Annotated in this window: 56 protein-coding genes and 1 pseudogene (2 of these 57 running past the window's edge); 17 read left to right on the top strand and 40 right to left on the bottom strand. The window is 53.8% G+C overall.

The window, feature by feature from the left end; all coding sequences use genetic code 11:
• The 3 genes from F4555_RS03680 to ahpC all read right to left on the bottom strand — a co-directional run.
• On the bottom strand, positions 1 to 246 hold the 5' portion of the coding sequence (locus F4555_RS03680; RefSeq protein WP_004016904.1) for a hydrogen peroxide-inducible genes activator. 699 nt of this gene lie to the left of the window's left edge; the window shows 246 of its 945 coding nt (coding positions 1–246); its start codon is at positions 244 to 246; its stop codon lies beyond the left edge, outside the window.
• 27 nt (positions 247 to 273) lie between these two features.
• Positions 274 to 1,947 (bottom strand): alkyl hydroperoxide reductase subunit F, encoded by a 1,674-nt coding sequence (gene ahpF / locus F4555_RS03675; protein ID WP_004016905.1) that lies wholly within the window; start codon positions 1,945 to 1,947, stop codon positions 274 to 276.
• A 111-nt stretch (positions 1,948 to 2,058) separates the two neighbouring features.
• Positions 2,059 to 2,622 carry an alkyl hydroperoxide reductase subunit C gene (ahpC, locus tag F4555_RS03670; protein ID WP_004014892.1) on the bottom strand — a complete coding sequence of 188 codons (564 nt, stop codon included), beginning with the start codon at positions 2,620 to 2,622 and terminating at the stop codon, positions 2,059 to 2,061.
• A gap of 265 nt (positions 2,623 to 2,887) precedes the next feature.
• Here ahpC and msrB point away from each other — a divergent pair, with 265 nt between their 5' ends.
• The 6 genes from msrB (at position 2,888) to F4555_RS03640 (ending at position 6,831) form a co-directional block, all read left to right on the top strand.
• Positions 2,888 to 3,289 (top strand): peptide-methionine (R)-S-oxide reductase MsrB, encoded by a 402-nt coding sequence (gene msrB, locus F4555_RS03665; protein WP_004012543.1) that lies wholly within the window; start codon positions 2,888 to 2,890, stop codon positions 3,287 to 3,289.
• 17 nt (positions 3,290 to 3,306) lie between these two features.
• Positions 3,307 to 3,849: an AAA family ATPase gene (locus F4555_RS03660; RefSeq protein WP_103759011.1), complete on the top strand. Its 543-nt coding sequence runs from the start codon at positions 3,307 to 3,309 to the stop codon at positions 3,847 to 3,849.
• Positions 3,801 to 4,220 (top strand): DUF234 domain-containing protein, encoded by a 420-nt coding sequence (locus F4555_RS03655; RefSeq protein WP_103759010.1) that lies wholly within the window; start codon positions 3,801 to 3,803, stop codon positions 4,218 to 4,220. Before F4555_RS03660 ends, F4555_RS03655 begins: the two co-directional genes overlap by 49 nt.
• 154 nt (positions 4,221 to 4,374) lie before the next feature.
• Positions 4,375 to 5,304 carry a virulence RhuM family protein gene (locus tag F4555_RS03650; RefSeq protein ID WP_004016908.1) on the top strand — a complete coding sequence of 310 codons (930 nt, stop codon included), beginning with the start codon at positions 4,375 to 4,377 and terminating at the stop codon, positions 5,302 to 5,304.
• A gap of 225 nt (positions 5,305 to 5,529) precedes the next feature.
• Positions 5,530 to 5,880, top strand: coding sequence for an ATP-binding protein (locus F4555_RS03645; RefSeq protein ID WP_004016909.1), 351 nt, complete (start codon positions 5,530 to 5,532; stop codon positions 5,878 to 5,880).
• Positions 5,881 to 5,955: 75 nt separating this feature from the next.
• Entirely contained in the window at positions 5,956 to 6,831 is an 876-nt protein-coding gene (locus F4555_RS03640; protein ID WP_036369573.1) for an SDR family oxidoreductase, read from the top strand.
• A 316-nt stretch (positions 6,832 to 7,147) separates the two neighbouring features.
• Here the strand turns inward: F4555_RS03640 and F4555_RS11105 are convergent, their stop codons facing one another.
• Positions 7,148 to 7,456: a hypothetical protein gene (locus F4555_RS11105; RefSeq protein ID WP_231282784.1), complete on the bottom strand. Its 309-nt coding sequence runs from the start codon at positions 7,454 to 7,456 to the stop codon at positions 7,148 to 7,150.
• Between the two features lie 214 nt (positions 7,457 to 7,670).
• A complete protein-coding gene (locus F4555_RS03630; protein ID WP_249281284.1) occupies positions 7,671 to 8,843 on the bottom strand; it encodes a S1 family peptidase in 1,173 nt (390 codons plus the stop codon).
• 488 nt (positions 8,844 to 9,331) lie between these two features.
• Between F4555_RS03630 and F4555_RS03625 the strand changes: the two genes are divergently transcribed.
• A complete protein-coding gene (locus tag F4555_RS03625) occupies positions 9,332 to 9,649 on the top strand; it encodes a DMT family transporter (RefSeq protein WP_004012551.1) in 318 nt (105 codons plus the stop codon).
• Positions 9,650 to 9,670: 21 nt separating this feature from the next.
• On the opposite strand, the gene F4555_RS11415 is transcribed toward F4555_RS03625, so the two are convergent.
• From F4555_RS11415 to F4555_RS03590, 7 genes are all read right to left on the bottom strand, one after another.
• Positions 9,671 to 9,904 carry an excalibur calcium-binding domain-containing protein gene (locus F4555_RS11415; protein ID WP_004012552.1) on the bottom strand — a complete coding sequence of 78 codons (234 nt, stop codon included), beginning with the start codon at positions 9,902 to 9,904 and terminating at the stop codon, positions 9,671 to 9,673.
• 25 nt (positions 9,905 to 9,929) lie between these two features.
• Positions 9,930 to 10,841, bottom strand: coding sequence for an HNH endonuclease family protein (locus F4555_RS03615; protein ID WP_004012553.1), 912 nt, complete (start codon positions 10,839 to 10,841; stop codon positions 9,930 to 9,932).
• Positions 10,842 to 12,393: 1,552 nt separating this feature from the next.
• Positions 12,394 to 12,687 (bottom strand): type II toxin-antitoxin system VapC family toxin, encoded by a 294-nt coding sequence (locus F4555_RS03610; RefSeq protein ID WP_004012557.1) that lies wholly within the window; start codon positions 12,685 to 12,687, stop codon positions 12,394 to 12,396.
• Between the two features lie 139 nt (positions 12,688 to 12,826).
• Positions 12,827 to 14,782: a prolyl oligopeptidase family serine peptidase gene (locus tag F4555_RS03605; RefSeq protein ID WP_004012558.1), complete on the bottom strand. Its 1,956-nt coding sequence runs from the start codon at positions 14,780 to 14,782 to the stop codon at positions 12,827 to 12,829.
• Between the two features lie 21 nt (positions 14,783 to 14,803).
• Complete coding sequence (locus F4555_RS03600) at positions 14,804 to 16,552, bottom strand: ABC transporter ATP-binding protein (RefSeq protein ID WP_103759006.1); 1,749 nt, start codon at positions 16,550 to 16,552, stop codon at positions 14,804 to 14,806.
• Positions 16,545 to 18,425, bottom strand: coding sequence for an FtsX-like permease family protein (locus F4555_RS03595; protein ID WP_004012562.1), 1,881 nt, complete (start codon positions 18,423 to 18,425; stop codon positions 16,545 to 16,547). Before F4555_RS03595 ends, F4555_RS03600 begins: the two co-directional genes overlap by 8 nt.
• Positions 18,418 to 19,140 (bottom strand): ABC transporter ATP-binding protein, encoded by a 723-nt coding sequence (locus tag F4555_RS03590; protein WP_004012563.1) that lies wholly within the window; start codon positions 19,138 to 19,140, stop codon positions 18,418 to 18,420. Before F4555_RS03590 ends, F4555_RS03595 begins: the two co-directional genes overlap by 8 nt.
• A gap of 269 nt (positions 19,141 to 19,409) precedes the next feature.
• Here F4555_RS03590 and F4555_RS03585 point away from each other — a divergent pair, with 269 nt between their 5' ends.
• Positions 19,410 to 20,582 carry a sensor histidine kinase gene (locus tag F4555_RS03585; RefSeq protein ID WP_004012564.1) on the top strand — a complete coding sequence of 391 codons (1,173 nt, stop codon included), beginning with the start codon at positions 19,410 to 19,412 and terminating at the stop codon, positions 20,580 to 20,582.
• Positions 20,583 to 20,584: 2 nt separating this feature from the next.
• Positions 20,585 to 21,127, top strand: coding sequence for a response regulator (locus F4555_RS03580; RefSeq protein WP_252865125.1), 543 nt, complete (start codon positions 20,585 to 20,587; stop codon positions 21,125 to 21,127).
• Here the strand turns inward: F4555_RS03580 and F4555_RS03575 are convergent.
• Positions 21,124 to 22,692: pseudogene (locus tag F4555_RS03575) on the bottom strand (IS1634 family transposase). The gene F4555_RS03580 and the pseudogene F4555_RS03575 overlap by 4 nt on opposite strands.
• A gap of 35 nt (positions 22,693 to 22,727) precedes the next feature.
• On the opposite strand from F4555_RS03575, the gene F4555_RS03570 reads away from it, so the two are divergent.
• Positions 22,728 to 22,994 carry a response regulator transcription factor gene (locus tag F4555_RS03570; RefSeq protein ID WP_311768808.1) on the top strand — a complete coding sequence of 89 codons (267 nt, stop codon included), beginning with the start codon at positions 22,728 to 22,730 and terminating at the stop codon, positions 22,992 to 22,994.
• Between the two features lie 97 nt (positions 22,995 to 23,091).
• Here the strand turns inward: F4555_RS03570 and F4555_RS03565 are convergent, their stop codons facing one another.
• The 6 genes from F4555_RS03565 to F4555_RS03540 form a co-directional block, all read right to left on the bottom strand.
• Positions 23,092 to 23,373, bottom strand: coding sequence for a ribbon-helix-helix domain-containing protein (locus tag F4555_RS03565; protein ID WP_004014873.1), 282 nt, complete (start codon positions 23,371 to 23,373; stop codon positions 23,092 to 23,094).
• 2 nt (positions 23,374 to 23,375) lie between these two features.
• Entirely contained in the window at positions 23,376 to 23,639 is a 264-nt protein-coding gene (locus F4555_RS03560; protein ID WP_036342313.1) for a hypothetical protein, read from the bottom strand.
• Positions 23,640 to 23,750: 111 nt separating this feature from the next.
• Complete coding sequence (locus tag F4555_RS03555) at positions 23,751 to 24,548, bottom strand: hypothetical protein (RefSeq protein ID WP_004012568.1); 798 nt, start codon at positions 24,546 to 24,548, stop codon at positions 23,751 to 23,753.
• A 354-nt stretch (positions 24,549 to 24,902) separates the two neighbouring features.
• Entirely contained in the window at positions 24,903 to 25,220 is a 318-nt protein-coding gene (locus F4555_RS03550; protein ID WP_004012570.1) for a hypothetical protein, read from the bottom strand.
• Positions 25,217 to 26,854, bottom strand: coding sequence for a Y-family DNA polymerase (locus tag F4555_RS03545; RefSeq protein WP_115326073.1), 1,638 nt, complete (start codon positions 26,852 to 26,854; stop codon positions 25,217 to 25,219). The genes F4555_RS03550 and F4555_RS03545 overlap by 4 nt, the downstream gene beginning before the upstream one ends.
• A 119-nt stretch (positions 26,855 to 26,973) precedes the next feature.
• A complete protein-coding gene (locus F4555_RS03540) occupies positions 26,974 to 27,474 on the bottom strand; it encodes a SixA phosphatase family protein (protein ID WP_004017921.1) in 501 nt (166 codons plus the stop codon).
• Between the two features lie 142 nt (positions 27,475 to 27,616).
• Here F4555_RS03540 and F4555_RS03535 point away from each other — a divergent pair, with 142 nt between their 5' ends.
• Entirely contained in the window at positions 27,617 to 28,204 is a 588-nt protein-coding gene (locus F4555_RS03535; protein ID WP_004017839.1) for a 5-bromo-4-chloroindolyl phosphate hydrolysis family protein, read from the top strand.
• Positions 28,205 to 28,289: 85 nt separating this feature from the next.
• On the top strand, positions 28,290 to 29,474 hold the full coding sequence (locus F4555_RS03530; RefSeq protein ID WP_004014867.1) for a toxic anion resistance protein: 1,185 nt from the start codon (positions 28,290 to 28,292) through the stop codon (positions 29,472 to 29,474).
• A 38-nt stretch (positions 29,475 to 29,512) separates the two neighbouring features.
• Here the strand turns inward: F4555_RS03530 and F4555_RS03525 are convergent, their stop codons facing one another.
• From F4555_RS03525 to F4555_RS03425, 21 genes are all read right to left on the bottom strand, one after another.
• On the bottom strand, positions 29,513 to 30,019 hold the full coding sequence (locus tag F4555_RS03525; RefSeq protein ID WP_004012575.1) for a metal-sulfur cluster assembly factor: 507 nt from the start codon (positions 30,017 to 30,019) through the stop codon (positions 29,513 to 29,515).
• Between the two features lie 49 nt (positions 30,020 to 30,068).
• Complete coding sequence (gene sufU / locus F4555_RS03520) at positions 30,069 to 30,563, bottom strand: Fe-S cluster assembly sulfur transfer protein SufU (protein ID WP_004012576.1); 495 nt, start codon at positions 30,561 to 30,563, stop codon at positions 30,069 to 30,071.
• Positions 30,564 to 30,666: 103 nt separating this feature from the next.
• Positions 30,667 to 31,941 (bottom strand): SufS family cysteine desulfurase, encoded by a 1,275-nt coding sequence (locus tag F4555_RS03515; protein ID WP_004016926.1) that lies wholly within the window; start codon positions 31,939 to 31,941, stop codon positions 30,667 to 30,669.
• Positions 31,942 to 32,088: 147 nt separating this feature from the next.
• Complete coding sequence (gene sufC, locus F4555_RS03510; protein ID WP_103759001.1) at positions 32,089 to 32,835, bottom strand: Fe-S cluster assembly ATPase SufC; 747 nt, start codon at positions 32,833 to 32,835, stop codon at positions 32,089 to 32,091.
• A gap of 69 nt (positions 32,836 to 32,904) precedes the next feature.
• Positions 32,905 to 34,074: a SufB/SufD family protein gene (locus F4555_RS03505; protein ID WP_004012579.1), complete on the bottom strand. Its 1,170-nt coding sequence runs from the start codon at positions 34,072 to 34,074 to the stop codon at positions 32,905 to 32,907.
• The gene (gene sufB, locus F4555_RS03500) at positions 34,074 to 35,519 is read right to left on the bottom strand and encodes a Fe-S cluster assembly protein SufB (protein WP_004012580.1); all 1,446 of its coding nucleotides are present in this window, start codon (positions 35,517 to 35,519) and stop codon (positions 34,074 to 34,076) included. The genes F4555_RS03505 and sufB overlap by 1 nt, the downstream gene beginning before the upstream one ends.
• Complete coding sequence (locus F4555_RS03495; RefSeq protein ID WP_004017868.1) at positions 35,512 to 36,240, bottom strand: helix-turn-helix transcriptional regulator; 729 nt, start codon at positions 36,238 to 36,240, stop codon at positions 35,512 to 35,514. The genes sufB and F4555_RS03495 overlap by 8 nt, the downstream gene beginning before the upstream one ends.
• Before the next feature lie 215 nt (positions 36,241 to 36,455).
• Complete coding sequence (locus tag F4555_RS03490) at positions 36,456 to 37,109, bottom strand: NUDIX domain-containing protein (RefSeq protein ID WP_004016927.1); 654 nt, start codon at positions 37,107 to 37,109, stop codon at positions 36,456 to 36,458.
• A gap of 84 nt (positions 37,110 to 37,193) precedes the next feature.
• A complete protein-coding gene (locus F4555_RS03485; RefSeq protein WP_103759000.1) occupies positions 37,194 to 38,318 on the bottom strand; it encodes a glycosyltransferase family 4 protein in 1,125 nt (374 codons plus the stop codon).
• Positions 38,318 to 39,580, bottom strand: coding sequence for a glycosyltransferase family 4 protein (locus F4555_RS03480; protein WP_103758999.1), 1,263 nt, complete (start codon positions 39,578 to 39,580; stop codon positions 38,318 to 38,320). The genes F4555_RS03485 and F4555_RS03480 overlap by 1 nt, the downstream gene beginning before the upstream one ends.
• Positions 39,577 to 41,274, bottom strand: a complete 1,698-nt coding sequence (gene murJ / locus F4555_RS03475) for a murein biosynthesis integral membrane protein MurJ (RefSeq protein ID WP_103758998.1) — start codon at positions 41,272 to 41,274, stop codon at positions 39,577 to 39,579. The genes F4555_RS03480 and murJ overlap by 4 nt, the downstream gene beginning before the upstream one ends.
• 16 nt (positions 41,275 to 41,290) lie before the next feature.
• Complete coding sequence (locus F4555_RS03470) at positions 41,291 to 42,169, bottom strand: beta-carotene 15,15'-monooxygenase (protein ID WP_103758997.1); 879 nt, start codon at positions 42,167 to 42,169, stop codon at positions 41,291 to 41,293.
• 137 nt (positions 42,170 to 42,306) lie between these two features.
• Positions 42,307 to 43,311, bottom strand: coding sequence for a copper transporter (locus F4555_RS03465; RefSeq protein ID WP_004014859.1), 1,005 nt, complete (start codon positions 43,309 to 43,311; stop codon positions 42,307 to 42,309).
• Positions 43,312 to 43,331: 20 nt separating this feature from the next.
• Positions 43,332 to 44,504, bottom strand: coding sequence for a putative cytokinetic ring protein SteA (steA, locus tag F4555_RS03460; protein WP_004012588.1), 1,173 nt, complete (start codon positions 44,502 to 44,504; stop codon positions 43,332 to 43,334).
• Positions 44,501 to 46,222, bottom strand: a complete 1,722-nt coding sequence (gene recN, locus F4555_RS03455; RefSeq protein ID WP_004014857.1) for a DNA repair protein RecN — start codon at positions 46,220 to 46,222, stop codon at positions 44,501 to 44,503. The genes steA and recN overlap by 4 nt, the downstream gene beginning before the upstream one ends.
• The gene (locus F4555_RS03450) at positions 46,219 to 47,052 is read right to left on the bottom strand and encodes an NAD kinase (protein WP_004012590.1); all 834 of its coding nucleotides are present in this window, start codon (positions 47,050 to 47,052) and stop codon (positions 46,219 to 46,221) included. Before F4555_RS03450 ends, recN begins: the two co-directional genes overlap by 4 nt.
• On the bottom strand, positions 47,049 to 47,285 hold the full coding sequence (locus F4555_RS03445) for a hypothetical protein (protein ID WP_115326075.1): 237 nt from the start codon (positions 47,283 to 47,285) through the stop codon (positions 47,049 to 47,051). The genes F4555_RS03450 and F4555_RS03445 overlap by 4 nt, the downstream gene beginning before the upstream one ends.
• 108 nt (positions 47,286 to 47,393) lie before the next feature.
• Positions 47,394 to 48,227 (bottom strand): TlyA family RNA methyltransferase, encoded by an 834-nt coding sequence (locus tag F4555_RS03440; protein WP_103758996.1) that lies wholly within the window; start codon positions 48,225 to 48,227, stop codon positions 47,394 to 47,396.
• A gap of 42 nt (positions 48,228 to 48,269) precedes the next feature.
• Positions 48,270 to 48,425 carry a hypothetical protein gene (locus tag F4555_RS03435; protein ID WP_004014855.1) on the bottom strand — a complete coding sequence of 52 codons (156 nt, stop codon included), beginning with the start codon at positions 48,423 to 48,425 and terminating at the stop codon, positions 48,270 to 48,272.
• Complete coding sequence (locus F4555_RS03430; RefSeq protein WP_114990361.1) at positions 48,422 to 50,497, bottom strand: HAD-IIA family hydrolase; 2,076 nt, start codon at positions 50,495 to 50,497, stop codon at positions 48,422 to 48,424. Before F4555_RS03430 ends, F4555_RS03435 begins: the two co-directional genes overlap by 4 nt.
• Positions 50,498 to 50,529: 32 nt before the next feature.
• Positions 50,530 to 50,910 (bottom strand): hypothetical protein, encoded by a 381-nt coding sequence (locus F4555_RS03425; protein ID WP_248613694.1) that lies wholly within the window; start codon positions 50,908 to 50,910, stop codon positions 50,530 to 50,532.
• Between the two features lie 316 nt (positions 50,911 to 51,226).
• Here F4555_RS03425 and F4555_RS03420 point away from each other — a divergent pair, with 316 nt between their 5' ends.
• The 5 genes from F4555_RS03420 to F4555_RS03400 form a co-directional block, all read left to right on the top strand.
• On the top strand, positions 51,227 to 51,793 hold the full coding sequence (locus F4555_RS03420; protein ID WP_036369588.1) for a ribonuclease H family protein: 567 nt from the start codon (positions 51,227 to 51,229) through the stop codon (positions 51,791 to 51,793).
• Positions 51,794 to 52,027: 234 nt separating this feature from the next.
• Positions 52,028 to 52,264, top strand: coding sequence for an AbrB/MazE/SpoVT family DNA-binding domain-containing protein (locus F4555_RS03415; protein ID WP_004012600.1), 237 nt, complete (start codon positions 52,028 to 52,030; stop codon positions 52,262 to 52,264).
• Positions 52,261 to 52,680, top strand: coding sequence for a type II toxin-antitoxin system VapC family toxin (locus F4555_RS03410; RefSeq protein ID WP_004014849.1), 420 nt, complete (start codon positions 52,261 to 52,263; stop codon positions 52,678 to 52,680). The genes F4555_RS03415 and F4555_RS03410 overlap by 4 nt, the downstream gene beginning before the upstream one ends.
• Before the next feature lie 144 nt (positions 52,681 to 52,824).
• Entirely contained in the window at positions 52,825 to 53,091 is a 267-nt protein-coding gene (locus tag F4555_RS03405) for a FitA-like ribbon-helix-helix domain-containing protein (protein WP_004017876.1), read from the top strand.
• Positions 53,092 to 53,286: 195 nt separating this feature from the next.
• Positions 53,287 to 57,671, top strand: the 5' portion of a protein-coding gene (locus tag F4555_RS03400; protein WP_115326076.1) for a DEAD/DEAH box helicase. 733 nt of this gene lie beyond the right edge of the window; only the first 4,385 of its 5,118 coding nucleotides appear in the window; the start codon lies at positions 53,287 to 53,289; its stop codon lies beyond the right edge, outside the window.

Here is a 57,671-nt window from a genome sequence, read left to right as displayed (position 1 = left end):
AGCGGCATGTTCCAAGTCAGAAGCCGCTAACACAATGTCCTCGGCTCGTTTCGCCACTTCTTTACCCACCGGGGTGAGAATCAACTTCTGGGTGGAGCGTTCCACTAAACTGGCACCCAAGTCTTGCTCCAAGCGTTTAACCTGGGTCGAGAGCGTGGGTTGACTCACCCCCATCCGGGCGGCAGCTTTCGTGAAGCTTCCTTCCTCAACTAGCGCTACGAAATACGCTAAATCCTTCAGATTCATGCTTTGCCTCAGTCAATATTCCCGCGCCTAGGATGCTTTCTGGAGCGCACCGCTACGAATCAGGTATTCAAACGCTCCCAGAGCCGCCCCCACCCCGGAACCCTGGGCGATCAGAATCTGTTTATAGGGCTGATTGGTGCAATCCCCCGCCGCATAAACCCTGGGAACACTGGTGGCTCCCCGATTGTCGGTCACGATTTGTCCCCATTGGTTTAACTCCACCACGCCTTCCAGCCACTGCGTATTAGGACGCATCCCAATTTGGATAAACACCCCGTCCAGTTCCAAGGTTTTCATCGTTTCCGAGTGGTGATCCCGATAGTTCAGCCCGGTCACCCGCTTGCCATCACCAAAAATCTCGGTGATTTGTGCCCCGGTGATTACATCGATATTGTCCCGGCGGCGCAGTTCGTCGACCAGCACTTGATCGGCCTTGAGCTCATCACGGAACTCCACCACGGTGACGTGCGCCGCAATTGGGGTCAGGTCAATCGCAGCTTCCACTCCGGAATTACCGCCCCCAACCACCGCTAGTTTCTTACCTTTGAACAGCGGACCGTCACAGTGCGGGCAAAACGACACCCCTCGGTTGCGGTATTCCTCTTCGCCTGGCACACCCAGGGTTCTCCACCCGGAACCGGTGGCGATAATCAGCGTTTTTGTTTCCAAGTTCGCGCCTCGGTTTGTCACGATTTTCAGCAAGCCCCTCATGAACCCGGAGCCACCCGAGCTATCCCCCTTACCAGCCACCAGCTGCACAGCCAGTTGCGGAATAAACAAATCCACCGGGTAGCTGCCCAGATGTTGATAAAAATCTCGCGCCAAATCCTTGCCGGTGGTTTGTACCCGCGACACGTAGTTTTCAATCACGTCAGTGTCCAGAATTTGGCCACCACGCCGATCCGTGACCAGCCCAGTGCGAATCCCTTTGCATGCCGTGTAAATCGCGGCGGTAACCGCTGCCGGGTCACCCCCAACCACCAGCACCTCGTAGGGTTCAACCGCCGATGGATTCTCGACGGCGTTTGATGTTGCAGGGAGGGCAGGCTGACCCGGTTCGTCTGAGATTCCGGCGGGTTTCGACACGCCGGCCGGCAATTTTTTTTCTGCCCCACCCAAAAGACCGATGAAGTCGTCCAGTTCCCCCAATCCCGACCAGATAATTTCCTCGCCTTCCACCACGGCCGGCACACTCATAATCCCCAGTTCTTCGACTTCATCTTGGAACGCCGCGCCGTCCACAACCAGGTGTTCCACCTTGGGGTTGATAATCGAGATGGTATTTAGGGATTGCACCACATCCGGGCATTTTGCGCATCCTAGCGACATATAGGTGCGCAGTTGGTGAGCCGGCAACGCTTCGATGGCTTCGCGTTGCGTGTCGCTAATCTTGGCGGGATGTCCCCCGACCTGCAGCAAGGCCAGCACCAGCGAAGAGAATTCGTGTCCCAATGGCACTCCGGCGAAACGCACTTTGACGGTGGGGTCTCCCGCACGGCGAATCGCGAAGGACGGGCGCAGTTCATAGTCTGCCTCGTCTACAGTGACCTGCCCATTTAGCTCTGCGATTTCGTGCAGCAAAGCCAGCATCTTGGTCGAGGTTTCGCTGTCGTTCCGGGCAGCGACCAGCTCGATGGGTTCACGCACTTTCGTCAATAACTCGCGCAACTGGGCGGTAAGCTTGTCATCTAGGATTGTCATCGGATTATTCACTCGCTTCGTTTTGGTTGGGGACGGTTAGCTTCATTGTTTCGGCGGGGTTTGGGTTTGGGGCGGATTCATGAGGTGCCAGCCCTATTGTCAACCTAAAGCCTAAATTTTGCCAACCAAATCCAAGAACGGAGCCAAGGTGTCTGCGCCTTCTTCCCACTTGGCGGGACAGACTTCACCGGGATGGGCGGCAATGTACTGGGCGGCTTTAACCTTTCGCACCAATTCTTCGGCGTTGCGTCCCACTCCTTCCGAAGTGCATTCGAAGAACTGAATGATACCTTGGGGGTCTAACAGGAAAGTAGCGCGGTCGGCCAGACCTTGCCCGCTGCGCAGGCACTGGAAGTTTGTGGATATCTGCCCGGAAGGGTCGGCCAGCATGTAGTACTGGATTTTTCCGATGGCCTCGGAGGTATCGTGCCAAGCCTTGTGCACGAAGTGGGTGTCGGTGGAAACGGAGAAGACTTCCACGCCGAGCTTTTGCAGTTCCCCGTAGTGCTCGGCCAGGTCACTGAGCTCCGTGGGGCAAACGAACGAGAAATCCGCCGAATAAAAGAAGAATATTGCCCACTTTCCCAGCACGTCTTCGTGGCTGACTTCTAGGAATTTACCGTCTTTGTAGGCTTGGGTTTTGAATTCTTGGAGTTGGGTGTTCATCAGGTTCATTGGTACTTTACCTCCTTGTAGTACGAAGTGCCGCTGGATACACACGGCCAACACGAACTATTATAGTCAGTACCTATGAATTTTTTCAACATTTATATCTTATATTTATCACTTCGGCACCCCCAACTTCCTGGCTGGTATCGAAATTCCTGTTATATTCCAACACAGTGCGAGTTTTCCTGATAGTGAAGCTCCGCAACGTAAAAGCTGACAAGCGCCTCAAACTGTTGCAGAATTACCTTAACACCTAACGAAAGGAAACTATATGACTCAGTTTCAACTCAGCGAGTCCGAATGGAAAAAACGTCTTTCGCCAGCGGCTTTTCACGTTTTACGTGAGGCTGGAACGGAAGCACCGGGCAGTGGGGAGCTGCTCTACGAAACTAACACTGGAATTTACAAATGCGGCGCCTGTGGGCAAGATTTGTTTGATTCCAACACCAAATTCGACTCTGGTTGTGGCTGGCCGAGTTTCTTTGAGGCTAAAGCCGGAGCCACGGAAACCCGCACCGACACCACGCACGGCATGATTCGCACCGAAGTACGCTGCTCCAACTGTGGTTCCCACCTGGGACATGTTTTCCCCGACGCACCCCAGACCCCCACTGGGAACCGATATTGCATGAATTCGGTGGCTCTAAGTTTCCAACAAGATAAAGCTTCCTGAGACGCTTCCACCGCTTCATGCCACGGGAATCCGAGGACGCTGCGCTGCTCTACGCGGCTACTGGCGGGGTCGCGGAATACTTGGATTTCGTGGACACTTCCGCCTCCGCTGAGGAAAATCTGATACGTCTGTTCTTCGAGCCCAATGGCCGGCTGGTAGAGGAACCCGATAACCTGCTGAAACAGAAGTTGCGCGAGCCAAAACGCTACAGCACTATCCTCGCTGCCATCACCTCGGGAGCCTCGAAAAACAATCAAATTGCCACGAAAACCGGGATTTCTAGCGGCGCGTTAACCAACTATCTGGAGGCGCTGATTGACTTGGGTATTGTCTCGCGCGAGTCTCCGTGGGTGGCTCCGGGTGGGCGTGGTGCGATGGGTGCTGGAGTTCGGTTTCACGAGGTGCCAGTCCGGGTGGCGGACGCGGCGGACGAAACACGATTTACCGAATTCAAGATGGCTGTTTCTGGTTCTGGTACCGCTTCGTGTGGCCGAGCCTCTCCCCTATTGAGATGTATACCGGACGTGCCGCCTTCCAGGCAACAGTGGCCCCGGAACTGAACAGTTTTATGGGCTTGGGTTTTGAGCAAATCGTGGCCGACCTGTTCGACCGTGCCAATACTGCGGGCGAGCTCGCAGAGTCCTATCCCACCCGAGGCCGCTGGTGGGGCACTGACCCCGACACTCGCCAAGCCGAAGAAATCGACCTGGTAGCCGGGTCGAAAACCACCACCCTGTTCATGGAAGCCAAGTGGGTCAACCGCCCCATCGGCCTGGATGTCCTGGAAACACTGGAGCGCCGCAGCACCCTCGTGCCCACGCCTAGAAAGCGCCAGAAACATTACGCCATCTACGCCAAACAAGGCTTCACCCCCGAGCTTGTTGCCCTTGCCGAAAAACGCCCCGACCTCGCGCTCTACAGTTTCCTCTAACAGCACTAACAAACCTTAGATTCAAGTTCGGGTTGCGATGGTTGGTGGTTGGCTTCATTTTCCCATGCCTGATGGCGGTCGTAATCGTGCTTCTTGGAACAGGCGTTTGAAACGCGGGCTAGACTGTAGCCTAGTGGATAGAGGAGGTGTACCGATGGAGAATACCGGAAATGGGGTCGAGCCAGGGGGCCAGGGTGAACTGGTCATTTACCAGACGGACGACGGTACGACTCGGATTAATGTGCGTTTCGTGGACGAGACCGTCTGGCTGACCCAACAGCAAATGGCAGATCTGTTCCAGACCTCCCGCACCAATGTTATAGAGCACATACGACACATTTACGAAGAAGGAGAATTGGAAGAAACCTCAACCTGTCGGAATTTCCGACAGGTTCGCACCGAGGGCAAACGACTAGTGAACAGGGAACTTCCCTACTACAACCTCGACATGATTATTTCGGTGGGATACCGGGTAAAATCCAAGATTGCTACCCACTTTCGACGTTGGGCAACCCAACGGTTGAAAGAGTACCTGGTCAAGGGATTCACCATGGACGACGCACGCCTCAAACAGCTCGGCGGTGGAGACTATTGGAAAGAACTGCTCGACCGAATCCGCGATATCCGCTCCTCTGAAAAAGTCATGTACCGCCAAGTCCTGGATCTCTACGCCACCAGTGTGGACTACAACCCAAAAAGCGCCGAATCCGTAACCTTTTTCAAAATGGTACAAAACAAACTCCACTACGCCGTCCACGGTCACACCGCTGCGGAAGTAATCTATGAACGTGCTGACGCAACCAAACCATTTATGGGACTAACCGTCTTTCAAGGCGACTTCCCCACCGCCAAAGACATCAGTGTAGCTAAAAACTATCTAAACGGTGAAGAACTGAAAGCACTGAACAACCTGGTTTCGGGGTACTTCGACTTCGCGGAACTACAGGCCACGCGCCATCGACCCATGTACATGAGCGACTATGTAGAGCACCTAGACCGCATCCTAGCAGCGAACGGGAACCAAGTACTGGAAGGAGGCGGCACAGTCAGCCACAAGCAGGCAATGGATAAAGCCCGACAGTAATACCAAAAATTCCGCAACGACAACCTCTCCCCAGTAGAACAAGAATATTTACAAACCATCAAATCCATCGCCGCAAAAACTGGCAAAAAATCAAGGACGACAAGCTAACACAACCAGGACTTGCCCGGCTTGATTCTGCCACTTCACTAGAGAATCGGCAGAAATATGAACTATGGTTCATAAATTGGTAGAGAGTGGCGTAAATATTAACTATAGTTCATAAATTTGCTACTGCGCGATGCGCTGCTGGGACACCGCGCCTCAAACACCGGACACGACCTGGAAAACATGGTATTCCTCGAACTGCTGCGGCGCGAATACCAGGTTTCAAGCGCGGAAACCCCCAAAGGCGAAATTGACTTTTACGCCCAACGCGGCGAGGAAACCCGCTATATCCAAGTAGCTCTAAGCGCGCTGGAACCAGACACTTTGACCCGGGAACTGCGGAGTTTTCAGGCTCTGCCCACCGGCTCGAACTGCGTTTTGATAACCATGGACAGACTCCTCCTAGACACCGGAGCCATACCACAGCTCAATGCCGCCGAATTCCTAGCCGGCGCCGAACTCCCATTTTGAACACAGCCAGGCACCCCGCCAGTTGGTAGAATACGGGGCGTGATTGGTCGCCCCGATTCCCAAGGAGGATTAGGAATGTTTTTTAGGCCGAAATTGGCGCCGGTACGTGGCGCGGTCGTATTGATTACCGGAGCGGGTTCCGGGATTGGAAGGCTGATGGCTTTGGAAGCCGCCAAGCGCGGGGCGAAAGCCGTGATTATTTGGGACTTGAACGGCGAGACCGCCGAGCAAACCGCCGCCGAAATCCTCGACCTAGCAACTCGTGAAGCCGCCACCCTCCCCCGCCCGCTACGCGCCTCGGCCTACACCGTGGACGTGACTAGCGATGGGCAAGTCGATGCGGCCGCTAAGGCAGTGCTGGAAGAGTACGGGCGGGTTGACATTCTGATTAATAACGCCGGGATTTTGGCCGGCAAGCCGTTTTTGGAAACCACCCAGGCTGAAATCGAGCGTTCTTTCCAGGTAAACACCCTGGCGCACTATCGCACTACGCGGCATTTCCTGCCAGGAATGATTAAACGCGACCGGGGCTCCGTGGTGACGATTGCTTCTGCGGCCGGACTGGTGGGGGTGCCCCGGCAGTGTGATTACAACGGGTCGAAGTTCGGCGCCGTGGGTTTTGCTCAGTCTTTGCGGGAGGAATTGCGGCACATGGGTTCGCATGTGCACACCCTGTTGTATTGCCCGTACTACATTTCTACCGGCATGTTTGAGGGGGTGCAGACCAAGTTCCCGTTGGTGTTGCCGATTGCGCGTCCGCAGCAGATTGCCTGTCAGGTGTTGGACGCGATTGACCGGGGTACCCAGTTTAAGGTCAATCCTCCGATTGTGCGCCTGGTGCAACTGGCGCAGGCTCTGCCGGTGCCGATTATGGATCCCATCGTGGAGTTCTTCGGCGTCCTCGACACAATGAATGAGTTTATAGGGCGCGTGGCAAAGACGAAGTCTTGAGAGCCACGCGCTAACAGCGTGGAGCCGTAAAAACGCCACCGATGTGGCGTTTTAGGCGAAACACCACAAAATACGCAATACGAGCGCTCAAACGGCGGAGGCGATTAAGCAACAGCAACGATTTTGTCGTGCGCCGAAGCACCACAAACAACCAAGCAAAGACGAAGTCTTGAGAGCCACGCGCTAACAGTTTTGCGAACGGTTACATCGTTAATATTCCATTACCAGCTCAGCGTTTCTTCTACTGGAGAATTCTAACGGCTTTCTCTTATTCACGTCACCAAAACCTTAGTGAGTTCGCAGATGGACTGTGATTTTATTGAAAGTCTGACAGCGTTTCTTGAGGCAGATTCTGTTCTTTCCAATCTCCTAGATGCTCAGAACAGCCATCATTGGGAATATGCGCCTGAAACAGGCTACCTTTTGCATCTAAGACCCAAACTCCTAAAAGTGGTTCACCCATTTCTAGACAGGATCCAGCCGGAGGTGGATCCGCCGCCTGTAAAGCCTCACTAAGTTTAGCTAGGTCGCCGACAAACTTTCGTGGTTTCGTGGTCTTGTCTTCGACCGACTCGGGCAGACAAATTGCTGCGCCTTGCAGAGGAACATGCTTCAGGCTTTCCAAATCAGCATTTTTGTCTAGGCCATAGACTGACTTGTTACAATTAAGTTTCGACAAGACGTCATCGACTGCCTCTGCGTCTAAATTCTTCCCAAGCAGTGTGTTCTTAGACCGGGGTTCGTGTGGATTATCTGAAGATAATCCACACGAACCCAAGGAACCTGCAAGCAATGAACAAAAAAACAAGCTTAGCAGTCTACGTATGACCATAACAGACTCACTTAATACTTACGTCAAGTACAACCTGCGCTGCGGCTGCAGGGGTAAACAGAGAACGACTGTACCCATACAAAGGTATCGTCCCCTGGTGAATACCTACCGGATGGGTTCCATCATACCAGGGAGCCCCGCTATCACCGCCTTGGCTGTAATGGTGGTGAGTCATAGTTAATCCACAGTATTGTCCGGAACACTGTTCAACAGCCAATACCGCATCGCATTTTTGACCGGATTTAGCACCCGTAAAACAATAAGTTTTCCCGACCTCAGGTGAAACCACATTAGAGGCTGTAACTAAATGACTTCCAGAATAGAACCTATTCGATGTGCCTTGAGTCGAGGAATACCACCCAACATCCCTAGAAGAATGCGTACCTAGTGGTGTCAGCGTCGAACCATCACTGTGTTTAACACCGTTGTGGACGCAATGCGCTGCGGTTAGTATCGCATTTTCCACGCCGTGTCCCCTCGCGGAGAACCCTAGTGTGCAATATGGGTATTTATATCCAGGTCTAGAGGTCTTGTCACCTCCATAAACAACTTCTTTAGTAGCCTTTAAATTTTTGTCCATATGTACTGAAAAAGAGAATTTATCATCTATTGGAGAAGCGGCTGAATCCCGTTCTACCTTTTTGGTCAGCCTCATCCCATCGTAATTTGGCACACTGGAACCTTTAGGATTGATAATAAATTCTATGGAGGCATTTTTAAAGTCCACTGTTGCTGCGGTTTCCGAAATTTGATTACCAAGGTCTTCGCGCATCTGGTAGTATCTTTTCTCCATCTCTTGAGCTACCTCTGACTGCGAGTACCCTTTATCTGTTACCACTGTAATCGGATGGGAAAGCGCATTAATCTTGTCTTGAACATCGGCAGGGACGGAAGACTTGAAACCAATTTCTGCCGTGAAATTCGCCTCATCCACTCGAGAATACGCTTTTTGGCCTGGATGAATTTCCTCTAGCCAAGTAGTAAAGAGGTTAAACTCTGTGCCCCAGACTCTCTCTGGTGTCATCTGCGCCTCAACTTCCTCAGTGGACAGCACTCTGGCTGTTGGAGTAATAATTTCACCTACGTTGGGCGATGGTTGCGCAGAGGATACACCTACCACGCCGAAGGATAAGGACATAGCAACAGCGGCCATTAAAGCCGTTAACTTGATGTTTCGCATAAAATTGACCCCCTCGTCAATCGATTTTATCGATACAATGTACATTGTAAGCATCTTGCTTATAGCCTGTCAATAGCCCGGCGTACCTTAATATATATTGATTGCGAAAATACACTACCCGGGTTGTTTCTGTGGGTATGCGTGTAGAGGCTACACTGCGGCCGCGTCAGTCGTATCGTGGGGCCTCGAAAAGGAAAAAGGCAGGGTATTAGATAATTTCTGTGAGTCTATGGGAATGTCAGGGTCTTCTGCGAGGAGGTACCTGACCAGTGATATTATCGAGAATCCAATCTTAGGATTAATCAAGAATCTTTGGAAATACACTTCCAGATGCTAATACCGAATCTGGTACGCAACAACAAAGCCCGTGACATGCAATAACAGCAGAGCTTTGACATTGCCGCGTAGTTTATGAAAGGCTCGTATCGCCTCGGGGACGACCCTGCGGCTGTGTTTTCATCAGGGGACGGCCCCAAAAGGAGGGTCGTATGCCCTGGATAATACTGGTAGTTTCTGGAATGTTCGAAGCCGTGTGGGCTACAGCACTGTCCAAATCAGAAGGCTTCACCAAGATTATCCCCATTCTGGTGTTTCTTTTCGGGGCAACCGTGTCAATGGGTGGTCTGGCCTATGCGCTGAAAACTATCCCGGTTGGCACCGGCTATGCCGTGTGGGTCGGCATCGGCGCTGGCACTACCGTCATCTGGGCTTTTGCCACCGGAGCCGAGACAGTTTCGGTGCTAAAAGTCCTGTTCATACTGGGGATTGTGGCCTGCGTCATCGGCCTCAAACTGGTCAGTGACTAGTTGGCTCCTCATGAACACCAGCTAGCGGGGGCGACTTTCGCAGCCGACCCCGTCTCCGTCACGGTCGAACTTGGATTTAAATCCGGGTTCGCCAGCACTGATAGGTCGGTGCAGGGCATCCCACACATCTCGGCAATTTGCATAGTCGGGGGTCGCCCCCGCAGGAACTACCGGCTCAACCGGGTTGGCTGGAACCGCCGGAGCCGGGTCGGTATTTGGTGGATTCTGTACATCCACAGCAGGCTGCGGATTCACGGCTTCTGTATTACCGGCATCAGGGCTAGCCGGAGAAGTTCCTGGTGAGTCTGTTGTCTGCTCCTACTTGTGTTGCCGGTGTGCTGTTCTGCCACCCAACCGCACCAGAGCACTTTGACAGTACCCGCGTGATCGCGTCTTTCTCAGCTGAGGTTACCCACAGGTGATATTTGGTTTTCACGTTTACCTGCAGCGACACGTATCGGCAGCGGAAGGCTTTGTTGGGCGGCAGCCAGGTGGCCGCATCCCCATCGGATTTGCGTTGGTTTTCGCGCCCGTCCACTGCCAGCAGGTTCAACGGGTCGTTTGCTAGTTGTTCGCGTTGTTCCGCCGTGAGCTGTTGGGCGCCTTTTTGCCATGCGTCGGATAAGGCCACTACGTGGTCAATCTGCACCGCGCTGGCGGCTTTCTTTTTATCAAAACTGACCTGCGTCCCGGTATAGGGTTCCTGCAGTGTCCCGGTCAAAACCACGCAGTCGTGTGTTCCCGGTCGGTAAGTTTTCGCACTCAAGTCCCGGTTTAGGATGTCGTTCCTGGTGTCGCAGCCGTTGTGGTCTATGTCCTTCCAGCGTTTCCCAAATTGGGAGCGTGCGTATCCGGTTTTCGGGGCGCGGCCTTTGACTGGTAACGTCTCGAGTTGGTTCATCGCTTCTTGGACGGTAGCGCTTGGCGCATCTCCCGTTGGTGCCGGTGGGGCGGGGGTTTCGGTTTCATGAGGTGCTTCCTCGGCTGGAGGGGTTTCTCCGGGGTCACTGGGAGTTTCATGAGGTGCGGGTTCTATGCTCGGCGTTTCGACTGGTTGACTGGGCTGGCTAGATTCATTGGTCTCGTTCTGTTCCGGCTCACCAGTGCCTGCTTCGTTAGCGCAAGAACCAAGCAATGCGGCCAGCGAAAAGGCCAACGCTAAAGCAAAAACCACGTTACTTTTCTGTTTCATTCCAGACCTCCTGTCCAGACCTCCTGACAGCCAGAATTCTACCTGTTTTCAACAACAAACCGGCATATCTCGCATATGTTGAGCGCGGGGGATTCATAGTGCCTCACATAGTTTGACCGGGAAGCTGATTTTACCTGCACCGTATTTGTCTTGGCCTCGCATATTTCTTCATCGTAGCGACCACTGGTTTTCGCACCACACCGCACAAGCGTGGCATAAACAGGCACTTCGGGACGAGGAAATCCAGCAAACCGAGAAAAACCTCGCGGCAAGAATCATGACTTTTAAGTGGGTGTCATGGTGGAACACCACCCGGATACACGAAAACCTGGGCAACCAAACGCCACAATAAATCGAAGACCAACACTGGCAACGCACCAGAAAACGCGAAATAACAGAAAACGGGGCACCCGCCCAGGAAACAAACCCAGACACTTCACCAAGCAATGAAGGTTCACCCAAAAATCCCGGATTTCTGCCAGATTCTAAGCCCTAACTGCAATGCACCCTGTCCGGGGCAACTCCCCGAGATGGCCAGCGAGTTCAGCACGCATCCCACGATCCAAAACAGCTTTAATGAACTCGTTGAGGAACCCACCCCGACCAGTCAACTCCACCCCACGCTCAGACGTGGCATCCAGCAGACGATCAAGCACCTCATCACAAACTATAATCAACACCGGGTCAGAGAATTGACCCCCGTATAAGAAGCGGAACAAAACCCAGTACGCTTCAGACCACACACATTCTCTATCGCGGGGTCTTGTTGCGCTGTTCGTCGCGGCTTGTTTACTCGCGGATTCATGAGGCGCCAACCACAAAAAACGTAAGTTACAACATTACCTTTTCTACTACGGGTTATATTTTGTAGAACTTCGGCATTTTATAAAATACTGGCTTAATCATCGCGTCGTCGTGATAGCGTGCTAGAGGCCGCGCAGCTTCGCCAGATACGCCCACGTTTGAAACGCATCATCGGCTCCCCTTTCACATCCCAGCACAGCAAATTTGACGGGTAAGGCAATATTCAGTGCTGAATTTAGATTAAATACCCCGTTACACCCAGGATTTTGAGTAGCGTTGATTTTAAACGTGAAAGACAGCGGTAGGGAACTATTTGCACTAGGTAGGTCAGTGCCACTGATTGCTCCAAGTTCCCGGATGATTTTTTCACCGGTCTGCGGGGCAGCTTTCTTGAGTTTCCGGCAACGCGGCGAATTCGAAGGGGCTGCGCTGTTTGCCCTCAATGAAACGCCAGAACCCCGTAATCGCGCTGGACATGGGCAAGTCCCTGGCTTTGCAGACTGCTTCGGTACGATTTGTGACTTCAACGCGGCACACGTACAATCACCTGGTCTTTCACGACGGCATCAGAGGCGCAGCTTACCATCGCTATCAACCCTTCCCCTACAATTGATAGTCACAGCATGGCACACAGCTGGCAATAAGTGCGGGTTAGAGAATACGGTTACAAAATCATCACAGGTTACTAGCATCTCGAGCAAATCATCGCATCCCGGCAAGCCCCTCATGAACCCGAAAGCACGGCGGGCTATTTTGAATACCCCGGAGAAAGCAACGGGATACCACCCATTTGAGCCGCCACGCCCAGACGCAGGTCATAGGTAACCAGCGCCTCTAAATCATCCCCTACCTGTAGTGCAGTAGCCAGGTGAATCGCATCCAAGCTGCGTAAAACTGCCGGTTCTAACAAACCCGCCAGGTCACAAATCTGGGAGCTAATGCGAACCAAGTTCAAGGCATCCAAAATCGCTCGCGCCTGGCCACGCTGCGCCACATCCAAGCGCCCCGTCACCCGAGCCAACCTGCAAACAAACTGGGTCACTAAACTTGCGCAACTCAGGTGATTTTCGGTTCCATTCCAGACCTCCTAACAGATACCTTTCCTATCTGCAACCTAACCCGGGGAAACTAGTCAATAAGATTAGCGCCTACGTTACACATTGATATCCCCATGGGCGGACTTAGGACAACAGGTGGTGGTGCCAGAAGACGTATTCGAATTCAGGATGTGTGGCGCCATGACCCGTGTTTGGCACGACAGAGCACAAGCATTTCGTATGAGCGGTGTTGTTTTGTCGGATTTTCTGTACCCAGTTTAAAGCATCGCGATTGCTGATTCGCGTGTCATATTCACCGAGGATGACCGCTAATGTCGGGTATTCTTGCCGCTGAACATTTTGCAGCGGGGAATACGATTCTATGAGATGTTTTGCCGCAGAGTCTTCGATAGGATTTCCGAACTCACTCCAATCGGTGGCAGTAAGCGGCAGCGCCGGATTCAAGAGTGCAGCATAAGGATTGACGAAAGGTTGGCGAACCAGGCAAGCTTTTGCTATGCCCGGTCGGTTATTCATGAAATATGCCGGCAGCAAGGCTCCGGCAGAGACTGCGAACAGGCCAAGTCGCTTTGCATCAACCAGCGGTGAACTTAGCAAATAGTTTATACACGAGTTGTAATCGGTAAAGGAGTTGGTTTTATTTAGTCCCCTGCCGGCTTGATGCCATTGCCCACCGTGTTCTCCCCCGCCCCTCACATGGGCTATGGCGACCATTATCCCCTCGTCTATCAGGGGTATCCACTCGGCCAAGTAGTCCGGATCTAGAGAGTGCTGGTAAGCACCGTAGGCGATGAGAATACAGGGACTGGGATATAGCATCCTGTTATTTCTAATCAATGTCAAGGGAATTCGGCATGAACCGGACAATACCGTTACACGGTGAGCCAAAATATGTTGGTTTCTAACCGTGTTAGTCGATGAATTAATTTTTAGGAATGCACGTTTCTTATAGCTATAATTATAAAGCAGAGGAGGCTGCGTATAGGATGACTTGATAAACCGAAAGGTGGAGTTTTCAAAATCTGTATCCACTATCCGAAAATTTATTAGTTCAGAATCCGCATTCATCGGCAGAGGAATAGGAAGATTACAAAATGTGCGCCTATCTAAAACCTTAATGGTATATAAAGTATTTGTCTTTATGGACAAAATAATTAGCTCCCGTGTTGTAAACACGTCACCTAGAATGTGTTCCCGCGTACTGCTGAAGATAGGCACCCATCTTGATATATCTGTTTTGGAACCAAGTTGATTACTGGAAACAGAATAGAGATTGTATTCTCCAAGGTTGTTGGTAGTCCTGACTATATAATGCCGTCGCCCTTCGGAGGTATTTATTCCAAAGACTCTATGATTTAGGTTTAGTGTTCGGGAGATTAAAATATCAGATTTCCATAAACCATTACTATAGTTGAAGATTCTAGTTTCACTGACATCTGGACTTGAGGATAGTGAGATAATTTTATCATCTATGTTTGAAACAATGATACCAAAGCGTAAATCAGTCTCATGTAAAAGCAAAATCTCCGCGTCCCCATAAACTATGTTCTTTATCCACAACTGGGAAGGGCGCAGAGTAGAATCGCTTTTGGTGTAAAAAATCGAGGAACTATCTGGTGACCAGGCGATTGTGGAACCCACATTTGGAATAATGACATCATTTGATGTTTCGGCATGCGGATCTGAGTGTTTAATTCTAAGTTGTAGAATTCCAGCTGTTTTACGTTCTAAAAATGCAATAAATTTATTATTGGGGCTTATGCTTATTTTTACTATCACTGACGCGTTATGATGCAGGATCACTTCATGTTTTACATTATTTATGCAGAAGTTATCTTGCGTTTCATCAGTAGCTTCGACGCAACAAAATAAGAATTTACCGCCAGATTTCTTATAGTAATACCAATAGTTTCCTTTACGGACAATTAGCTCGTTAAAGTTATCTAGCGCACTTATAGAGGTTGGCTTCTGTAAACTATCTTGGTTACCAAGAGGGTGTTTGGCTAGGAAATCCTGTATTAGCTTAGTCTCATTTGCGACATCCTCGCTATCCAAAATCTGGTATTCAAAGTATTTCACGATACAGTCCTCTAGTGAATTTTAATTAGTAACACCTTGATTTAATGCCATGTAATAATATTTTTCACATTCTTCTAGGAGTGTCTCGTGCGTCCCAACTCCGAGCAGTTTACCCTTATCCATAACCAGCACTTTACCAAAATTCTTAATTTGAGAGATATTGTGAGTTACCATTAATACTGTGGAGGATGGGGACGCTTTACTGAGAATATTGACTAGCAGCTCATTCGAGATGGAGTCTACATTTGAGGTTGGTTCGTCCAATAGCAGTACGTCTCGGTTAATGTTAATCAAAAATCGTGCCCAACTGATGCGTTGCCTTTCACCGCCTGACAGTTTAAATCCAGAATCACCTAAATCCACATCTAGCCGTTCGCAGAGATAGGCTAGTCCCACTTGCGCCAGCGAGTCCTTTATCATAGATTTTGAAATGGAATTGTTGGCTATCAACAAATTTTCGCGCAGGGTTCCCCCCAGAGCGACGGCTTCCTGATCAATATAAGCAAAATGATTGCGATACTGGTCAATATCATAGTTCAGCTGCGGGACGCCAAAAAGACTGATTGCCCCAGAGGCGGGAACACGGAATCTTTCAATCAGGGACAGAATAGTTGATTTACCGGAACCTGATTGTCCAACAATCGCCGTCTTCGTTCCTCTGGCTATATCGAATGTCAGCGTTCCTAAACTGAACGAATTGTCAGCGCACTCATACCGATAGGACACATTATGGAACGAAATAGCGGACAAGTTGGCATGCTGGCCGGGAGCTGGCCTGTTGACTGTCTCAGTTTTCACATGAATTGCGCTTGATATACTAGTGTCATGTTTAATATTGAGTAATTCGTTAACGCGCAGGAGGGAGGCTTTCCCTGCTTGCAAAGCGGCAATACCGCCAAGAATTTGGCTGGTCGGGTTTACCATCATCATCAGATACATGACAAATGCGACGAGACTGCCGAGAGTAGTAAATCCTGAGGAGACGCGATACGCTCCGACACCAACACTGCCAAACAATGCCAGATACATGATGAATCCGCCAAGTGGCCTGATGATTGACTCTTGCAGGGTGAGTTTTTGCATTAAATTGTAATGGTTAGTAATTTTAGCCTCAGTCCTGTTTGCTGCAACAGGAATAGCATTATAGGCACGCAGGAGTGGCAGGCTGGAGAGAAAACTTTCAAAGGTTACAGTAAGTTGTCCATTTGCAATCTGCACCTTGGCGGAACTTTTATCGATTGGTTTTGTGCTGATTACGCTCAATACTACGCCCAGCAGAGAAAAAGCTAACGAGAAAGCAAGCAGCACCTTATCGATTAGAAACATTCCGATAAAAGCAAAACAGAATGTAAAGATGGAAGATACGGGAGAAACTATACCATCTTTTATAGCATCACTAATACGAATCACATCATCTGTAAATCTGGAAATTAACTCGCCTTTAGGGCAATTATCGTAACTTTCATGATCAATGTATTGAATCTGCCTGGTGATTTGCTTCCTACCATTGGCAATAATTTTATTCCCAATGGTATTCTGTAGATACCCTTCCAATGCCGACAGGAAAGTGAATAATAGCAAAAAAGCCAAAATAACCAATATCTGATATGCACTAATTGAGTTAATGTTATCAAAAAGGGATTTCTGAAGTAGTGGTTGAATCGTATTCACTAGAGACGTAACCATACCAATCACAAGCGTAGCGATAAACAAGTACTTTATGGCAGTAACTTGTTTAGTATACAATCTGATTGAGGCTTTATTAAACATTTTTTAGTACCGCACGTAGTGAATGGTGTGTTGCCAGCGTTTGTATCACTAAGGTAAAGAGCAAAATTGATACCCAACAAATAAGGATTAGCGGCATTACATACATAAAATCCGCTATAGTTGAGGTTTTCGCCACAGAAGAGCATCGATATGCTGTAAATAGTAGACTGAGCAAAGTCAATAATAAAGAAACCAGTTGAGTAGATAAAACCGTAGCTAATCCAAAGCTAAGGATATCCTTATTATCTACTCCCAGGGCATGTAGTTGTTGACATTGCTTTCTACGAGCGATTTCCTCGCTTATCGTTAATTGCAATAAGGCTATCAAAGTCATGATAAGTATGACACCGAACATGCCGACATTACCTCTAAAAGCAAGTACGTGCCGCATATTTTGCAAGTACTTAGCATAGCCATACCTAGTAAGTACTTTAACTTCAGAGTTGACAGACTTTGCAATATCTTGTGACATCTGAGGGGTAATTCCGCGGGCAAATACCATTGTTTCTGTATTCTTGGACTTCGCAAATTTCGGGAAATGAGAAAGCATCGACCAATCTATAAAGTAACCTTCATGTACGGAGTCGTGGAGAAGAGCAGTCACAGTTAATTCAAAAGATTCACCATTTTCATTATATATAGTAACCTTATCCCCAATAACACTACCAGATATACTGCTGGCCACATTTGCATTTCCAACGTTATCTAATTGTCCTTGAATAAGTTTTTGATTTAAAAGATTAAAGTTTTCCTTAAAATCAACATAGTAAAGGCTCGAATATCCTCGCTTATCCGATATTAGCCTTTCACGTATGCGTGATACATCCGCAGATTTCGCTGATACTAGATCATAGATTTTATTAGCATCCGCTGACCCTTCTGTAATGAATACCGAAGAAGCCTTTGAACTGTTGTAAAAATCTTGATACAGCATCTCTGACGCCGGAAAGTCCAGGGCTATAAAAGTGCCAACAATCCCAAGACATATAATAGGCGGTGCCGCGTAATGTGAAAACCTAAATACATTCTTTTGACTTACTTGAGATACTAATAAACCAATGCCCGGTCTAAACAGTCCAATAGCGTTACCTATCAGTTTAGATACAATAGGGATAAACAATGGTGCAACTAACAAAATAGCTATAACTATCATCAGTGGTACAAGTAATATGTACAAACCACCAAAAGCATCCAGATTCACTGCAAAAAGAAAAATTCCAATAGCTAATGCCAGCAAAACCCTCCACACAACCGTAACCGGAGAAATCCTCTTTATAGCGCTTTTTGTTTCTTTTTCACTCCCCACCTTTATTGTCGCAAAATATCCAGCAACAGCACACTCAAATATGACTAGCCCTACCACAAATAAGACCTGCATAAAATTGAATTCATATGTTACGTGTAGGCTCTTTCCAAAAAATCCAATAGCACCTAAAAATTGTAACTGCGCTATAGAGAAAAAGCTACCAATTACGGCGGATGGGATACCAACAAACAAGCCAAGCGCGAATGCCTCAAAAGCAATCAGCGAGTTTAATTGCGTTTTGGATGCTCCGGACAGCTTTAATAATTGAATTTCTTCACCACGAAGTTGTACCACCTGCACTATAGCTGAGAATATGAGAAAAGAACTCAGTACTAAAAGAATAATCCCTAAAAAGATCAATACACCTCTTAATGGAATCAATTCCAGGCTTACTTCTTCCGAGGGGACGCCATCAACATGAACTAGTGCAGGATTTGACAGATTCATACCTAAGGCAACTTGTGCTGAAGAAAGTATGGTGACGATGCTAATCGTTACGGCGCAGCTGAGGTATAGGGATTTATGACCTTTTAATAGTCTAGTGGCTAATTTTGCGAGCTCAAGCATTTGCGTTCTCCATATCTAGCAGGATATTGGATATTTCTTGCGCCGACTGATAGTTTCCTTGCTGTACTATCTTGCCGTCATAGAGGAACAACACCTTAGCCGCCGCTGCCGCCACCATCGGATCATGCGTCACCATCAACACGGTAGCCCCGGTTTTATTTAGCTTGGTCAGATTCGAGATAACCTCTTTACTGGATTTACTATCCAAAGCACCCGTCGGCTCATCAGCAAACACTACCTCTCGTTTACTCGCAATCGCCCGCGCAATAGCAACACGCTGCTGCTGACCGCCTGAAAGCTCATCAGGAAAACGCGACGCAAAAGACCCCAGATTAACACTTTCCAAAGCAGTCATCACTGCGTCTTTGCTCAAACGCTGATGATTAAAATACGCTGGCAAACGCACATTATCCACCACATTAATTGCATCCACCAGATTATACTCCTGAAACACAAATCCCCAGTCCGTCCGGCGCAACCGATTAAGCACAGACTGCTTCACTCGTGTTGTATCCTTCCCCTTATAAAGAACCTCACCACCCGTCGGAGACAATATTCCCGCAATACATTTAAGCAACGTAGTCTTCCCCGACCCAGACGGCCCCATAATCGCCAAATAATCACCCGACTCCACCGTATAACTTACCCCTTTCAAAATATCACCCTGCTTAGAATGATAACGAAAAGAAATATTATTAATATCAAACAAAGCCATTTAGATTTTCCTTTCTAGCATTTTCCCTTCTAATTCGAGATACTCTTTTAGTAGTTGCTGCTCCGTACATGTTTTCACTCTACCACCATCAGAAACGATTTCTAGGAGATCTGTAACAATTCCTGTCCTACTTTCATCGCATAATTTCTCCGACTAAAGTAGGACACCAACTAGCACCAAAGTCGAATATTTTTCACAATAATTTTTCAAATCACTATATTTTCTTATAACTGTATTCTTTAGAGGGAATCTGGTTTATTATAAAAAGCATGGATATTCCTCGGTCTCAACTAAGCCGACTCTTCCGCCTCGATGTGGCCGCCAGAGCCGGACTGCAATGGCTCATGACCACTCTGACCCTGCGTGGACTGCTCTTGTCGACCAGCCTTGCTGTTTTTGCCCTGTGGCAGGTCTGGACTTGGATAAAAACCCCACCGCACTCCCTTTGGTTGTGGCTGTTGATACTGCCTATAGTTACCGCCTGGATTTTGATGGTTTTCCGTTCCGTGCCGGGACGCTGGATTCTGCTAGCAGTGTGTGTCCTCTATATCTTCTTGCCAGTACAAACCCCGATATTGCTTCAAAGCATGGCTTCGCTAGTGCTATGCGCCGAGGGGACAGTGCATCGGCAACGCTGGCTAGTCATAGCCACTGTGCTCTCCAGTTTTGCATCATTCCAACATTTCGATTACCAGGTTGAGTCCCTCATCAGCCAGTTAATCCTGAGCCTAATAACTGTTGGTTTATCTTGGGCAGCACGCGTGATTGTGGAGGAACGCGAAACCGCAAAAGAAAACGTCCGACGCATCCAGGAAGAAACCGAACAACGCATCGCCGCTGCCATCCACGACACCACCGCCCGAGACCTCACCCGTCTGGTGCTGCGCCTACAACATTGGGAAGAGTCCAACACTTGCGACCGCCAAATTATTCAACAAGAACTGCAGCAAGAAGCCGCCGAGTCCCTCAGTCGGCTGCGACACCTGATTCGGGTTCTCGAAGGGGTACAACTAGGCATCGACCAGGAAGCACTCACCCTGAAAGAAACCCTAGAGCAAGCCCACAAGCACCTGACTCACGCCAATATCAGCCTCACCACAGACATTGACCCACGGCTTTACAATCTACCCGTGGAAAACACCCTGATAGTAACCGAAACCGTAGCGGAACTGCTCGCTAATGCAGAAAAATACGCCGCTCCACTAAGTGAAGTCGAACTGAGCCTGAACCTGGAAGGACAGACGGTGATGCTTTTCCAAAGCAACCGCATCGGGCAATCCCCCAAAACCCCCGATGTCTCCGGGGGCACCGGACTGCAACGCTTGGCCTACCGGCTGGACAACCTCGGAGGAAACCTCGAAACCAGCACCATCGGCGCAATGTGGCTCACAGAGGCCCAAATCCCCCTGATTCCAGACTTGGAAAAACTATTGAAAGGATAATCATGACCACAGACACCCACCATCACTACCAGGTCATTCTGATAGACGATGACCACGAAATTCTTGAAGATTTGCGCCTAGTCATCGAAACAGATCCCGAAATCAGCGTGGCCGGCATCGGTTTTGATGGGAGCTACGTCCTGGACTTAGTGCAAACCCACCATCCCGACGTGGTTCTGATGGATGTAGAAATGCCCAAAGTGGACGGCATCGCCGCCACCCGACAGCTCAAATCCCGATACCCTAACCTGGGAGTAATCATGTTAACAAACTTCCGCCATGATACTTGGCTGAAAGAAGCCCTGGATGCCGGGGCGGACGGATTCCTGACCAAGGACACGCCCCGCGCCGACCTGTCCGCTGCGATTAAACGTGTCGCCCATGGTGGCAGGTTCATGTCTACCAAACCCCTCAATATGCTGATAGCCAACTACGAGGATCCCAATTTCACCCCCGACCCCAGGTTCCGTGCCGGGGAAAAAGCTCTCACCGCTACCGAGCGGCAAGTCTGGCAGGAAGCCCTGACCCGAGTTGCACAGGTTTAGTGACCCAGCTTGTTTAGGATTTTCTGGGTTTCGGGGTTGATTTCTGGTTGGGCTGTGATTTGCTGTCCTCCGGGTAGGCTTATGGTGATTTCCCGGAGGGGTCGTAGGGTTCGGACGAGTTTTTTGGGTGTTATTCCGGTCTTTTGGTACAAATACCGGGATACGGCGAGGGCGGCCATGACGATGGTCAAGTGAGCTTCGATAGCGTCTTTTTGCCGGTGGAATATCGGGCGTGCTCGCAGGCCGGTTTTCGACATGCGGAAGGATTGTTCCACGTGCCACAGTTCGTGATACGAGTCGATAACCTCTGTTGCGGGCATCAACGTGGCGGGAAGGTTTGTGACGTAGCCTTTAAGTCCTTCGAGTTTCTGGGCGCGTTCAAAGGCTTTCTCATCAAAACTACAGCCACTACGAGTGGTTTTGACGAACCTGGGTCGACGTGCGGGTTTTATCCCGTCTACCGCGTCTAGGGCGCGACGACGCTGCGCCTCTAAGATAACAGAGTCTCTCCTGGCGCGTTTCGCGGAGTACTGCCACACCGCCCGCCACGACGTGCCCATCGTAGGGTTCCATACGGGTTCGACCTTCAGCTTCTTGTTGTTGACTTTACTGTTGGCATGCCGGGGTGTGACCGTGTCGATAATCTGGCCGTCGGCGAAGTAGTCTCCGTTCCAATAAAAATGCGACTCTAAATCATGGGGTGCTTTGGTTTGCCTAGAACCGACAATGAATTTGAATCCGGCTGCGTCCAGAGCCTTGAGGTTCTCGTTGCTGAGCATGCCCGCATCGGCTACCACAACGAAAGAATCCAGGCCGTGACGGTCTTGGAACCCTTTGATAACCGGCAGAAGGGTTTTGGTTTCAGCCTTGTTACCCTCGAAACACCCTATTTCCAGGGGGAACCCGCTACGGTCTACCAGCAGGCCGACCACAATCTGGGGGTCAACACGTCTTTCTTTCGAGTAACCAACTTTACGCAAGCCCTGGTTTTCCCCGCTGTCCTCGTCCTCACATTCAGCCTCGAAATACAGGGTAGTCACATCATACAAAACCAAAGAAAGGTCACCAGACCTCGAAGCGTGTGTGAAGCAGGCCTCAGCCAACCGAGAACGATAATCCCGCCCCGCGCAGCGTTGTAGACAGTTATTGAAAGTATTACGATGCGCCACCTCAACACCGAGTTCCCCAAGAATCCGTATCGTATCCGACTTAGACGCAGGCTCCACAATACGAGCCAAAACCAACTGCTCAAACACGCTATCGTCTATAGCCTGGTCGAACCCAACAGCCCGATACGCCCCCCGGAGCACCGCCCACAGTAGTGCTGATGACTGATGCTGCACTTTCGGCGTAGAACAAAAACCGGTATCCAGGGAATTGAAATCGAATTCCAGCTACCCAGGACGCAGCTCTTTGCGCCCTATCTCAAGTAAAACCGCGAGTTTAGCCTCATCATGAGCCGAACCAAGATGCTTCAAAACCCGGTTCACCCGACCTTGCTTTTCCACTATCTGTACCGCCACAGCACCCGAGGCCGTTCTCACTTTACGCAAAAAAGGCGACATAACCCTAGTCTAACCAAAAACACCACCACCAATTAGTGACCCAAAACCACCAACCCAAAACCCCACCACCAGCACAAACACCCCAAAAAACACGCCATATGCTACAAATATGTGCAACTCAGGAGCGGCAAGTCTGGCAGGAAGCCCTGAAGGGAAAAAGCAATGCGCAAATCGCCAAAGTCATGCAAAGCAAGGAAAGCACCATTAAAACCCACATGAGCGCTATCATGCAAAAATTCTCGGTACGCTCCCGCGCCGAACTCCTGGTTTTCAGTGCCAAAAACGGCGCCATCCGCGAATAACTACCACTGCCACGTCACGAAGGCTACGCTTGAAATTCCAATGGGTGCCTCATGAACGGGTGCTAATCGTTTCCTGGTGTTAATCCGGACTCAGAATCTAGACCACACTCGGTTTGCGCTCTAAATACTGTGACAGCGCAGTACGGTAAATATCCGAGGGACGCACCCCTTGTGCCCGTGCCAGCGCCGCAACTCGGCGCGTATCTGCGGCAGGATACACAACGGTAACCCTTTTCTTGCCCACAGCATCAATATGCGAGCCCACATGCACCGTTCCTCCGCTGAGTTCGAAATCCCCGTTCTCATAAGGCGCTGCCATCTGATCCAGTATCTCGTCAGTCAAGCCTTGCGCATTCATAAACTCTTCAATACTGGTCACTGCTATCTCCTTTCCAAATCCAGTTCCAGCAATGTCTTTCGACTCGGAGGTGTCATCGCATGATACACAAAAAATAAATCCCTCTCCGCATTGTACAGGTACACCATCTCGACCAGGCGACTGTTCCCATCCAAGCCCACTGCTACCCATTCACCGCTGGGGCGCTGTTTGTAACGAAACGCGGAGCGCATCGCGGCGACCACATCACTAGAGGATAACTCAGGGTGCCGCCGCAATATCCGTGGATGAACCGCAATTTCGCTCACAAGCACTCCTCCATATGATATGAAATCATATCATAAATTCTCTAAAGTCATCCGTCTCCCTTGCGTGGCTACGCTTGAAATTCCAATGGGTGCCTCATGAACCCGTCCGATTTATTGCACAACGATTTTGTAAACTTTGCCCAACTGCGCGGGGTAAGACATTTCCGGTTCAGTCTTGGTTACCGTGCCGTCGAACCAGACCTTGACGGTTTTGCCTTTCAGGCCTTCGGCGGTCACGGTTTTCCCGTCTTTGGAGTAATCCAAATTGTCTATCGGCAGGGCTATGGGCTTAATCAGGTTCTTATCTGGCGGGGTTGTCTGTGATTTTTGGGCAAAAACCCACTTGTATTCCTCGGGTATCTCGCTCACGCGCACCAGTAGGCGATCCTCGTCAGTCTCCACGACCTTGGCGCTGAAGTTGGCTACCCCCTGTGGAATCGTCGAACTGTTCATAGCAATATCTTGAAACAGCAACCACTTGTCGCCTTTGCGTACGTTCAGGTACCCCGAATCCCAGCGTTGGTAGCCGAAACCAACCCCAAAGTTGGATTCATCATCTTTTTCTGGGGTTTTCCAGCTATCAACACTGCTCACAATTTTTCCGCTGGTGGTTCCGCAGGTAACAGCACTGTTGACGTAACCGGTGTCTTGGTAAACCTGTCCGCGCACCTTGACCTGTGGCGGCCTAGCGCTGTGAGTTTCCAATCCCGAGCTCTTAGCGCCCCTATCATTCACGGATTCTCCGCCGGTGTCCCCCACATCGGATACCTTCTCCACCGATAGGTCACCGTTGTCAGTTGCCTGTGCCCCGTTTTTTCCGCCCCCCGCACTACCGGTGCACGCCCCCAGCAGTGCCACCACCGCAAGTGTCGAGAGCAAAGCGTAAACTACATTGTTTTTCTTTTTCATGAGACTCCCCTAGGTTTACCGTCTGTTTCAGCAATTTTATCTTTCCCCGCTACAAATTTGGAATCACCTTTTAGCGCAGCGTCCGTGAGCACCTTGCAGAAGCTGGTCAGGGGCGCGTAGGGGGCGAACTGCGCCGCGCGGTCGTGTCGCGTCATACGCGGATGGCTGCGGGGTTCATGTTATACTCCTAAAAGTCAAAAAAGATTCAAATTTTGGGAGCAAATATGAGGAGTAGGGGGCTCATAAACCGCCAGATTTACCTCAACCGTGTCCTCATGTTCTAGATACAGACGTGATTAAAGTGGTCACCGGGATCCGCCGCTGCGGAAAATCGAGTCATTCTATGGATTCTACTCAAGTTTCGGCTAGTGTGTCACCACCAGGCACGGTGCCGTTAAGCGCCGCATCGGTCAGTACCTTGCCGAAACTGGTCAGTGGCGCGTAGGGGGCGAATTGCGCGGCGCGGTCGTGTCGCGTCATGCGCGGGTGGCTGCGGGGTTCATGAGGTGCCAGGGCGATAATATCGGCGTAACGCTGCCATTCCACGCTGGCCAGAGATTCCGGATTCGAAACCGGGGAAAACCCCCCGGAAGTTGCCGCCGCCCCGGCTGGCACCTCATGAATCCCGCGCGAAACCCCACCAGACGCACCACTATCACGCACCGATTTCATAACCGATGCCCCCCGGCAGTCCGGTTGCGATCCAGGGCGGTCGCCCCCGCAGACAGGTTCACACCCCGAAAAACTGCGTTCTTGCCAAACTTGCGTTTTATCCGCAGCAGCGCCTCTTGATTACGACGTTCCGCAACTAGGGCGGCTTGTTCGACTGCTTCCACCGCCGCCAAGGCTTCGTAATCCGTAAACAAGTCCAGCTGTTCCCCCACGCCCGGGGATTTCGGCTCGCCACTCATGAAGCCCCCAGTACCACCAACGACACCGGAGCCGTCGGCAACGTCGACAACGTCGACTCTCGGCACCAGCGCCTCCTCACGGCGGATATGACTAGCCGACACATACATCCGACGCACCAAAAGCCCCGGATCTACAATCCGTTCAAACAACCGCGTCACAGCCTCCAGCAACAGCCGGGTGGAAGCAGTCGCTCGCCCCAGGTTCTCGCTGCCGTGCACCGGTTTTGGTATCAGGCGCCCATAGTGGTCACGTTTCACCTCTCCCCGGTAGGCAGCCGCCCGCGCCGGGTCAGCCAGGTTTTCGGTGTCATAGCCGACTGTCAACACTACCTGGTCGGTGGTCAGCCCCTTGTCCACCAAATCCAGCGACAGTCCGTCCGCCATTTCCCGCACAATCATCCGCGCCTCACCAAATTCGTAAGCCCTAGGCAGCACCTGGCCGACATTCACGGATTTTGCCTGGGGATGGTATGACTTGATGTCCGCGATGGTGGTCGGCTCCCACCCCCAGGCGTGGTCTATCAAGAGCTCCGCATTCACCCCAAATATGCGGTACAGCGCTTCCTCGTTCGCCCGGTCATAGCGCTCCCCCAGTGAAGCCCTGGCCACGTCGCCCATCGTAAATAAATCCATGGCCTCCAGCTTCCGAGCAGTGGCCGGTCCCACCCGCCAAAAGTCCGTCAAGGGTCGGTGCGTCCACAATTGTTCCCGGTACGTGCGCATGGTGAGCTCTGCCAAGCGCACCCCGTGTTCATCAGCCTCGGCGTGTTTGGCCAAAATATCCATCGCAACTTTCGCCAGGTACAGGTTTTCCCCAATCCCGGCCGTAGCGGTGATACCCGTGTGGGCATATACGTCGTGTATCAGCCTCGTGGCGAACTCGACGGGGGTCGCTCGGTAGCGTTCCAAATAGCCGGTAGCGTCAATAAACACCTCGTCGATAGAATAAACATGCACGTCAGCCGGGGAAACCCAGTGCAGGTAGCGCGAGAGTACCGTGGCGCTGGTTTCCATATACAGTTTCATCCGAGGCCTTGCCACCAGGTAGTCCACAGCCAGCGCGAGATTCGCCCGCAGTTCGTCTAGGTAATATGAGGAACCCGCCAACCGATGCTGGGACGCGCGGCGGGCACGGTCTCGGTTCACGGCTTTTACCTGGGCAATGACCTCGAACAGGCGGGGGCGCCCTGGTACCCCAAAGGTTTTCAACGCCGGGGAAACTGCCAGGCAGATGGTTTTTTCGGTGCGGGTTTCGTCTGCCACCACCAGGTTCGTGTTCATCGGGTCAAGCCCGCGTTCACGCGCCTCTACCGAGGCGAAAAAGGACTTCAGGTCAATCGCCATGTAGATGCGTTGACCCGCTTGGGTCGTGTTACAGCGCGCCGGGGTGCCCATACCTCGATTCTATACGCTGTTTTCCGCCAGTTTCCCTGCCGGAGGCGCCTACCATCCGGTGCCGCTGGTGGGACGCTTTTCATGAGGGGCTTCCCGTCAAGTGTCCCAATCCAGAAATCTCAGTCAATCGGTTCGACAATCCCGCCCAGTTTCCACGATTCCAGCTCCGCCCAGTCGCCATCAACCGTGCCCCATACAAAGGAAGCGGGGGCTTGCCGGGCATCAATCACGGCCTGACTGTCGCTAGATGCCAGACTCAGTTTCAGGGACAGTTCCGCCAAGGCCGGTTGGTGGAAAATTACTAACAGAGTCTGTACCTGCGGCTCGACTTCGTGGATGAGTTTCAAAACCGTATCGGCATAGTTTTCGTCGTAAAGTTCTTGTTCAAACTGGAGTTTCGCTATCTGCAGGCCGCCGCGCCGCAGTTCATCACAGGTTTGACTGGCTCGCACTGCTGCCGACACGATGGCTAAATCAACCACTCCCACAATATTTACCAGGTTTTCGCCTTGATGCCGGACTTGTTCCCGCCCATACTCGGTCAGGGGACGCAAGAAGTCGGAGGCTGCAAAATCGGCCTTGCCGTGGCGCATGAGTATTAATTTCTTTGAATTTTCCATAACCCGATTCTAGTGTGGCTCGCCCGTTTTGTATCCACAGAATCACGTAGCATCGCGCCACTCTTGATAAAATCTAGCAAGTGCCTAGTTCGCGGGTTAGAATTCTAAGGAGTCTTTGTAAAACGGGAAGGATCGTTAGCTGATGTCATTTCTGTTCGCGCTACTGGCGGCAGTGCTGTTTGCCGTCCTGTATGCGGGGTTCAAAGTCGCCTGGTGGGTTTCCTTGGGTGTTTCGGTGGTTGCGTTTGCCGTTTTACGGTTCATGAGGAGCCAGCGGAAAAAACGCCGTAAGCTCGTATTGGACGAGGCTGCCCTGAATCAAAGGTTGAAGGACATTGAAGTGTCCGCACGTCGCAGTGTTTTAGAGATCCAAAAGAATGCTTTTAGGATGCGTGGATTCCGTAAAGAGGCCTCCCGCCTGGCAAAGTTAAGTAAACAGATTTTGAGTTACGTGAAAACCGATTCCGCCGCCCTGTCGAAGTCAGAGCATTTCTTGGAGTATTATTTCCCGATGCTCGCTAAAACTATGGCTAACTACACTTTGCTTTCTAAGGCCGAATTAGAACCGGAGAAACACGCCTTAATTGAAAAAAGCACGAAAGATTCTTTGGATTATTTAGAAGCGATTTTTCAAAAACAACTTGCTGCTTATCACAATAATCAAATCTTGGAACTCGAAGCCCAGTCTGAGTTATTGGAAAAAACCGTGAAACTCGGAGGTGAGCTCTGAATTTTAGATGGCACCTCATGAATCCACCAAAATAACCAGAACTAAAACCGATAAACCACTACTAAGTAATAATAAGGAGAGAACTGTGAGCGATATCAGCCTCGACGATTTGATGAAGAAAACACCGGTGAACACCGCCACTACGGAGGTTCCCACCGAGGAAAAAGCTCTGGAACTGGTGAAACGTGATATACCGGAGTTAAGCGCCGTTGATGAACAGAAAATCGCCGAGATTCGCGCAGAAATCAATCTGCAGGATACTTCCACTTTGGCGCTTTACGGGACGGGGGCGCAAAAGAATATCGCGGAGTTCTCGGATTCGATTCTGTCCCAAGTCAAAGCCAAGGACGGCGGCGAGGTTGGGCAGATGCTCACGGATATGCTGGTACAAGTACAAAATAGCAAACCAACTAGCGGTGGTTTTCTGGCCAAGATGTTCGGAAAAGGCAAAACCGAGGTACAGCGCTTTATGGCCAGTTACGAAACCCTTTCCCAACAGCTGGATGCGATTGCGGCGCGGCTCGAGAGTAAACAAAAAGAAATGACGACCCAGATTGCGGTTTTTGACAAGATGTATGCTCAGAATCTGGATTACTATCACAACTTGACGCTGTATATCGAGGCCGGAGAACGCGAGATTCAGAATCTACGGGAAAATACTTTGCCGCGTCTGCGCGAGGAAGCCAAGAACTCCGGTGACATGATGGCAGTGCAAGCGGTGGCAGATTTCGAGGCAAATGTAGGGCGCTTCGAGAAAAAGGTGCACGACCTGAAAATCAGCCAGACCCTGTCACTGCAGACTGCGCCCCAAATTAAACTCATTCAGCAAAACGACCAGCTGTTGGTCGAAAAGATTAACGACGTGATTCACTCCACGTTGCCCCTGTGGCGCTCCCAAACCGTGATTGCGCTGGGCTTGCAGAAACAGCGCGATGCTTTGGCGGTTGAAAAGGCCGTGTCGGATGCCACTAACGAAATGATTCGCCAAAACGCCGCCCAGCTGAAGCAAACCACACTGGAAGTACGCCAGGAAGCCGAGCGTTCCACGGTGGATATCGAAACCTTGGAAGCCGCGAACCAAGACTTGATTGAGACGATTCATTCCTCGGTCGAGATTACCCGCCAGGCGGCGGCTTCGCGCGTGGCGGCCAGCCAGAAAATGCTCCAGATGAAGGCCGACTTGAAGCAGGCCTTGATAGCGGCCAGTACCGGCAACACTGGCAGTGCTACCGCCCCAGATACTTCCGGCGGTGCCTCCCCTAATGTCTAAGCTGGCAACCGCTCAGCGGGGGATGGCCGCGCCCTGGGCTACACGTTAAATCCGAGGGCGCGCAGTTGCTCTCGCCCGTCATCGGTGATTTTATCCGGGCCCCAGGGCGGTAACCACACCCAGTTGATGCTCACCGCATCCACCAAGTCATTTAACACAAACCGGCACTGTTGGTCTATCAAATCTGTCAGCGGACACCCCGCCGAAGTCAACGTCATATCCAACAGCAAATCATCCCCATCCAGATGCAGCCCGTAAAGCAAGCCCAAATCGACAATATTAATCCCCAACTCTGGATCCATCACGTCCTTGAGGGCTTCCATAATCTCGTCCACGCGCGCCTGTTGCTCGGCCGTCAGCTGTTGTTCTGCGGCACTATCTCCACCGGCTTCTTCACCCAAGGCCGCCGCCAAAGCCGGGTTCATCACCGTAATAGTCTCCGAGCCAACCCCCGTAACCGGCACCTTTGCGCCCACCTTACCGTCATCACCCGGATTATCCAAGGATGCCAACAGTTCATCACTCAGCTTGTCTTCACTCATCACCGAGTCCCTTTCCTAGAAACCACTAAGCCACTCACTATTTACCAAGCCACTAATCCGTCGCACAACAATGCGCCGACTCCCCCGAAGCCGTACCCGCCAAACCAGCCTCGGCCTTCGCTATCGCCTCTTTCAAAGCCATCCATCCCAACAGCGCACACTTTACCCGGTTCACATAACGCGACACACCCTGCAGGCTCGATGCATCCCCCAGTCGATCCAGCAAATCATCGTCAACCTCTTGTCCACGCGAATGCATCATCGTGGAAAAATCCGCTTCCAAGTCCACCACAGTATCCAGGTCTTTCCCGGCCACCAGCTGGTACATCATAGACAAGGAAGCCTGGGAAATCGAGCATCCCGAACCGTCCCACACCAAGTTTTTGAGCTTGCCATCCGCAATCTCGACTTGCAGGGTCACTTCGTCGCCGCAAGTCGGGTTCACCTGGTGCGAACTCGCTCCCCAACCCGGCAGGGTTCCTGCACCGTAGCGCGCCTTGGACTGTTCCAATATCAGTTGTTGATAGAGGCTCTCAAGTTCGTTCATCGTTTCCCTTTCACTGTCCCGTAATGTTTTTCGACCGGTTCATGAGGTGCCATCCCGGCATCCCGGCTAGCGCCTCATGAATCCGCACCTATCTCAACCCATCCTAGCCGACCCCGAAAAATTCCCGAGCCTCGGGCAAAGCCGCCAAGAACCGGTCGACTTCACTGCGGGTGGTGGTGGGGGCGAAAGTCGCCCGGGTCGAAGCACTGACCCCGAAAAACCGATGCAGGGGAATCGCACAGTGATGCCCCACCCGCACTGCAACCCCTTGAGAGTCCAAAAACTGTCCCAAGTCATGCGGATGAATCCCCTCCATCACGAAGGACAACACCCCGGCGCGATTCGCCGTGTCACGCGATCCTAAGATTTTCACCCCCGGAATTTCCGCGAGTCTCGGCAGAGTATAAGCAGTCAACACGGCTTCATGAGCTGCCACCCGATCCATCCCCAAATCGTGCAAATACTGTAAAGCCGCCGCCCAGCCTACAATCTGTGCGACCGGCTGGGTGCCAGCCTCGAAACGATACGGCACCGGCAAAAAGGTGGAACCCTCGACTGTGACATCTTCAATCATGGATCCCCCGGCCAGGAACACCGGCAGTTGCTCCAACAGCTCCCGGCGTCCCCACAGCGCCCCCACCCCGGTGGGACCGAGCATTTTATGCCCCGAGAAGCACGCGAAATCCACCCCCAACGCGGGCAAATCCAACGGCAAATGCGCCCCGGACTGACAGGTATCCAACACCACCACCGCTCCCACGGCGCGTGCTGCCGCCACCAGGGGTGCGATATCGGTAACCGCGCCGGTCACATTGGAGATATGGGTAAAAGCCACCACCCGGGTTTTCTCGGTGATAATGTCACCCAACCGCGACAAATCCAGGCGCCCGTCGGATTGCAAGTCGATGGTTTTCACCACCGCCCCGGTGCGCTGAGCCACCAGTTGCCACGGCACCAGATTGGCGTGGTGCTCGGCTCGGGTATAGACGATCTCATCCCCCTCGCGCAAGGCAAACGACCCGCCACGTCCCTCCCAAGTCGCCGCCGCAAACCCATAGGCCACCAGGTTCAAGGCCTCGGTCGCGCCGCTGGTCCACACGAATTCCTCACAGTCCGCAACCGCAAAGAAATCCGCCAGGGTGTGCCGAGCATCCTCGAACATGGCGGTGGCATCATCACCCAGCTGGTGAGTGCCGCGATGTACCGCCCCGTTGTGCTGACGATAGAAATCCTCGAGGGCATCGAGCACCACCGTGGGTTTCTGGGAGGTAGCGGCGGAATCCAGGTAAGCCAGAGGTTGACCGTTACGGCCAGGCACCTCTAGGATTGGGAAATCGGCGCGAATCCGGGTCAGTTCCGCCTCGCTAAAATCGCTCATCTCTTGATTCCTTTCTGCCGGGGATTACTGAATTCATCCCGGATTCCTCCCTTGAAATTCGCCGGGATTCCGGGCTGGCGCATCATGCAGCCGTCCCACCAACCAGCAAACGAAACATGACACCCCACGAACCGCGCGACCGTCGGCCTAGACAAACTTGTCGTAGCCGGTTTCCTCCAGTTCATCGGCTAATTCCGGCCCGCCCTCGGCCACAACCTTGCCTTCGGCAAAAACGTGAACAAAGTGCGGACGCACATAACGCAGAATCCGCGAATAATGCGTAATCAACAAAATTCCGGTGTTATTCGCATCATGCACCCGGTTGATACCCTCCGAGACAATCTTTAGGGCATCAATGTCCAAACCAGAATCGGTTTCATCCAAAATCGCGAAACGCGGCTGTAACAGCTGCATCTGCAGGATTTCCAGGCGTTTCTTTTCCCCCCCGGAAAACCCCGCATTCAAGTCCCGCGACGCGAATTCCTTTTCCATCTTAAAGTCATGGAAAGCCGCGTTAAGCTCCTTCAACCAGGTGCGCACCGGCGGAGCCTGGCCGGTTACCGCAGTTTTCGCGGTGCGCAAGAAGTTCGACACCGACACCCCGGGTACTTCGACGGGGTACTGCATCGCCAGGAACAATCCCAGACGCGCGCGCTCATCGACAGTCATCTCCAAGATGTTTTGCCCGTCAATCAGTGCTTCTCCCCCGGTGACCTCGTACATGGGGTGGCCAGCCAGGACGTAACTCAAGGTGGATTTACCCGACCCGTTTGGCCCCATCACCGCGTGAACTTCGCCGGATTGAATCTTTAGGTTCACGCCCTTCAGGATTTGCTTGGATCCCTCGGGGGTTTCAACTTTGGCTTCGAGGCCTTTAATTTCTAAGACTGACAACGTTTTCTCCTTATGCTCCCAAATCGATTTTCACCATTTTCCCGTCAATTGCAACGGGGTACACCGCGTTCACTGCAGACTCCCTTCGCTCAGGCGGTTGTCCACCAGTTCCAGCACGTGCGCGGCGAGTTCGGGCACGTCCATCTGGTTCAGCAACTCGGCATAGAATGCCTTTACCACCAGGCGTTTTGCTTCGGCCGGGGCAATGCCGCGACTCATCAGGTAAAACAGTTGTTCGTCGTCGAAACGTCCCGTAGCCGAGGCGTGTCCCGCGCCTTCTATCTGGCCATTGTGAATCTCGAGGTTGGGTACCGAGTCAACGCGCGGCCCCTTACCCAGCACCAGGTTGCGGTTTGATTCATAGGAATCTGTGGCGTAGGCCACCGGTCCTATTCCCACGTCCCCGACCCACACGGCGTGGGCATCCTGGCCTTGCAAGGCTCCCTTATAGGTCACCCGAGATTTCGAGCCGGCGGCTACGTGGTCGATGAACAGCCGCTGTTCGTGGTGAATCCCAGCATTCGTAAAGTACAACCCGAGCATATTTATATCCGCGTGTGGCTCCGGCAGGGTCACGCCCGAGCATATCCGCACGGTGTCTCCACCGAGCGTCACCACTGCGTGTTGTATGGTGGAACCCTCCGCAAGTCTCAGCTGGTGGGTGGCGACGTGTTTAGCATCAGCTTCCCATTCTTGGAGGCTCAATACTCGCAGAGTAGCGTGGCGTTCCGCCAGGATTTCCACGGTTTCGTTCAGCTGCCCACTGCCGGTGTGGCGCAACACCAAGGTGGCGTCGCAGCCCTCCCGGGCGACAATCTCGAGGTGTCCCACCACGGGGGCGCTGCCTGGTTCGCCGGCGTGTACATCCAAGAACACTGGTTGGGGAGCGTGTCCGTTGATGGTTACCCGCATGGTTTCGCGGATATTGTTCCAGCCCACCGCTGCGACGCGGTCGAAAGGTGCGGCAACTAATGGGGTGTCGGATTCATGAGGTGCGAGCGCAAATGTGGCCACCCCCAAAGTGATGGACTGGCCTAGATTCAGGGGTTTTCCGGCCAACTGATATGTGGGCACTCCGCCGTCGAGAGTGTCGGCCAGTAAACCTTCGAGGCGGTCAATCGGGGTAAACCGCCAGGCTTCCTCGCGCCCGTGTGGCATCGGAAAATCCGCCAGTTTGGTAGAGGTGAAACGGCTTGGTGCCGGGGCGACCCCGGGGTTATGCAAAGAGACTTCTGGCATTACCCCACCGATCCTTCCATTTGCAGTTCAATCAATCGATTCAGTTCCAGGGCGTATTCCATCGGCAGTTCTTTCGCGATGGGTTCCACGAAACCACGGACAATGGTAGACATGGCTTCTGTCTCGGTCAAACCCCGACTCATAAGGTAGAACAGTTGGTCTTCGGAGACCTTGGACACGGTGGCTTCGTGCCCCATTTCCACTTCGTCATTGCGTACATCCACGTATGGGTACGTGTCGGAGCGTGAAATCGTGTCCACCAGCAGTGCGTCACACAGCACATTGGATTTCGACCCGCTGGCTTTCTTGTCGATGGCGACCAACCCGCGATAGGCCGAGCGTCCGCCCTGGCGGGAAATCGACTTGCTGACAATATGCGAAGACGTGTTGGGAGCGAAGTGAATCATCTTGGCACCCGTGTCTTGGTACTGGCCTTTCCCGGCAAAGGCGATGGAAAGTGCCTCGCCCCGGGCATGCGGTCCGGTCAGGTACACCGAGGGGTACTTCATGTTGATGCGCGAGCCGATATTGCCGTCGACCCACTCCATCGTTGCCCCTTCTTCGGCGATAGCGCGTTGGGTGACCAGGTTCAATACGTTGTTTGACCAGTTCTGGATGGTGGTATAGCGCACCCGCGCGTTCTTTTTCACGAATATCTCGACGATGGCGGCGTGCAAGGAATCAGACTTGTAAATCGGGGCGGTACAGCCTTCCACATAGTGAACATAAGCTCCTTCGTCGGCGATAATCAGGGTGCGTTCGAACTGTCCCATGCTCTCGGTGTTGATACGGAAGTAGGCTTGCAACGGAATCTCACATTGCACCCCTTTAGGGACATAGATGAAGCTGCCTCCTGACCAGACGGCGGTGTTGAGTGCCGCGAACTTGTTGTCCCCGGCGGGCACGGCTTTACCGAAGTATTCTTGGAAAATCTCGGGGTGTTCCTTGAGTCCCGTGTCAGTGTCAAGGAAAATCACGCCTTGTTTTTCCAGATCTTCACGGATTTGGTGATAGACCACCTCGGATTCGTATTGGGCGGCTACCCCATCGACCAAGCGTTTGCGTTCCGCTTCGGGAATCCCCAATCGGTCATAGGTTTCCTTGATGTCTTCGGGCAGGTCATCCCAGGATTGCGCGACTTTATCCGAGGCACGCACGAAATATTTAAACTGGTCGAAATCCAGAAAGCTCAGGTCTGGCCCCCAGGCGGGTATGGGCTTGCGCTCGAAAATCTCTAACCCCCGCAACCGGGTTTCCAGCATCCACTCCGGCTCGTTTTTCATCTTGGAGATATACCGCACCACGTCTTCATTCAGACCACGTTTGGCCGCCTGCCCGGCGGTGTCAGAGTCGTGCCACCCGAATTCGTATTTATCTGAAATTGACTCAATAATCTCGTCGTCGCTACGTTTCTTTTGCTCTGAACTCATCAGAGTTTCACTCATCTTTTTCCTTTCGTCTCGCTCTAGCTCGCGCGGCCACTTTTATCTGGCTGACCAGGTTCGGTGTCCGCCCCAGCAGAGGCACACTCGTGGTGCAAGCGTGATCGCCCTCTGCGAGGGTCGCAAGTCTTTGGACGTGGGTATCCAGCAGCCGTGAGAATGCTTCGGTTTCCGCCTCACATAGTTTAGGAAAGTTTTTAGCCACATCTTGCACCGGACACGAGCCTTGGCAGATTTGCAACGCAATCCCGTTTTTGGTGTGACGCACCGTGGCGGCGTATCCGTCTTGCGCCAGGGCATCTGCCAGAGCTGTGACTCGGGCTTCGGGGTCTTCGCCCGCCGCATGTACCACGGGAGCATAACGGCGTTCCACTTCGCGAGAGTGGTGGTGAGCAAAATCTTCTATTGCGTCGTCCCCACCAAATTGCTGTAAGTATCCCAATGCTTTGGTGGCCATCTGGGAGTATCCGTCGGGCTGGGTGGCACGTCCCGCGTCGGTGGCCACATAATTACGTGCCGGGCGTCCCCTGCCGCGCGCGGCCGCATTCACGGGTTCCAGATTCTTAATTTTCCCGGTGCTCTCTAGGTAAATCAGGTGCCGACGCACCGCTGCCGGCGTGAGTTTCAAGATGTTAGCCAAGGTAGAAGCCGTAATGGGGCCTTTTTCGATAATCAAGTCCAGTACGACTTGGCGAGTGCCGATGTCATCCGCCTGCGCTTCCATCAGCCCCCCTTACCTTGTTGCCGTCATTATTGCCATCGTTTGAAGGCACTCAATCCTATCTGACCGAGCATCTCCAAATCTAGCACATTTCGCAAGACACGTCTTGCGTAAACCCCTTATGTCACAATTATCTAGCTTGTCTGATTTCTGCTTGACAGCTCGGGTTGCTCGCACCTCAAGGTTGCCGTTTTATTTCACGAGGGGCTTACCCGGACTCACCTTAGCCACGGCGCCTCAGGTTTTCTCAGTTCATGAGAGGCTTGCAGCGCATACTGCGTTGCCAAAAGACCCACGACTGCGGAAGGGTTATGTATCCGACCTGCGAAAATGCCGGCTAGCGCCTCATGAAGCCCCACCCAACGCCGAGTCATGAACGCCTCTTCGTCTTGCTTCACGAAAGTCTGTTCGGCAAGCGGGATGGACTCAAGGTCGCGCGCCAGGAATACGCGCAGTGATTCGGTGGAGCCACCCGGGGTGGTGAAGTAGTCCACCAGCACGTCCCAGCGCCCGGCACGCAGCTCGGCTTCCTCGGCCAACTCACGCTTCGCGGCCACCAGGGGATCCTCTCCAGGAATATCCAACAACCCGGCGGGAATCTCCCATAGGGTAGCACCTACCGGATGCCGATACTGGTCAATCAACAGCACTTCTGGAAGTCCTTCTGGATTGTATTCCGAAGCAACCTCGCGCAGCGGCACTATCGCCACCGCCCCGGGGTGTTTCACGAATTCACGCACCGCCACACCCCCGCCGTATTGAACACGCTCGCTTTGCATCGAGAACACGCGTCCGTGCCACACTTCCCGCGATTCCAATACCGGAAATACGGTCTTAACATCCGTCAAAACTTCCGTTTCTTGCTTTGTCATCTTTCCATCATCACCCAAGCCCGAGCATCCCGCAACCCCGCAACCTCAATCCCTAGCCACAACAGCCACCAACCTACGGTTATCCTATATGGTGTGCTCAACAGCGTGATGGGGCGCAGTATAACGCCGCAGCCAGTACTGTGCCAGGGTAGCGAAGGTTTCGAAGCCCGCCGCGCGTTGCCGTGAGGCCGACCCCTGACGTTTACCCGCATCCCCCAGAGCACTCTCAATGTAGGCAGCGAAACCCGCAGCATCCCCAACCGGCACCAGGAAACCGCACCCGCCCAGAATCTCGGGCACGCCCCCCACCGGGGTGGACACCACCGGCAGACCCGCCGCCATAGCTTCCTGCACGCTCAAAGGCCAGCCTTCGGATTTGGAAGTCAACACAAACACATCCGCCGCCCGCAAATAGTCCTCCATATTGGCAACCGCGCCGGGCAGCAAAAACTGCTCCCCGCGCTGTACCCGACGCCCCGCTGCCACCAGTCCCGCGCGCCGGGCATATTCCGGATCCCCATCGCCCAACACCACCCAGTTGACTGGGGTGTGCAAAGCCACGAAAGCCGCCCCAGAAGTTTCCAAATCTTTTTGTTCCGACCACCGCGCCGCACTAATCACCAAAGGCAGATTCACATCAAAACCAGGAGCGTCAGCGAATAAAGCTCGACGGAGCTCCAGTTTCGATTCCGCCGCTACGGGCGGCTGCGCCAACAACTGCGGCACTTTCAAGGAAGGAGCCGGAGACCAAAAAACCTCCGCACAACCAAGTTCGCGAGCCTGGTCGCAAAGCTGATTGCTAACAGCACTGACCAACGTAGCGAAGCCCAGCGGGAATCCCGCCAGCGCTAAATCCAAGCGACGGCGCCAGCCATGGGTCAAGAGCTCATTGTGCCAAGTAATGGCAAAAACCGGGTGTTGCCGATGTTTACGCCAGAATAACTCGAAACACCCCGCGACCAGCAACGCCGCCTGATAACCATGGGCGTGAATCACGTCAGCACCCCGGCAGAGCCTCAAAAAACGCCGCGAAAATCCCAGTCGACGCTTACCCATCGCCAGGGTTTTCGGAAAATCAAATCGCTCCAAAGTTGCCCGGGGTGCCACCACACAGATTTGGTGCCCCAAGGCGGACATTTCCCGACTCAGCGCTGCAACATACTGTCCCCGCCCCCCGGCGGAAGACCCGAGTACCTGGATAATTCGCATCACATTCCCACCTTTGCTGGGTTGACTGGGGAAAGGTCGGGTTCATGAGGTGCTGGCTGGGATTCCAAGACTCGTCGGGATTTAGTGGTATTAGCAATTGCCTGACGATAATATTGCAACCACTTGCGCGAAATATCGGCAATGGTAGGCCAATCCCAGGAACGCTGACGCGCCTCGGCCTGTTTTTCGTACCACAGTTCCGGTTCGGACAGCAAACGGGTGATAGCGGCGGCGGTTTCCTCGACATTAGCGGCGTGAACCAACAACCCCCCCACCCCGGATTCAGGTGGTAAATTCACGCTATCCCCGCGCGCCAACTCGGTGGCATCACGAGTGGACAGCAGAATATCACGCAACCTACCCACCGGTTCGGCCACCACCGGCAAGCCCTGACTCATGGCTTCTTGCGCCACAAACCCCAGGGATTCCCATTGCGAGGTCACTACCAGGACACTGGCAGCCTCGTACCAAACATCAAGATTTTTGCGCCACCCCAAGAAAGACACCTGAGCATCGGTGCCCTGAGAACGCAGTTGTGCCAACAACTGGGGGTTCCCATCCCCCACCACCACGGCAGTAGCCGGGTAAGTCACCTTTTCCATCGCTTTTACAAACAAATCCAGGCGTTTCTCCGCTTCGACACTTCCCACCACCAACACCAACTGGCCACGATTTTTTAGCCTCTCGCTTTGTGCTAGCTGTGCCCAGCGTTCAACGCGCTGTCTGCGGTTGGATAACGGATTGGCACGTAGTTTCTCGACCCGGGGAGAAACCAGGAAAGAAACCGAGGCATCAGTCGAAGTTTGGGCATCAATAGTCGCCGCCAAGTTCAGCGACGACCCAGTCAAACGACTGGCTTTGGTACCCAACCAACGGAAAAACAGTTTAGAAGCCAGTGTATCCTGACGTTCATCAGCCAGTTCATATAAGGACACCAACACGGGTGGACGCGAAGGCATGAAAGCCGTCAATAACATGACATAGATTGCCGCGCTACGTCCGTGCGCATGTACCACATCGGCTGCCGCAATCGCGGCTCGAGCCCTTTTGATACGGCTCAGATTAGAGCGAATCAAGTGCGGCTTCCACGTTGGTATCACCCACAGGGGCAACACTCTCTGTAAACGGTAGTGCTTCGCCGTGGTAGGTTCCGCAATGATGGAAATATCGTCCTCGTTTTGGAGGCTAAGCACCCCGGAAAGTGATGCCACGAAAGTACCCATAGAATGACTGGCTTTACCCACAACCATCAAGATATTCACGACTGGTCACCCTCCGAAGACTTCGGAAAGCGCAAAGATTCAGTGGCTTCGTTTTCAAGATGACACCTCATGAACCCCACTTTATCAACCCCACCCGACCGAACCCGGCGAACTACCCCGCGAAATTGAACCGAAGCCAAGTACAAACCCGGCAGGCTCACCGCCACAACCACTGCACCCGCCGCTAATGTCGCCCACAACACCGCCAGGGGCACATCCAACGCGACTATCACCCTGTAAATCAGGCGCCCCCCCGCCGCCCCCAAAACCGCCAACGGCAAGGTAACTACCAGAGCTAAGCTCACAACACGCCACCCCCCAGGTTGAATCCGCTGCCACACCACCACCAGATATCCCCCCGCGAGACTCATCCCCACTGTCTGTCCCCAGCCCAAAGCCAACAAAGACTCCGCACCCGCCCCCAAGCCGGGAACCAAAACCTTAATCAGAATCCAGGCCGTTACCGCCGCCACGCCCCAAGCCAGCAAAGCTGCTACCAGGGAATGCACCGCCCGATTCAAGGCAATCACCACCCGCGAAAGGTGATAGAGCAAGGCATAGCCCAACAAAGCCGGACTCACCGCCACAATCGCCAGTTCCAAACCAGGGATCGGACGATTCCAAGCAAAAATCGCCGCCATCCCCGGAGCCACTGCAACCAGGCCCGCCACTCCCAGGACAGCCAAGGCTGTAATCAACGCGGTAGATGCCGCAGCTAACTGGGCACACTCTTGGTGCTGCCCCGCCGCTTCACTACGTGTCAACAGGGGAAACACCACCGTAGCCACCGGATAAGTAAACAGGGCATATGGAAGCAGATAAACCGCTTGGGCATATTGAAAGACATTAATCGTGCCGACTTGCCCGCCCCAGCGTGCCAGAACCAACACCGCTAACATGTAGCCCTGCGCCGCCAACAGCGATCCGATTCCAAAACCCCCCAAAGCCAGAGCTTGACGCAACTGCGCCCGGGACATCACCCAAGTCGGCCGCAATCTTAGCCCCAGTCGCACCAAGGGAATCACCAACGGCACCCCCAACAGCGCCACTCCCAGACTGGTACCCCATCCCAGCACGTTTAGCGCCCGGGCATCAAAGGTATCGGCGCGCGACCACCACCCATAGAGTCCATAGGCCAGCATCACCACCAGCGAGGACAACGCCGGCATCGCGGCTGGCCACGCGAAACGGTCGTAAGCCTGTAAAATCCCCCCCGCCACCACCGCCAGCCCGTAAAGCGGAATCTGAATGGCAAAAGCCCGCAAAAATTGCGCCATTAAAGCGTTTTGCGCCGCCCAATCCGAACCACGCGAGGCCGGTAGCAGCGCCGCAATCGGATCGGCCGCCAGGAATAGCACCAACCCCAGGGGAATCAGAATCGTTAAAGTCCAGGTCAACAAGGCGGAAGCTATGCCGCTAACTTCTTGCCGAGAATTGCGAGCAATCGCCTTGGCCAACAAAGGCACGGTTATCGAGGCGAGTGCCCCGCCCACCGCAACCTCAAAAATCACATTGGGGATTTGGTTGGCCGAAGCATATGCATTACCAACTTCGGCGGCACCCACCCACGAAGCCTGCGCCAGCCAACGCAGAAATCCGAAAACGCGCGAGATTAGGGTGAAAACCGCTACCAGCCCGGCGGCGCCCAGCAGGCTCGCAGCGGGGTTACGTAAGTCTCGTGGGTTTCGAATCAAAGCACTCCTCGCGAATTTAAGCCGGGGTTTCTTTAACTGCGACAGCGTCGTTTGTCTGGAATGGGATTGACGGCACCATCTCGTCGGTCACGGCGGGGGCAGGGTTACGATTCTTTTCCGATTGGTCGTCCCGATGTCGCCCCAGTTCATCGAGGGTTTTCATGAGGGGATGGTTCTCGATTACAGCCGAAAAACTGATTTTTTCGCTGGCCAGAGTCAACGCCGTAATCCCAGCCAAAACCGCGAGTTTCGCGCCGCGTGAGCGCCCCGGTATCCAGGTGGCAGCCAGCGCTGCCCCCAGGGAATTCGCCCCCATATCCCCCAGCATGGTGTATTCACGCATATCCATGGGGAAAGCCGCTCCGATAGCGAATAGGTTCACCAAAGCGCGGTCTTGGCGCCCCATCTTGGGGCTTTGCCCGCGCCCCCCACAGGCGCAGCGGGGAAATATCCCAGCCAAACCCACTAGGCTAGCTACTTTCAGGGCGCGCCCGGGGCGCAAGTCGAATAGGTTCACTAAATTCGCGCCTCCGGCGATTACCCCGGCTTCAACCAACCAATCCAGGACTTGTCGGCGGGGTTTGGCCGCCAGCATACCGGTGGCTATCAGCCCCAGCATTTTCACCGCCCCGGGACTCAGACGCCCCTCTGCCAGGGCTCCGAGGTGTCCGTGTAGACCTTTGGTGGTTTTATTCCGAGTCTCGCTGTCTGTCATGTCGTCGTAGCCGCCAACCAGGCCAGCTCCTAATGAAGCCGCTGCTATTCGCCAGCTAATGCTATCTCCACGTAGCGCGTTGATGGCGTGCCCCGTAACCAGTTGCCCGACCAGCAGTGCCCCGCCCAGTAAGGTGACCTCACGGCCGCGGAAGTTGGTGCGTTTCCATGGGATTTTCATGTTTTGTCTCTCGTTTCGGGGCGATTTCTAGGGTTTGGGCGCGCTTCAAGCGACTGGTTGGCTGGGTTGGCTGGGTTGGCTGGGTTGGCTGGGTTGGCTGGGGCTTCATGAGGTGCCAGCCGGGTTGGCGAACTATTTCACTGACCAGGCTGTCCCGAATTGGGGGCGGCCTGACTAGGCTCTACCGGAGGCTCGGATCCCGGGGTTATTTTCTGATCTAGGGGCGGCACCAGCGCTGTTGCCCCTGACTCGGCACCCCAGGCTCCTACCGTGCCATTCATAGACGATACCAAAGCAAAAGGCAGTACCAGCAAGGCCGAGGCCGATCCGATACTGTCAACTGTTGATACCGGGGTGGACTCGAAACGAATGATGGAAACCAAGTCAGTGGGGGTGGTACCAGCCCCGAAAACCACGGCTCCACCTGCAAAGGAATTCAGGGTGCGTGCCAGCTCTAGGTACACCGGGTCGACACTTTTATCGCGTGTCGCACCGTTATCCTTGCCATTAGCGGGTGACTTCGTTTTGTCGGAGCGCGGACCGATAATCACCCCCACCCGAGCCGGAGCCTTCGCGGGGGTTACCACCTGAAGCAAAGGGGTATCCGCCACACTCAGAATCCCGGTTAATGCCTCGTTTTGGCCGATAAAAGCCAGTTGACCCACCGCCGCCGCCAAGGTGTCTTCCGGGGTAGTAACCCGGGTGGTATCCTCGAGATACTGGGTAATCTGGCCAGAAAGTGCTTCTCGATAGGCTTTTTTTTCGGGGGAAAAGAATTCCTCGCGCAGATTAATCTGGGCGGAAACCGCCCCCCCGGCCTGACCGATTTTCTCGCTGACTTTCTTGACATCCTCACCGTCAGCACCCGGCAAAACCACCACGGCCACATTCACTCCAGCCAGGAGTTTGTCAAAAATTCGTCGCGCAAAAGCATCGGAAACCCGTTCGCTGGTGGTCAATTTTTCCTTAGATTCAGCCAGCTGGTTACTCAGAGCATTACGGTCTTCACGCAGCTTGTCCACTTGACCGGTCAAGGTTTCACCGATGGGTTGCGCCAAAGGACCGGCACCGAGAACTATCCCGACTGCCAGCGCCAAGAACACCGCCACCAGGGAAACAAGGTGATATCTAAAATCAATCATCAGTAATCCTTCCGGTAAACCTATCCGATTATGCCCCTTAAACTTTGCCACCAGGAATCCAGATTCGCCGCTACGATTCCTAAAAATGCTTGTCCCACCGCCGTTGCCCCCAAAGCAGCCAGCAAAGCGGCCAGCCCGGCCACCATCATAATGCCTATCTGAGAGTTATTAATGCGGGGGCGGTACAGTTTGGAAACCCCTTTAGCGTCAATCAATTTCCCGCCCACTTTCAGGCGCGTCAAAAATGTCGAAGACATCCCGGCACGTCCCTTGTCCAGGAACTCCAACAAAGTCGCATGTGTCCCTAAGGCCACAATCAGGTCTGCGCCTTTCTCGTCGGCCAGCAGCATGGTAATGTCCTCTGAAGTGCCCACGGCGGCCCACACTACGTGTTCCACTCCCAGCTCCTGTACCCGAGCCAGTCCTGGCACCTTGCCATTTGTGTACGCATGCACCACGATTTCCGCCCCGCTTTTTAAGGCGGTATCAGTTACTGAATCCATATCTCCCACAATTAAATCTGGCTTCAACCCGTTTTCCAGCAAGGCATCTGCCCCACCGTCAACCCCTATCAACACCGGGCGATACTCGCGAATATAGGGTCGCAGCATCTGCAGGTCTTCTTTATAGTTATAGCCGCGCACCACCATCAGTACTTGGCGTCCCGCCAGATTGGTTTTCAGCTCCGGAACCCCCACTGCTTCCAACAATAAATTACGTTCCCGTCGCAAATATTCCATGGTGTTAGCCGTAAAGGCCTCGATTTGTACTCCCAGCGAGGCCTTAGCAGCTTCCATATTGGCCGCATTTGTCTCTTGGGTTTGCCGCACGCCTTCGGCAATCAGTTTTTCGCCTTGATAGACCTGATTGTCCCGGATTTCCACCCGTTGACCTTCTTTGAGGCTCATCACGTCATTACCCAGGTCGTCAATCAGGGGAATTCCCGCGTCCAACAACAGCTTCGGGCCTTGATTGGGATAGCGCCCGGACGTGGATTGTTGGGCATTCAACACTGCGGCCGGACGTTTTTCCACCAGAGACTCGGCGGCGACCCAATCCAAATCCAGATGTGATATCACCGCAATTTCCCCGGGATGCAAGCGTTTCACCAGGTTCTTGGTGCGCGAATCAATCCGAACCATGCCGGTGGGGAGCGCGGTTTCGCGGCGTTTGCGGAAAAACATGGTTCTCATACCTCCGATTGTGCCACGTCTGCCTGCGCTAGCAGTTCATCAGCATGGCGCAAGGCCGTGTCGGTCAGTTGGCTGCCGGAAATCATGCGCGCCAGTTCTTCGCGCCGCGCCTCCGGATTCAAGGGTTCAAGCTGACTTTCACCTTTGCTTTTACTGACTTGGATTTGCAGGTTTGCAAAGGCCGCCACCTGTGCCAAGTGGGTTACCACAATTACCTGGTAGTCTTTCGCGAGTCGTGCCAGGCGTTTACCCACCTCGATTCCGGCTTGTCCTCCGATGCCGGCGTCTACCTCGTCGAAGACAAAGGTGCGTTTGGGGTTCTGGTTGTTATTGGGGATGGCACCTCGTGAAGCCGACGTACCCGGGGTGTCCGCTAAGCTGACCTCGAGCGCCAGCATAATTCGCGACAGTTCCCCGCCGGAAGCCGCCTCGGCCAGGGGCAACAGCGGCGCCTTCGCGTGTGGTTGCATCAGGAACTCGATGGTATCAGCTCCGCTGGCGGCAGGTTCGCCGAGCTCAACCATAATCTCTACCCGGGTTTCGGGCATGTTAAGGCCTTTTAGCTCCCGGTTAATGGCTTTCGTTAAAGTGGCGGCAGTTTTCTCGCGTTGCGCGTGTAGCTTTGCTCCGGCGGTTTCTAGGGCGGCACCAGTTTTTTCTACCGCGTTCATGAGGTGCTGGCGGTGTTCCTCGCTGTCTTGCATTCCACCCAGTTCGGTTTCCACATCTCGCCAGGCACTGCCAAGCGCATCGGGTTCCACGGCAACTTTCAGGCTCAAATCCGTAAATGCGGCTCGCCGGCTCAAGGCAACTTGTAGGGCTTGCGGGTCAGCATTCAAGTCCCGCAGGTAAATCCCTAACTCGCGGGTGGCTTCCCCCAGCGAGTAGCTGGCCGAGGCCACCATATCGGCCAAATCCGCCAGCGAACCGTCTTGTTGCGTGACCTTTTCCATGGCACGCAGGGCAATGTCAACTAGGGCATTCGCCCCGACTTGTATCTCGGAATCGTCATCCAGAGCCACCAGGGCGGCGGTGGCGTTTTCCCGCAGATTTTCCACATTGGAAAGCCGTGAAATTGTGGCGGTGAGTTCTTCGAATTCCCCATCTTCGGGAGCGAGTGCCTGGAATTCTTCGGATAGGTGCTCCAGGACTTCCCGGCGACGCTGGCGGGTTTCAAAGTTTTCCTCCCAGATTTCGAGGTCTTTAGTGGCGGCTCCCCATTCCTCCCAGGCCTTGGCGTAGGTCTGCAACGCTGCCTGGTGGGTTTTACCGCCGAACTCATCCACCGCTTCACGCTGGGCTTTTTCCCCGCGCAACCGGCTTTGCGTGGCCTGGCCGTGCACAGACACCAAATCCGCCCCGAAGGTACCCAAGGTGGCGGCCGGAACCGTGCGTCCCCCCAGATGAGCCTTGGAACGAGACTGAGCCGGAACAATTCGCGCGGCCTCTACCACGCCGTCTTCCACCACCCCCCCGGCTTCCATCACTACGGCGGCGGCCGATGCGTCGACTAGGAAGGTACCTTCCACCACGGCACTTTCACTGCCGGCCGCCACCAGCGAGGCGCGCGGCTGGGCTCCCAGCAACCAGTTCAGCGAAGTCAACAGCATAGTTTTCCCCGCCCCGGTTTCCCCGGTAATCACAGTGAACCCAGGGGAAAACCCCAACTCGGCGTGGCTGATGGTTCCCAGATTTTCGATGCGCAGGGATTCAATCATTTCCGGCGTCTCCATCCTTCGACGGGCAGGTCAAATTTTTTCACCAGTCTAGCGGAGAATGGCTGGGAAACCAGACGTGCCAGTTGCATGTCAGAAGCGGATTTCGTCACCCTAATCGAGGTTCCCGGGGGAGCCTGTAACACTCGGTTACCGTCGGCCCAAACCTCGCAGTCTTGCACCTGGTTGGGTAACACTTGGATTTCTAGCACTGCGGTCGGCCCCAAGACCAGTGACCTCGTGAACAAGCCGTGCGCCGCCAGCGGGGACAAAACCAAAGCCTGGACATCGGGCCATACCACAGGTCCTCCCACCGAAAAATTATAGGCGGTGGAACCAGTGGGGGTCGACACGATCAGCCCGTCCGCCCCGTATTCACTGACTGCACCCCCGTCAACCCCAAAGGCCAGCAGGGCGGGATGTCCTGAATCGGTGGACAGCACGGCGATATCATTAGCTGCCCATTCAGTATTGATTTTGCCGTCAGGGGTGCGAATCTCGGCATCGATGCACATGCGGCGTTCCACCTGGTAGTCGCCGTTTATCACCCGGCGGCACAGGTCTTCGAGGTTTTCTTCCTCGGCTTCAGCCAAGAACCCGACGTGACCCAGATTCACTCCCACCAGCGGTACTTGCTGACTTTGGGCGATATAGGCGGCTTCCAGAATTGTGCCGTCCCCGCCCAGCACAATAATCAGTTCCACTTGGGTGTCGCTGCCGCGTCCCACCGTGGCGATACCGGCTTTTTCCAGGATTTCGCACACTGTCCGCGCGGCTTCGAGGGCTTCTTGGCGTTTCCGGTGGTTGAACACCATAATGGTGCGTTTATTCACACCCGCTCCTCCTGTTTGCGGCTGAACCTGGCGACCTCTTCGGCGGTGGGTGGACGATACGGGCAGGCTTCGTCAGCTTCGCTGGCTCCGCAGCAGTCCGCGTATCCCCCCATGTCTTTCATGGCTTCGCCCTCGCCATCCCACTGTGGGGTGGCGGTTTGCGGGTCGCATCCCGTCACCCGTGCTATAGAATCGTCGCCGGGAGTATCTTCCAAAGATTTTTCTATTCCCATCCTCAGCCTCTCTTCCTTTCAATAACCAGTGTCTCACATCCCTGGGCGTAAATTTCCTTCTACTGTCCCCCCATTTTTACCGGGTTTCTACGGGCTTCTCTCTGTCTGTCAGCTTTTCGGCCCACGTTCCACGGCTTTCCGACATGCCTGCACCAGTTCTTCGCTTTCCAGGGGGTGCTCCACTAGATTTTGGCGCGCAAAGTACAAGAAATACTCCACATTACCCGCCGGTCCTGCCAGCCCGGAAGGTGCTACCTGGGCGATACCCATCCCCAGTTTTTGCGCCGCCCCGGCTACCCCCAAAACAGTTTCGATGCGCTGGTTCACGTCACGTACCACTCCCCCGTGTCCCAGGCGTTCTCGCCCAATTTCGAACTGGGGTTTAACCATCACCAGGTACCACGCTGTTTCCCGGGTTGCCGCTGTCAACGCCGGCAACACCAGTTCCAGGGAAATAAACGATAAATCCCCCACCACCAGGTCGGCCGGCGGGTCTATCAACGCGGCATCCAGGGTGCGCACATTGGTTCGTTCCAGGTTAACTACCCGCGAATCGGTACGCAGCCGCCAAGAAAGCTGACCGTATCCCACGTCGACCGCGAAAACCTTCGCTGCCCCGCGCCGCAGCAGTACATCGGTGAATCCCCCAGTGGATGCGCCGGCATCCAGACAGATTTTATCTTCTATTGATGGTAAGCCCGGTCCGTAAAGTTCCAGGTAATCCAGGGCACCGAGCAGTTTGTGTGCTCCCCGTGAAGCGTAGGTGACGGTATCGGGGTCGCGCAGTACAATCGCGGCGGCAAGTTCCACTTGACGAGCGGGTTTCATGGCTGTCTGCCCGTCGACCAACACTCGCCCGGCTTGAATCATAGCGGCGGCTTGAGTGCGGGATGCCGCCAGGTGTCGGCGTACCAATTCCGTGTCCAAGCGGGCGCGTTTCATGTTCCTCCTTTGCCCAGCTATCTAGTCTCTACCACCGGTTACCTAGTCTTTACGCAACACATCTTGTAAAGCAGTGTTGACACGCTGCAACAAGGCCAGCTGTTCGTCGAGTGGCGCGTCTTTGGCTTGCTCGAGTGCCTCCCGATAGTCAGGCAGATCGTCACCTGTCATTGCGGCGGGACTCGGCACGCCACTCATGAATCCGCCTCAGGGATAGCTGACTCGCCCCAGTCTGCTGCGGGCACGGAATCTGTTGGCGCTGTTTCGTCGACTGCGGGGGTTGGCGTGACCGTAACGTTTTCTTCCGGCACTGTGGTGGTTTCGGCTGCACGAGGTGCCATCTCGGAGGGCGAAGCCAACGTGTCTGCCCCGTCTTCCTCGGGTTCATAGACCCGAGCCACTTCGCGTACCACGCTAAACTCGGGACAACGTACCCGGGTGCCTTGTTCGCGGGCATACCAAGCGGCGGCCAGTACCGCCCGGAATTCGGCCAGCGATAACTCGGCGCCTTCCTCTAGCGTCCCCAAGCCGCGTACCTCAATCGTTTCCCCGTTGATACGCGCGCGGGTGTCTCCGCAGTACCACCAGCCGCGTTGACGCAGTTCCGGGCGGTCAAAGGGCAACGCTAAATCCGACAGGTTCAAGGCCACAAAGTCGGGACGCTGGTTTTGGGGTGCCAACACCAGGTCTCGCGGCTGGGTCAGCCCGGTCATCACCACACAAGATGCAATCCCCGCCTGGTTGGCTCCCAGAATATCGGTGGCCAGCTGGTCGCCAATCGCCACGGCGTGATGTTTGAACACTCGGCGTTCCCGCTTGGCAGCCATTTTCTCGTCCAGGGCTTTTTCGGCCGCGATTTCTTCTTCGGTGGGTTTCACGAGGAGCTCGTCGGGGTCTTGCTGCGCCGCCTTGTTCTTCAAGGCTTCCTCTCGTTTCGCTTTGGCGGCCTCTTCGAAGGCCTCCACCTGGGCGGCGACCTCCGGAATGGAACGCAAATGTTCGGCCGCGCGAGATAAAGCGAGGTTGTATATCGATTCTTCTGGTTTCCCACACACTACTGGCTCGGTACGGGTAGCGGCTTTCACGGCCGAGACAAACGCCCCGTTGCCAATCCCGCGGCCGGATTCGGTGGGCAAGGCCATGTCCATATTGGTGGCTACCCACTTCGCGCCATTCCCAATCGCATAGCAGGCTTCGGACAGTTCCTTCCACCCTACGTCGAATCCGAGGCCTTGCAGCACGGCGGCGGGTTCCTCGCTGGCCGCATCCACTGGTTGGAAGCCTGCGGCAGTGACGGCGGTCGCCACGCCCTCACCCCCGACGCACAGTACCTTGTCCCCGGGTTCTATCAGTTTAGTCAGGGCGGCGGCACCGTCTTGTGCCGAGGTGACAACCTCGCTGACATCGGCCGTGATTCTAACTCCAGCCAGTTTTTCCACCACAGCTTGCGGGGGACGCGCGGCGTTATTGGTCAGGAAGAAGACCTTGGCTCCGAGTTCACGAGCCTTCGTGATGCCCTCGGCGGAACCGGGGGTGGCAGTGTTACCATTCCACGTCACCCCGTCCAGGTCGGTCATAATCACGGGGAACTGGGCAGCCAGCGCTACATTCGTACCGCGCATCGTGGTGGGGTTGGCTTGTTCTTCGGCCTCGGCTTCAGCCGCAAGGTCAATGATTTCAGCGTCCTCTACCTCGCGGGGTATCAAGGCTTCGACTTCACACGCCTCGAGTTCTTGGCCAAGTTTGCGCAACCGCTCGGCTTTCACGCTCAACAGGCGTCCGTATTCAAAGCTTTGCTTTTCGGGATTAATGCCTCTGAGCGCGGCCTCGACAATGGCCAGACCGGTTTCGTGTTCACCCAAGTCTGCCCGCGCGGCGGATTCTACAATAGCCAGTTCGACTTTCTGAGATTCATCCAGGGCGGTTTTATCGGCGGCGGCGATAATCTCGAGAGCTTTTTCGGGTTTACCCAAACCTCGCTCGCAATCGGCTTCCACCGCGACCAAAACGTCCATGCCACTCATGCGCCGCACCGTGCGCACCTCGCGCAAGGCCTCGGCATAGTTTCCACAGCCGTACGCGGTGAGCGCCACGGCTTCGCGCACTACGTCGATACGCCACGCCATTTTCAGGGCGGCTTTGGCGTGTTCATAGGCCAGCTGGGGGTTTTCATCCACTAATTCTCCCGACATCACCAGGTGACGAGCCACCAGTTCGGCGGTTTCTTTCGGCAGGGGGCTGAGTCGGCGCCACACCTCTTTATCCAGCATGTCCCAGGTGATAGAGGCGGGAAGATCCAGGTTTACCGCGCGGCGCGAGCCTTGACCACGTTTGGATTCGGTCGTGCGGGAACGCCCGTAGTCGCCTCGGTCGCGCCGACCATCCCGACGGTCGTCACGTCTCCCATCGTGCCGGTCATTACGGTCATTACGGTCATTACGGTATCCGCCCCGGCGATTGTCGTGGCGAGCGTCGCGATACCCATCCCGACGCTCGTCGCGCCCGTCTCGGCTGCCCCAGCCGTCGCGATTCCCGTGTTCACCGCGTCGCCCGCCAAAACCGCCAGAATCACGCTTTCCATAGCCGCGTTTATTGTCACGACCCTCCGAACGAAACCCGCCTTTGTCCCGGGAGCCTTTGAATCCGCCACGATTTTGGCGCGCCCCGTCACGGTAGTTGTCACGGTCTAGATGTCTGTTATCCCGGAAATCTTGGTTACGAGGTTCGTCTCCATTGGCCCGCTCGCCATATCCCGCAGATGAATTTTCTTTAGGGCTAGACTCTGTAGCACCCTTTCTTTCACGCCATTGTTCCGTTGGTGTATCCCCCAAATTTTCCCACGGTTTGCGGTTTTCCTCTTCCACAGCTGCCCTTTCTTCGGCCCACAATTAAATTGACTATTCCATCCTACCAATTCCTGGAACAGCCCGTCGCTGACTGGCACCTCATGAACTGGCACGTAACCACGCCACCAGCGCAACCGCTGCTACCACAGTAGGATGGTGTACATGGAAATAACGGTGGCGGCGGATGGTTCTGCTTTGGGTAATCCCGGTCCGGCGGGCTGGGCGTGGTTTGTGGATGAAAACAACTGGTCGGCGGGGGGCTGGCCGCAGGCGACGAATAATCGCGGCGAGTTGATGGCGGTGATTGATTTTTTGGAGGCCAGCGCCGTGTTTCCTGAAATCGCGGTGCATTTCCTGTGTGATTCCCAGTATGTGATTAATTCGGTGACCAAGTGGATGCCGGGGTGGAAGCGGCGCGGCTGGCGCAAGGCGGATGGGAAACCGGTACTGAATGATGATTTGATGAAACGTTTGGATGCGCTGCTGGCGGGTCGTCGGGTGCGTTTTGAGTGGGTGAAGGGTCATGCCGGTCACCCTATGAATGAGCGGGCTGATGATTTGGCTCGGGCGGCGGCTACTGCTTTTCAGGCGGGGCGTCAGTCGGTTACGGGGCCTGGTTTGGGGGTGTTTTTGGCTTCACGAGGTGCCAGCCCGGATTCCGGCGTAAATTCTGGCGATGTCGAATCTGGGAGCACGGGTTTCCAGCCCGCCTTGTTTTAGGCCTATCTTGGGTTTGACCGGCTTGACCCGGCGTTGATGATTCAGATAAGGGGCGGTAAAACATGGCTGAAATCTGTGGTTTGTTTTCCGCCGCCAAGGTTTCATGAGGTGCCATCCGGGAAACTGGCCGAAATTTTGCAGGCCGCGCTGGCAGGATTTCCGCATTCTCGCGCTGAATGGTTTGAGGTACGCCGTCCTATTGGCATTTGATTCCCAACCGGATACCATTTAGTTATGGAGGCAACACTGGACAAAGCGGGGCGGCTGGTTATCCCCAAGGTTTTCCGTGACCAATTGGGGCTTAACTCCGGGACTCCCGTTGACATTTCTTTGTACGGCAACGGGCTGCAGATCACTCCGGGCGGACGCAAAGCTAGTCTGAAAGTCGTTGCTGGTAAACCCGTGGCTGCCAGCGAGGCTCGTTTTGACGATGACTTGATGTACACCTTAATGGACAGCGTGCGTAAATGAGCGAAACTTACGCCATTGATACTTCGGTTGCGGTACCTTTGCTGCAATCAGCGCATGCGGCACATCGGATGGTACGAAATTGGGCAACGGACAAGGACTTGTGTCTAAGCGGGCATGCCGCTTTTGAAACGTATTCAGTGTTGACTCGTTTACCTTATGATTTAGCGGTAGCCCCGCCGGATGTGTTGCGCTTGTTCGAGGCTTGGTTCTTGCCCGCTGTGTTTTTGGATTCCACCAGTCAAGCCCAAGCACTACCCGAGTTGGTAGCGGCAGGGGTCAGCGGAGGCAGCGTATACGACGGGCTGGTCGGATTAGCCGCAGTGAAGCACGGACTCACCCTAGCGACTCGTGATGCCCGCGCCGCCTCGACTTACCAACACTTGGGCGTGGATTTCATCACAATAAACCAGCCCTAGCCGAAGAATTGCTGTCGCTCCCCAGAGCAACGGCTCTGCTCGTCCAAGACTTCCCGCCTTCATGAGGCGCTTACCGGATTCCCGATGTAATCTTAGACACGGAACCTCTTACAGAATCATGCTTAGTTTGCTAGCATCGCTAGCATGAGCACACTTACCATCAGGAAGCTCCCGGAGGTCACCAAACAGCGGCTGCGCCTGCGGGCGGCGGCTAATGGCAAATCCATGGAGGCCGAGGCTCGGGACATCCTCTCCACGGTTTTGGACACCGAACATCGCTTTGATAACTCCTGGGTGGGACAGCTATACAACCACTCCCTGCAAGAAGGCGGGGTTAACCTAGAAATCCCACTCGACACCCCAGATTTCACCGACCTCGGACTAAAAATCATCAACCCCTGGGATTCATGAGAGTCATTTTCCCCTGTTTGGGTCACCTTAGTTTGCGTTCGTCTTCCTACCCACCCCCGGGTTCATGAGGTGCCGTCCGGAGCCCAGCCGATTTTGCAGTCCGTGCTAAAAACTGGGTTCGAGAATCCCGGCTTTCACCCGGCGTTCTAGGTAAGCTGTTTGGTGGAAACTATCAACTTTCATTGAGGAGTCCTTGTGGAAGCAAATCCCGAAACCCCTGCGGTAAATGACCAGGCTATCGCGGGTCAGCCTGCCGCTACTGACCAGGCTATCGCGGAGCAGGGCGCGAGTGCGGCGGCTTTTGACCGGCTGCTAGCGCAGTATCGGGGTTCTGCCCGGTCACAGCGGGAAAAGGGAAATCTGTTTGAACAGTTGGTACGGGCGTATTTGCGTCTGGATTCCCAGATGCGTTTGCAGTTTGCGCGGGTGTATGCCTGGCGGGATTGGCCAGGGGCGGCGGGTCGCCCGGATACGGGGATTGACCTGGTGGCGATTGAACACCGGGATATGCCCTCGGACGGCGAGGTCACGCCGGATACGCCGGCGGTGGCGGTGCAGTGTAAGTTCTATGCGCCCCAGACCAAGATTCAAAAGGAGCATCTGGATTCTTTCCTGTCTGAATCGGGCAAAGAGCCGTTTAAGCGCCGGATTTTTGTGGAAACCACGGGCGTGGCTTGGAGCCAGAATGCCGAAGCCGCAATTCAGGGTCAGTCCAAGCCGGTGACCCGGATTGGACTGACGGATCTTAGGGCTTCGAATATTGATTGGAAGACTTATGATTTCGCCACCCCGGAGCTCTCCCCCACCCTCCAGGCGCATAAGCGGACTTTGGCGCACCAAACGAAGGCCATCAACGATGTCATGACTGGTTTCGAGACTCATGACCGGGGCACGTTGGTGATGGCTTGTGGGACGGGTAAAACCTTTACTTCCTTGCAAATCGCCCAGAAGTTCGCGGAGCGTGGGGATAGTGCCGGAGCGCGGATACTGTTTATGGTGCCGTCGCTGGCGTTGATGTCCCAGACCATGCACGAGTGGGCTGCCGAAGTGAGTGTGCCGTTTACCGCTTGGAGTGTGTGTTCGGATACGAAAGTGAACCGTAAACGTGCCGATAGGGATGATATTGCGGATATCGCCACGATGGATTTACAGATTCCCCCAACTACGGACGCGGTGAGCCTGGCGGATTCCCTCACGCAGGCTCGCCCTAATGAGGGACTACAGGTGGTGTTCGCGACTTATCAGTCGATTGGGGTGATTCATGAGGCGCAAGTCTTGGCGGGCGAGGCGTGGCGGGATTTCGACCTGGTGATTTGTGACGAGGCACATCGCACTACCGGGGCGAAACTAGCCAATGAGGACGAATCCGCCTTCACCAGGATTCACGACAATACTTATATCCGCGCGGATAAACGCTTGTATATGACGGCAACACCCCGGATTTTCAACCCGGCCATCAAGAAAGCGGCTCGGGAAAAGGACGCGGTGTTGTCTTCTATGGATGATCAGGCGATTTACGGCCCGGTGTTTCACCGGCTGGGTTTCGGCCAAGCGGTTGTCGGTGGGCTGCTCACAGACTACAAGGTGGTGGTCTTGCAGGTTCCCGAGGATCAAATCACTTCGATTTTCCAGCAGGGTGACGAGTACGGCGAGTTATCTATCCCCGAGGCCGCGAAACTGGCGGGATGCTGGAACGCTTTGGCGAAACGCAAAAATAGTTTTACTGACACCCAGTATGGTGATGACACTAATCCCATGCGTCGCGCGGTGGCTTTCGTCAAGGATATTAAAACTTCCAAACTAGTTGCCACCGAGTTCCAAAATCTGGTCAATCAACACCTGCAAAACCTCACCAATGCTGACCCGAGTGACAACCTGGCGGTGCAGTGTCGCCATGTGGACGGCACTATGAACGCGGTGCAGCGTGGGGAAGCTTTGGACTGGCTGAAAGCCGCCCCGGGCGAAAACTACCCGGTGTGCCGGATTCTGACTAACGCGCGTTGCCTCTCGGAGGGCGTGGATGTGCCTACCTTGGACGCGGTGTTATTCCTGAATCCACGCAAATCCTTCGTGGATGTGATTCAAGCTGTCGGGCGGGTGATGCGCCGTGCCCCGGGGAAACGGTTTGGCTACATTATCCTGCCGGTGGCGATACCCGCCGGAATAGCCCCGGAAGAGGCTTTGAACGACAATAAACGTTTCGAGGTGGTCTGGCAGGTTCTCCAGGCGATTCGCGCCCACGACGAGCGTTTCGATGCTACAATTAACGCTATCGAGTACAACGAAAGTCAGCCGGAAAACATTATTGTGGACGTGCTGAATTTTCAAAAGCCCCAACGTCCCGAAGTTATCGGCTCTGGGGGTGGCTGCGGCAGTGATAGTGGCGAAGGTGACACCACGCAAACCGTTGGTACGGGAACCGATAGCGGCACTGGCACCGTCAGGTCTTTCCAGCAAGTCATGTTCCCGGCTTCCCAGTGGAAGGACGCGGTTTACTCGAAAATCGTCAAGAAAGTTGGCAACCGCCTGTATTGGGACGACTGGTCAAAGGATATCGGCAAGATTGCCAGCCGCTACATCAGCCTGATAGAGACCCTCTTGCAAGACGAGGTGAACAGCGACTACTTTGGACAATTCGTAGATGCGCTGCAAAAGACGCTGAACCCGGGGGTTGACCGAAAACAGGCCATAGCTATGCTGGCGCAGCATTTGATTACCAAGCCCTTGTTTGACGCCATGTTTCCCGACCAGGAATTTACTTCGCAGAATCCGGTCAGCCACGCCATGCAGGGTATCCTGGATCGTCTGGCGGAAAACCAGGTGTTCGAAACCGAGCGTGAGCCCCTGGAGAAGTTCTACCAGACCATGACCGAGAAAATCCGCGCTATTGATAACCTGGCGGGTAAGCAGGAAATCATGCGCACTCTCTATGACAAGTTCTTCTCTAAGGCTTTCCCGAAGTTGGGTGACCGTTTAGGGATAGTGTTCACCCCGGTGCCGGTGGTGGATTATATTCTCCATTCGGCGCATGAGGCGCTAGTCAAGCATTTTGGCAAGGGTTTGGGTGACGAGGGTGTCGCAATTATCGAGCCTTTCCTGGGAACCGGCACCTTCATCACCCGACTGCTGCAAAGCGGACTGATTAGCCCTGAACAGCTTGACCACAAGTACCGCCACGAAATCTTTGCCAATGAAATCGTGCTACTCAGCTATTACATTGCGAGCATCAATATCGAACAGGTGTACCGCGAAATCCGCCTCGAACAGGGTATTGACGAGGGCTACGTGGAATTCCCCGGCATTACCCTGACTGATACTTTCCAGCTGGCCGAGAGGCAAAACCAGATTCCCTGCATCGGGGATTTCCAAGCCAACCTGGAGCGTGTTCAGGCTCAACGAGCCGCCAAAATCCAAGTCGTGGTCATGAATCCACCATATTCCGCCGGGCAAAAGAAGGCTAATGACAACAACCAAAACCTCAAATACCCCTGGCTAGATGGCCGTATCGCCGATACCTACGCGGCACGTTCCAGCGCTACTAACAAGAACAGCCTTTATGACTCGTACTATCGGGCTCTCCGCTGGGCCACCGACCGCATCGGGCAAGAAGGCGTCATCGCCTTCGTCTCCAACAACTCCTTTATCGACGGCAGCACTGCCGATGGGGTGCGCCTGACCTGGGTAGATGAATTTAGCGATATTTACGTATATAACCTGCGCGGTAATGCCCGGACTCAGGATGAACGACGCCGCCAGGAAGCCGGAAACGTGTTCGGGGAAGGTTCGCGTACCGGGGTAGCTATCACTATCCTGGTGAAAAAACCCAGTGACGATACCGCCCGGAAACGCCCCGCCCGCATCCACTACACCGAGGTAGACGACTATCTCACCGCCCAAGAAAAACTCGATGTCCTCAGTAACGAGGCTTCTATCGCCGGCACCCAACAACACGGAAAATTCGACACCATCACCCCCAACGAACACGGCGACTGGCTCAACCAACGCGACGACAAATACCTCGAATATCAATCTCTGGGAGCGAAAAAGAACAAAAGCAAGGATTACGGCCTGACAGTTTTCCAACTATACTCAAATGGCCTTCAGACTAATCGTGACGCATGGTGCTACAACTATTCCCGGAATGCGGTAGCCGCAAATATGCAACGCATGATAGACAACTACAATCATCAAGTAGAAGCTGGCGTAAAAGATTTCGATGCTACCAAGGTATCGTGGTCTAGTTCCTTGGACAACTACTTTAAGCGTGGAATTACTTTCAAGAATCGCCCAGAAGTTATACAGACATCGATTTACAGACCATTTTGTAAACAATATGTTTATTTTGATAAACAGCTCAACCACCGTCCATACCAGCTGCCCCGAATCTTCCCCACACAGGGACACCCAAATCTCGCTGTAGTTACGGACTCAGACAGCGTAAAGTCAGGCGCTGGTCTGATGGTAAATTACCTTCCAGATTTACACGTGGTAGGCACTTCACAAGCTTTCTCACTCTACACCTGGGAAAAAATCGATAAAAACAAGCCAGACGGGGGCTTCGATTTAGATGCCCTGGGGGA

Origin of the sequence: Mobiluncus mulieris (genome assembly GCF_014204735.1) — a bacterium.
Taxonomy (GTDB): Bacteria; Actinomycetota; Actinomycetes; order Actinomycetales; family Actinomycetaceae; genus Mobiluncus; species Mobiluncus mulieris.
This window is presented reverse-complemented; position numbering and strand designations above follow the sequence as displayed.

Coding starts and splice junctions, on each gene's coding strand:
- ahpF (WP_004016905.1), bottom strand. CDS start 1,947: ATGACAATCCTAGATGACAAGCTTACCGCCCAGTTGCGCGAGTTATTG.
- ahpC (WP_004014892.1), bottom strand. CDS start 2,622: ATGAACCTGATGAACACCCAACTCCAAGAATTCAAAACCCAAGCCTAC.
- msrB (WP_004012543.1), top strand. CDS start 2,888: ATGACTCAGTTTCAACTCAGCGAGTCCGAATGGAAAAAACGTCTTTCG.
- F4555_RS03660 (WP_103759011.1), top strand. CDS start 3,307: ATGCCACGGGAATCCGAGGACGCTGCGCTGCTCTACGCGGCTACTGGC.
- F4555_RS03655 (WP_103759010.1), top strand. CDS start 3,801: ATGTATACCGGACGTGCCGCCTTCCAGGCAACAGTGGCCCCGGAACTG.
- F4555_RS03650 (WP_004016908.1), top strand. CDS start 4,375: ATGGAGAATACCGGAAATGGGGTCGAGCCAGGGGGCCAGGGTGAACTG.
- F4555_RS03640 (WP_036369573.1), top strand. CDS start 5,956: ATGTTTTTTAGGCCGAAATTGGCGCCGGTACGTGGCGCGGTCGTATTG.
- F4555_RS03630 (WP_249281284.1), bottom strand. CDS start 8,843: ATGCGAAACATCAAGTTAACGGCTTTAATGGCCGCTGTTGCTATGTCC.
- F4555_RS03625 (WP_004012551.1), top strand. CDS start 9,332: ATGCCCTGGATAATACTGGTAGTTTCTGGAATGTTCGAAGCCGTGTGG.
- F4555_RS03615 (WP_004012553.1), bottom strand. CDS start 10,841: ATGAAACAGAAAAGTAACGTGGTTTTTGCTTTAGCGTTGGCCTTTTCG.
- F4555_RS03600 (WP_103759006.1), bottom strand. CDS start 16,552: ATGTTTAATAAAGCCTCAATCAGATTGTATACTAAACAAGTTACTGCC.
- F4555_RS03595 (WP_004012562.1), bottom strand. CDS start 18,425: ATGCTTGAGCTCGCAAAATTAGCCACTAGACTATTAAAAGGTCATAAA.
- F4555_RS03590 (WP_004012563.1), bottom strand. CDS start 19,140: ATGGCTTTGTTTGATATTAATAATATTTCTTTTCGTTATCATTCTAAG.
- F4555_RS03585 (WP_004012564.1), top strand. CDS start 19,410: ATGGATATTCCTCGGTCTCAACTAAGCCGACTCTTCCGCCTCGATGTG.
- F4555_RS03580 (WP_252865125.1), top strand. CDS start 20,585: ATGACCACAGACACCCACCATCACTACCAGGTCATTCTGATAGACGAT.
- F4555_RS03555 (WP_004012568.1), bottom strand. CDS start 24,548: ATGAAAAAGAAAAACAATGTAGTTTACGCTTTGCTCTCGACACTTGCG.
- F4555_RS03550 (WP_004012570.1), bottom strand. CDS start 25,220: ATGAAATCGGTGCGTGATAGTGGTGCGTCTGGTGGGGTTTCGCGCGGG.
- F4555_RS03545 (WP_115326073.1), bottom strand. CDS start 26,854: ATGGGCACCCCGGCGCGCTGTAACACGACCCAAGCGGGTCAACGCATC.
- F4555_RS03540 (WP_004017921.1), bottom strand. CDS start 27,474: ATGGAAAATTCAAAGAAATTAATACTCATGCGCCACGGCAAGGCCGAT.
- F4555_RS03535 (WP_004017839.1), top strand. CDS start 27,617: ATGTCATTTCTGTTCGCGCTACTGGCGGCAGTGCTGTTTGCCGTCCTG.
- sufU (WP_004012576.1), bottom strand. CDS start 30,563: ATGAACGAACTTGAGAGCCTCTATCAACAACTGATATTGGAACAGTCC.
- F4555_RS03515 (WP_004016926.1), bottom strand. CDS start 31,941: ATGAGCGATTTTAGCGAGGCGGAACTGACCCGGATTCGCGCCGATTTC.
- F4555_RS03505 (WP_004012579.1), bottom strand. CDS start 34,074: ATGCCAGAAGTCTCTTTGCATAACCCCGGGGTCGCCCCGGCACCAAGC.
- sufB (WP_004012580.1), bottom strand. CDS start 35,519: ATGAGTGAAACTCTGATGAGTTCAGAGCAAAAGAAACGTAGCGACGAC.
- F4555_RS03495 (WP_004017868.1), bottom strand. CDS start 36,240: ATGGAAGCGCAGGCGGATGACATCGGCACTCGCCAAGTCGTACTGGAC.
- F4555_RS03490 (WP_004016927.1), bottom strand. CDS start 37,109: ATGACAAAGCAAGAAACGGAAGTTTTGACGGATGTTAAGACCGTATTT.
- F4555_RS03485 (WP_103759000.1), bottom strand. CDS start 38,318: ATGCGAATTATCCAGGTACTCGGGTCTTCCGCCGGGGGGCGGGGACAG.
- F4555_RS03470 (WP_103758997.1), bottom strand. CDS start 42,169: ATGAAAATCCCATGGAAACGCACCAACTTCCGCGGCCGTGAGGTCACC.
- F4555_RS03465 (WP_004014859.1), bottom strand. CDS start 43,311: ATGATTGATTTTAGATATCACCTTGTTTCCCTGGTGGCGGTGTTCTTG.
- steA (WP_004012588.1), bottom strand. CDS start 44,504: ATGAGAACCATGTTTTTCCGCAAACGCCGCGAAACCGCGCTCCCCACC.
- recN (WP_004014857.1), bottom strand. CDS start 46,222: ATGATTGAATCCCTGCGCATCGAAAATCTGGGAACCATCAGCCACGCC.
- F4555_RS03445 (WP_115326075.1), bottom strand. CDS start 47,285: ATGGGAATAGAAAAATCTTTGGAAGATACTCCCGGCGACGATTCTATA.
- F4555_RS03440 (WP_103758996.1), bottom strand. CDS start 48,227: ATGAAACGCGCCCGCTTGGACACGGAATTGGTACGCCGACACCTGGCG.
- F4555_RS03435 (WP_004014855.1), bottom strand. CDS start 48,425: ATGAGTGGCGTGCCGAGTCCCGCCGCAATGACAGGTGACGATCTGCCT.
- F4555_RS03430 (WP_114990361.1), bottom strand. CDS start 50,497: ATGCTGGATAAAGAGGTGTGGCGCCGACTCAGCCCCCTGCCGAAAGAA.
- F4555_RS03420 (WP_036369588.1), top strand. CDS start 51,227: ATGGTGTACATGGAAATAACGGTGGCGGCGGATGGTTCTGCTTTGGGT.
- F4555_RS03415 (WP_004012600.1), top strand. CDS start 52,028: ATGGAGGCAACACTGGACAAAGCGGGGCGGCTGGTTATCCCCAAGGTT.
- F4555_RS03410 (WP_004014849.1), top strand. CDS start 52,261: ATGAGCGAAACTTACGCCATTGATACTTCGGTTGCGGTACCTTTGCTG.
- F4555_RS03405 (WP_004017876.1), top strand. CDS start 52,825: ATGAGCACACTTACCATCAGGAAGCTCCCGGAGGTCACCAAACAGCGG.